We start from the raw sequence: 56,746 nt of genomic DNA on the forward strand, positions 1-56,746 counted from the left end.
TCGGCGGGAATGGGTGGGGCGCAATGATTCGCGGATTGATGATGGACGAGCCGCTGCTGCTGGGTTCGATCATCGAATATGCCGGCCGCTACCATCCCGAGACCGAGATCGTGGCTCGCGATCTGGCCGGTGGGATTGTCCGAGATGATTATGCCGGCGCGCTGGATCGCATCCGCCGTGTCGCCAACGGATTACTGGGCCTTGGACTACAATTTTCCGACCGCGTCGCCACGCTCTGCTGGAATACGCGGGAGCATTTCGAGCTGTTCTATGCCGTACCCTGCACCGGCGGTATTCTGCACACGGTCAATCCCCGGCTCTCGGATGCGCATATCGCCTATATCATCAACCATGGCGCCGCCGAGATTCTGGTCTGCGATGCCGGTACCGCAGAGATTGTAGCGCGCCTGCTGCCACAACTCGGATCGGTACGTCATGTCATCCACATCGGCACGCCGGTTCCGCCGGCATCGACAGCGCCGGGCCGGGTCGACCATCTCGGCTATGATGCGCTGGTGGCGGACAATGAGCCGCTGGCGGCCTTCCCGCGCTTCGACGAGCATGCCGCCGCCGTGCTTTGCTACACCTCAGGCACCACCGGCAACCCGAAAGGCGTGCTGTATTCGCATCGCGCGCTGACACTGATCGCCATTGCCAGTATCGCCAAGGATTTCTTTGGCGGGTATCGCAATGGCGATATGGACGTCTACATGCCGATCGCCGGGATGTTTCATGCCACCGGCTGGAGCTTCCCCTATGTGGCACCGATCAGCGGCGGCAAGCTGGTACTGCCCGGCCGCCAGCATGAACCAGAGGCGCTTTACGAATTGTTGCATGGCGAAAAGGTTACCATAGCCGCCGCTGTGCCGACTGTTCTGCTCGGTCTGTGTGACTGGCTGGAAAGCCGGGACAGGCAACTGCCGGCGTTGCGCTCAATTCTGACCAGCGGCAGCGCGCCATCGCGCCCGCTGATCGACCGCTGGGAGATCGGGCAGGGCGTCAATATCGTGCAGACCTGGGGCATGACCGAGGCGTTGTGCTCGAGCCGCGGCAGCCTGAAACCGGGCCTGGGCACCCTGCCACAGGAGCGCCAGCTCGACTACAAGCAGAAATCCGGCCGGGTTGCCTGGGGCACGCGCCTGCGGTTGGTGGATGAAGCGGGCGGAGAGTTGCCGCAGGACGGCAAGGCCATCGGCCTGCTGCAGGCCCGGGGCCCATGGATCGCCAGCGGCTATTTCGGCGAAGACAGCAGCCCGCTCAGCGCCGATGGCTGGCTCAATACCGGCGACATGGCCTCGATCGATCCCGAGGGCTACATCCAGATCCGCGATCGCGCCAAGGACATCATTAAGTCCGGCGGCGAATGGATTTCGACGGCCGAACTCGAGGCGCACAGCCTGGAATATCCGGGGGTGCAGTATGCGGCGGTGATCGGCATTCCGCATCCCAAATGGCAGGAGCGCCCCCTGCTGATCGTGCAGCCGCGCGACGGTCAGGATATCGACAAGGCGGCCCTGCTGGATTTTCTGGCCCGGAGGGTGGCGAAATGGTGGCTGCCGGATAACGTGGAGATTGTGGCGCAGATGCCAATCTCCGCCACAGGCAAGATTCAGAAGGCCGAACTGCGGCGCATCCATGCCGCGTGACCGGCGGCAGTTGAGGGCGGGTATCTGATGGCGAGGCTGCCGCAGTTCGACGATATGCCGGATGGTTTGCTGCGCATCCTGCGGCGGCGGGTACCGGCGAAATGGATCGATCATAACGGGCATATGAACGTGGCCGCCTATCTCGCCGCCTTCGATGCAGGCATCTGCCGTTTTTGCAACGGATACGGCATCGGTCCGCTGCAGAAACCGGTCAGCGGCCGGACTATCTATGTGGGCGAGGCGCATCTGGTATATCGCCGGGAGATTCAGCGAGATGCGGCCATTGAAATCGGCCTGCAGCTGCTCGGCCTGACCGATCGCCGGCTGCGCGTCTTTCTAAGCATGTATGAAACCGGCGAGGCGCAGCCGGCCGCCTATAATGAACAGCTGGCAGTCTGCGTCGACACATCGACGCATCGGCCGGCTCCCTGGCCAGAGGCCGCGGCCGCCAGACTGGAAGCGCTGCGGCTGCATCACGCGTCGCTGCCGATGCCGCGGCACGCCGGCCGTGGCATCCAGTCGCCGGAGGCTGTGGCTAAACCTGTGCCGGCGGCGCAATAGAACGGATACGAGAGATATGACAGACAATACCACCGCCATCAGGGTTATCGGCTTCCCATCGCTTTATGTGCAGGGTCCGGGCGCGCTGGGGCAGTTGCCTGCCTACCTGGAGCGGCTGTTGCCCGGTTGCCGTGCCGCCGCAGTGGTGGATCCGGTAGTGTTTGGCCTGTTTGAGGCTCTGTCCGTGAGGATGCCGGGACGTCTCACACCCATCCCGTTCGGCGGCGAATGCACATTGGTCGAAATTGACCGCCTGGTGGCGACCGCTCGCCAGAACGAGGCGGATGTCATCATTGGCGCTGGCGGCGGCAAAGCTGTGGATAGCGCAAAAGCAGTGGCGCAGGCCTTGGACCTGCCGATTGCGATCGTGCCGACCATTGCCTCCAGCGACGCGCCAACCAGCCGGCTGATCGCGATCTATGACGAGAACCACAAGATCGTCGACGTGCCGCTGCTGCGTCGCAATCCGGACATTGTGCTGGTGGATACGGATGTGCTGATCAAAGCGCCGCGGCGCTTTTTCGTCGCCGGCATCGGCGACGCGATCACCAAGAAATTCGAGGTCGAGGAAGCCGCTGCCAGCGGCTATCCAAACTATTTCCAGGGGCAATCCACCGCATGTTCGCTGCAACATGCGCAGGCCTGCCTGGATACCAGCCTGCGCGATTCGGCCGCGGCACTGGATGCTGTCGCGGCCGGCAAAATCTCGCCGGCCTTCGAGCGTGTGGTTGAGGCAACGGTACTGTATTCGGGCCTGGCCTTCGAGGGTGGCGGCCTGTCGGTTGCGCATGGCATGCTGCGCGGGCTGACGGCCTATCCGCAGACCCTGGGCACCCTGCATGGCGAACTTGTCGCCTATGGCCTGTTGGTGCAGTTGCAGGCCACGGCGCAGCCCGAGGCGACGGTTGCCAGCATCGCGGGATTCCTGCGCCGGGTCGGGTTGCCGGTGCGGCTCGCCGATATCGGCCTGGCCGGCATCGATGTCGCCGACATGCGCCGCATTGCCGAACTGACCATGACGGCGCCCTATGTCGCCGCGCGGCGGCCGGCCCTGAACGCCGATATCCTGCTGCGCGCGATGGAGCGGGTGGAAACGGCGGCGGCGTAAGCGCCGCTGGTCACTCCGCGCCGTGCAGGCGGTGGATGACGGGAAAGTAGTTGTCGCCCAGCCCCTGGTCCTGCGCCCGGGAGAAAATTCGGTCGATCATGGTCGCGGCCGTGGCATCGATGCCAACCAGCCGGGCCAGATCGAGGGCATAGGTATTGTCCTTGCGGGCATAGGCCACCGAGAAGGCACGTTCGGGGAATTCGCTTGGCAGCAGCGCCTTCATGCCGTGATTGCGCAGCGCGAAGCTGTCGGCCGATCCCTTGGTGAAGACCTCGAACAGCAGTGCGCCATCCACCCCGGCGGCGCGGGCAATGGCTAGGGCTTCCGACAGCGCATTCACGGTCTGGAACAGCACCATGTTGTTCAGGATCTTGAAAATCTGCCCGGCCCCGACCGGACCGCAATGCGTGACATCGCTGCCCATATGCCTGAGGACGTCTTCCACCTGGTGCAGCACCGCGGCATCGCCGCCGACCATGATGCTGAGCGTGCCGTTCTCTGCCGCCTGCCGCGTGCGGGCGACCGGGGCATCGAGGTAGTCGGCACCGCGCGCGCGTACTTCGGCGGCCAGGCTGCGGGTCAGTTCCACTGATGCCGTGGTGGTGTCGATAACGATCTGTCCGCGGCGCAGTTCCGGCAGAATTTCCGTCATCACCTGGCGCAACGCGACACTGTCGGGCAGTGACAGCAGCACGATATCGGCCTGGCGCACCACATCGGCAATCGTTTCCACCACCTCTCCGCCGGCCGCGGCGGTATCCGTCATCGCCTCGATGCGCCGGTCGTTAAACAGCACACGACGGCCCGATTTGCGGATCAGGTTGCGGCACATGGCACCGCCCATGACGCCCAGTCCGATGAAACCCAGAATGCCATTGCCCTTGTGATCGCTGCTCATATCCGGTCCTGATTCAATGAAAGACTGCCGGGCGAAACGTCAGGCAGTGGCGACATAAATGCTCTTGACCTGTTGATACAGCCTCAGGCCGGTCAGGCCCTTCTCGCGACCGAGGCCGCTTTCCTTGAAGCCGCCGAACGGCGCCGCGATGCTCAGCTGCTTGTAGGTGTTGATCCAGACGGTGCCCGCCTCGATGGCTTCGGCCATCCGCCAGGCGCGCCGGAAGTCCTGGCTCCAGATGCCGCAGGCGAGGCCGTAGACGGTGTCGTTGGCCTGGCGCACCAGGTCGGCCTCGTCGTCGAACGGAATGACGCAGAGCACGGGGCCGAAAATCTCTTCCCGGCATACTCGCGCCGCATTCGACAGTCCGGCAATGATGGTTGGCAGGTAATAGGCGCCGCGCTCGCAATCCAGGCCGTCCGGCCGGCTGCCGCCGGCAACGATGCGGCCGCCTTCGCTGCGCGCCAGGGCGACGTAACTCTCGACCCGATCGCGATGCGCCATCGATGCCAGCGGCCCGAGCTGGGTTTCGGCTGCCTCGGGCGGGCCGATGCGCAGGGTCTGCGCCGCCACACGCAGCCGTTCGATCACGGCATCATGCACGCCGCGCTGCACGAACAGGCGAGAGCCAGCCACGCAGGACTGTCCCATGCCCTCGAAGATGCCGTCCAGCACGCTGGCGCAGGCAGCATCCAGATCGGCATCGGCGAAAATGATATGCGGCGACTTGCCGCCCAGTTCGAGCGCGGCCGGAATCAGCCGCCGCGCCGCGGTCTCGGCGATCATGCGGCCGGTCGCGGTGCCGCCGGTGAAGGAAATCATGCCGATGGCGGAATGATTGATCAGGGCGGCGCCGACATCGCGGCCATGTCCGGGCAGCACCGACAGCAGGCCGGCCGGCAGCCCGGCGCGTTCGCAAATTCGCGCCAGCTCCAGCGCAGGCAGTGTGGTGATTTCCGAAGGCTTCAGGATTACCGCATTGCCGGCCGCAAGGGCGGGGGCGACTTTCTGCGCCTCCATGGTCAGCGGCGAATTCCACGGCGTGATGGCGGCGACGACGCCATAGGGCTGATGCAGCGTAAAATTGACGTATTCGCCCCGGCTGGGCGGCGTCGCGGCCTCGATGGTTTCGCACACTGCCGCGTAATAGCGGAAGGTGGCGGCGGCGCTGGCCGCCTGGGCGCGGCATTCCTTCAGCGACTTGCCGTTCTCCACCATCTGCAGCTGCGCCAGGGTTTCGCCGCTGCGGGCCAGTTCGTCTGCAATCCTGTGCAGCAATGCGGCGCGCTGGTGCGGCTTCATGCGACGCCAGGCAGGATGCTGCGCGGCCTGGCGCGCGGCTTCGCAGGTGACGGCAACCTCCGTATCCGTCGGAGTGCCGAGCTCAGCCGTCAGCGCGCCGGTGGCGGGGTTGATGGTCTGCAGGGTCGGGCCGCTGCCGGCGATCCAGCGACCGGCGGCGGGAAAGCTCACAGGCATTGTCCGCGTCCTTCCGCATGAAACGCTTCTGACGGTGGCGTGGCGCGATGGCTCCCTGACACTTTTTTTCCTTTTCAGGCAAACCGGTCTGACAGGGATGCCAAATCGGTATTGATATTTTTAGAACATCGTTCTATTTTATTAAATATAAGCGGTCGGCCCGTCAAGGCCAGTCCGCATCGAAAGGGGAAACGACCGGATGAGTGGAGTCACTGCGCAGCCAGCGACGGCATTGCGTCGTATCGGTTTTATCGGCCTGGGCCGCATGGGGTTAGCGCTGGCCGCCAATCTTGTCCGCAAAGGCTTCAGCGTGCGCGCCTTCGACCTGGCGGCGGGGCAACTGGCCAAATTCGCCGAATTGGGCGGTGATCTGGCCTCCAGCGCAACTGATGCGGCAAGGGATGCCGATATCCTGTTTCTCATGCTGCCGGGCCCGAAAGAGGTTCGTGCTGTAGCGCTCGGCCCCGACGGCGTGCTGGCGGCGCTGCCTGCTGGCGCCATAGTCGTCGACATGAGTACGGTCGATCCTGCCACCGCCGACGCCCTGGCCGCGGCGGCGGCGGAACGCGGGCTGCATTTTGCCGATGCGCCGGTGGGGCGGCTTGCGGCACATGCCGATCGCGGCGAGTCGCTGTTTATGCTCGGTGCCGATGCCGATGTGCTGGAAGTGCTGCAACCGTATCTCAACGCGATGGGCACGACGATCTACCACTGCGGCCCAGCCGGGCATGGCACGCGCACCAAGCTGGTAAACAATTTCATGGTGCTGGCCTATTGCCAGCTGAATTCCGAGGCGCTGGTGCTGGCGCAGGGCATGGGGCTGGATCTGGCCAAGACGCTGGCGGTGTTGACGGGAACCACTGCCGTGAACGGCCAGCTCAAGGAGAAATGGCCCGCGAAGGTGCTGCGCGGCGACCTGACGCCGGGTTTCGATATGGCGCTGGCGCTCAAGGATATCACGCTTGCCTGCCAGGCGGCCCAGAGCATCGGCATCGCGGTGCCGCTCGGTTCGCAGGTACGCGACCTGATGGCGCTGGCCCTCAATGGCGGACATCGCGGCCAGGATACATCGGCATTGACCGATTTCTGGGCCCGGCTTAACAACCAGGCACTCCTGCGCCTGACGTAAAGCGCAAAATTTCGAGCAGCTGGCAAAAACCGCAAGGAACCCGGGAATGCACCCCATACTCAGTATCACAAGGCAGGCAAACCGCATCTATCTGCTTGCCGGGGGCGGCGCCCTGGTGCTGATGGCTGTGCATGTCGCCCTCGATGCGATCATGAAATACGCCTTCAGCATCCCGATCCCGGCGACGCTGGAAACGGTGGCCTACTACTACATGCCCTGCGCGGTGGCCCTGCCACTGGCCTTCGTCGAGATGAAGAACCAGCATGTGGCGGTCGAAATGCTGCACCAGATGTTTCCCCGCGGACTGCAGCGGGCGGTGCTGGTGTTCAACGGTTTCGTCAGCCTTGCGTTCCTCGGTGTCATCACTTTCCTCGCCGGTCGCGAGGCCTACCGGAAATTCGATATCGGCGAATACATGTTCGGCGAATATCCAATCGTCATCTGGCCGGGTCGTGTTGTTTTTTTCCTGGGATTCCTGTTCTTCGGCGTCGTCGTCCTGATGAAGACGATCACCCTGATCCAGACCACCACCGACCATTTCGCCCGCCTTGTTGACGCCGATCCGGAGCTGCAGAAATGAATCTGATCATTGGTTTCTCCGGTCTTGGTGCTCTCATCCTTCTCATGCTGCTGCGCGTACCGCTCGGCGTCACCATGGGCGTGGTGTCCTTCGGCGGCATCTGGATGATCCTCGGCGACCGTGCCGCGCTGGGCATCTTCACCTCTAGCCCATTTGAATTCACCGCCAGCTGGTCGCTCAGCTCGATTCCCATGTTCGTCTTTATGGGTTTCATCTGCTATCACGCCGGCGTCACCGAAAGCCTGTTCATGGCGGTGAAACGCGGCCTGCGCCGGCTGAGCGGCGGCCTCGGCATTGCAGCGATCGGCGGCGCGGCCGCCTTCTCGGCGGTCTGCGGCTCCAGCCTCGCCACCGCCGCCGCGATGGGCCGCATCGCGATCCCGGAAATGGTGCGCAACGGCTACAATCCGGCCTTCGCCGGCGCCCTGGTGGCGACCGGCGGCACGCTGGGCACCATGATTCCGCCCAGCATCATCATGATCCTCTATGGCATCTTCGCCGAGGTGTCGATCAGTAAACTGTTCATCGCCGGCATCCTGCCGGGCCTGCTGTCGGCTGTGATGTTCTGCATCTGCATCAACCTGCGGGTCCGGTTCCAGCCCTCGCTGGTGCAGTTCAAGGGCGATGCCAGCCAGGAGGTCAATGTCAGCGGCGACGTGGACGCCAGCACCGGGTCCTGGAAGGACGTGTGGCCCATCGTGGTGCTGTTCGTCTCGATCATGGGCGGCCTGTTCGCCGGCCTGTTCTCGGCCGCCGAAGCCGGCGCGGTCGGCGCATTCGTGGCGCTGCTGATCGCCTGGCCGCGCAAGCAGTTCAACCGCGAGGCATTCAAGCGTGCCGTGCTCGAATCGCTGGAGACGACGGCGTCGATCTTCTTCATCGGCATCGGCGCCATCCTGTTCACGCGCTTCCTCGCCCTGTCGGGCGTGGCCGACTACCTGTCGAATGCCGTGATCAACCTGACCACCGATCCCCTGGTTTTCGTCATCGGCGTGTCGATCGTCTACCTGATCCTCGGCATGTTCATCGATCCGATCGGCATCATGCTGCTGACCCTGCCGCTGCTGTTCCCGATCATGCAGAAGCTGGGCATCGACCTGATCTGGATGGGCGTGCTGATCGTGAAATATCTCGAGCTGGCGATGATCACGCCGCCGGTGGGACTCAACCTCTTCGTCATCAAGTCGATGATGCCGAAGACATCGCTGGAGCAGATCATCCGTCAGGTCACCTGGTTCATCCTGACCGACATCATCACGATGTGCTTGCTGATCGCCTTCCCGAAGATTTCCACCTTTCTGCCGTCGCTGCTCAACTAGCCGGCGAAAGATCAAAAACGAGAAGGGGGCGGTGTCTGGCACCGCCCCCTTCTGCTTTGGTTTCGTACCCGGCTGGACCGGCCGGTTCAGGCCCGGCTGATGTATTTCAGGTTCTGGAAGGCGCGCAGGCCTTCCAGGCCGCCTTCGGTGCCGAAGCCGCTTTCCTTAACGCCGCCGAACGGCGTTTCCGGCGCCGATGCCTGCCAGTGATTGAGGATAACATTGCCGCTCTCGATGCCACGGACGACGCGATCGGCGAGTGCCGCATTATCGGTCATGGCATAGGCGGCGAGGCCGAACGGCAGCCGGTTGGCAACCGAAAGCGCCTCGTCCACATCTTCGAAGGGCCGGATCAGGGCTAGCGGGCCGAACGGCTCGACCGTGGCGGCGAGGCAGTCGTCGTCGGTGGTCGGGCCGAGCACGGTTGGCTGCCAGAAGTACCCCGGACGCTCCACGCGCCGTCCGCCCACCGGGATGGCGATGCCGCGTTGGCGTGCATCCTCGGCAAATCGGTCCATGGCGGCGAGGCGCCGCTCGGTCGCCAGCGGGCCCATTTTCGTGTCCGGATCGAAACCGTCGCCGAGCGTCAGCATGCGCACCGCGGCAGTGAATTTCTCGGCGAAGGCGTCGCAGATCGACCGCTGGACCAGAAAGCGTGTGGGCGAGGTGCAGACCTGGCCGGAATTGCGGTATTTCGCGGTGATCGCGCCTGCCACTACGCGGTCGATATCGGCATCGGCGAAGACCAGCACCGGGGCATGGCCGCCGAGTTCCAGCGTCATGCGCTTCATGCTGCGCACCGCGTCGGCCGCCAGAATCTTGCCGACCGCCGTGGAGCCGGTGAAAGTGACGCCGCGGATCTCCGGTGCCGCCATCAGTCGTGCCGATATGCGCGGAGCATCGCCGAACACCATGCTCAGCACGCCAGCCGGCAACCCGGCCTCGTGCAGGATGGCGGCGATGGCGAGCGCGGTAGCCGGCGTTTCCTCCGCCGGCTTCATGATCACCGAACAGCCGGCAGCCAGCGCCGAACTGATCTTGCGCGATGGGGTGATCGCGGGGGCATTCCAGGCCGAGAAGGCGGCAACCGGCCCGATCGGTTCCGGGATGGCGAATTGCCGGATCTCAGGGTTACGGGCGGGAATGACGCGGCCGTAGGCGCGGCGGGCTTCCTCGCCGTTCCATTCGAACATGGCCGCGGCGGTGTCCACCTCGATGCGGGATTCTGACAGCGGCTTGCCGAGCTCCCAGGTGATCAGGCGGGCGATATGCTCGCGGCGTTCCAGGATCATGTCGGCGGCGCGGCGCAGCAGCCTGCCGCGTTCGACCGGTGCCACCGCGCGCCAGACCGCAAAGCCTTTTGCCGCCGCACGGACAGCCTCGTCGATATCCGCGTCTGACGCGCAGGGCAGATCGGCCAGGCTGTCGCCCGTTGCCGGGTTGATCACCGGCAGCGTGGCGCGTGCACCGGCCGGATGCCACTGGCCGCCGACATAGAGTGCGAGTTCGGGATACCGCTCAGACATGGCTCGATCCTTTATGATCCACGGCGGTGATCAGGCAATCCACTGCGACGACGCCTTCTCCGGCCGGGCGCAGGATCAGCGGATTGACCTCAGCCTCGCCTATCCAGTCGAGTGTGGCGCACAGCGATGAGAAACCGGCAATGAAACGCGCCAGGGCCGGGATATCGGCCGGCGTCTGCCGACGCGAACCTTTCAGAATGGCGGCGATGCGCAGTTCATCGATCATTGTTCTGGCCGTTGCGCTATCCACCGGCGCACGCCGCACGGCCAGATCGCGCAGCACCTCGGCATGAATGCCGCCGGCACCGACGGTGACGAAGTCGCCCAGGGCGGTGCGCTGGAAACCGACGATCACCTCGGCCGTACCGGATGTCATTTCCTGCAGCATGAAGCCCTGCAAACGGGCGGTGGGTGCGGCTTTTGCCACCGATGCGGCGATATCCCGCAGAGCAAGGACCAGGCTGTCGGCATTGGCGATATTCAGCCGTACGCCGCCAACATCGGTTTTATGTGGCAGGTCGGCGGACACCACCTTGGCCGCCAAGGGGTAGGACAGATCATGCTGGCATGTTTGCGTCGTCGGCGGCAGAAGGAGGCGGCGTGCTGTCGGCAGATCTGCGGCCGCCAGCAGATCAAGCGCCGCAGCTTCATTATCGGGGCGCACCGGCACCGTCACGGCCAGCTCTGGAACTTTGGTCGTCGGAAGTGTGCGATAGTGCGACGGTCGCAGGGCGTGGATGATCGCTTCCGCGCAGGTTTCCGGCGTGCGGAAAGCCGGGATTCCGGCCGCCGACAGACGCATCAGGCTTTCATCTGCCGCCGGTGTCAGGAAAACCGCGATGGGGACGGCCGCACTAGCGGCGCTGTCTATGATAGGCTTCACGGCCAGATCGGGATGGAACTGGGCCGAGGAGCCGACCACGGTCAACACCAAGGCGAACTCACCACTATCTGCCAGCAGCCGCAGCACGGTCGACATAACATCATATCGAACCCCTGCTAGAGTCAGGTCGAGAACCCTGCCATGTCGCAGCGGTATCGGACAGGCCGCCTGCAATTGAGCAAACAGCGCCGCGCTGGGAGCGGCCACATCAATACCGTGCAGGCCGAGCTGGTCGACCACCAATGCGGCACCACCGCCGGTGGTGGTCACCACAGCGACCGGCCTGTCCGCCAGCTTGCCGTCATACCGACGCCGGGCCTGTACCAGCAGGGGCGCCGCCTCTATCAATGCTTCAAAGCGCTCCAGCCGCACGATGCCTAGGTCACGCAGCAAAGCATCGGCAAGGCGGTCGGATCCCATCATCGCGCCGGTATGCGACATCGCCATTTCCTGTCCGATCTCCGAGCGACCGAGTTTCAGCGCAGCAACCGGTTTGCCTAGTCGCGCCGCCGCTGCGGCGAAATCGGCCAGCGCCGCCGCATCGCGGATGGTTTCCAGGAACAGCACGATAGCATCGGTATCCGGATCCTCGGCCAGCATCAGGCCGAGATCGCCGAGACCGAGATCGGCTTCATTGCCGACTGAAAGAAGTTTTCCGAATCCGATTCCATGGGCCTGTGCGCGGGAGACCACGGCGCCGATCATACTGCCGCTCTGCGAGATGAACGCCAAGCGGCCGGGCAGCAGGCGGTCAACTTCGAAAGCGGCATTGGCGGTACAGCAGAAACCGTTGGCGGTGTTGACCACGCCGATGCTGTTGGGGCCGAGCAGCCGCAAGCCGCCGGCGCGGGCATGCTCGACAAGCGCCTGCTGCGCGGCTTGTCCCTCGGTGCCAGCATCGGCATAGCCGCCGGCCAGGATAGTGGCCACGCGAATATCTGCTGCGATGCAATTCTCCACGGCGGCTGCCACGGCAGCCTGCGGCGTCAGGATGAAGGCATGTTCGATCGGAGAGGTATCTAGCGCCCTGGCGGCGGTTATGCTGGGAACAGCTGCCAGGCCGGCGACGGTATCGCGATTGGCGTTGATGGGTGTGATGTGGCCGGCAAATCCATGCTTCTGCAGAAAGCGGACCGGGCGGCTGGTGGTTTTGCTGCCGTCATCGGAAGCCCCGACGATGGCGACATGCTGCGGTGCGAACAGGGCGCGAAAGAGATCCGAAGGCATTGGCGTGCTACTCCGCCCGTTTTTCTCTGGTGCGGCTGGCTGAAAAGAACGCGCGGCCAAACACGCCCTCGGCGATGCGATTCTTGAGAATTTCCATCGATCCTCCTGCAATCATCCATCCGCGGGTGCGGCGCATGCAATAGTCCACCAGGGTTTCTTCGCTGAAGCCGGTGGCGCCGAGGATCTGCAGCGCCTCGTTGGCGGCAGCAAAGCCGGCCTTGTTGCATAGATATTTAGCAATGGCGGTGGCATGCGCGTCGGGCAGGCCGGTATCGGCCCCAGCCGCAGCCTGATACAGGGCGAGACGGGCCGCCACGAGATCGGCTTCCATTTCGGCGAATTTCCATTGCAGGCCCTGGAATTCGGCCAGGTATCTGCCGAATTGCCGGCGCGTCATGGCATGCTCGCGGGCGACATCGAAGGCATAACGGCCCAGTGCCAGTGCACGCGAGGCGTTGCCCAGCCGCTCGGCGTTGAAGCCGGCTATCTGCTTTTTAAAGCCGCCAGGCCCGAGTACGACATGCGATGCGGGGACATGACAGTCCTCGAAATAGATCTGGCACCATTCCTCGCCGCTTAGATAGCGTACTGGCTTGCCGATACGCACACCGCTGGTATCGCGTGGGATCAGCACCGAACCGATATTGTCGACGCCCGGGCCGAAACGCAGATAGATCAGGAAGCAGGTGGCGTCGGTACTGTGGGTCATGAACACCTTGCTGCCGTTCACCAGATAGCCGTCGTCGTCGGGCGTGGCCGTCGTACGGAGTTCGGTGACTGCCGAGCCGGCTTCCGGTTCCGACATGCCCAGCCCTATCAGGGTTTCTCCGGCCAGCAGGTTAGGCAGATAGCATTCGCGCAGTTGCGGCGGCGCATATTCCGCGAAGGTCCGCAGCGGACCGAAATTGCCGGCCTGCACCACATCGGCGCTGCGCGGGCAAACGGCGGCCACGGCCTCGATCGCCAGTACCGCATCGAACAGCGTGCCGCCCTGGCCGCCATGACTTTCCGGCACGGTAATGCCGAGCAGTCCTTGTTTGGCCATCAGGCGGGCGACATCCCATGGAAACCGCGCCTCACGGGCTCGCTCGCGGGCCTTTGGCCGCAAATGGGCTTCGGCAAAACGCCGCACCGAGTCCTGAAATTGGCGTTGTTCTAGGGAAAGATTGAAATCCACGTTTGCTCCACAGGCTGGCTGCCGGCCTGTCGCCGGTTTGCTTGAGGATCGGCCCTGGATGAGGCATAAACAACATAGGAATAGTAATACTAGGCCTACAAAAAGTTATGAAAAACCCGCTCCCCCCCCTCAACCCGCTATATGTCTTCGTGGTCGCTGCACGCTTCGAGAATTTCACCCGGGCGGCTGAGGAACTGGGGGTGACCCAGGCCGCGGTCAGCCGCCAGATTGGCGTGCTGGAGGGCTATCTCGGTCTGAAGCTGTTTACCCGCAAGCAGCGCCAAGTCGTGCTGACCCCGGCGGGAGCGCGGTACGAGCGGCGCCTGCGCGAGGTATTCGATCAAATCAGCGCCGCCACCGAGGAACTGCCGGTGCGCCGCGGTCGCCGGCGTCTCAATCTGCGTGTTTACGCCAGTTTCGCCCAAGGTTGGCTGATTCCGCGGCTTTCCGACTTCCGGGCCCGGCATCCGCAAATCGACCTCAATATCTCGACCTCCACCGAACCGGTGCGCTTCGACCGTGAAGAGGTTGATATCGCCATACAGTTCGGTCGTGTGGAACAGCGTGGTGTTGAAATCGTGCCGTTCCTCTATGACGTGATTCTGCCGGTCTGCAATCCGCGCCTGCTGAAGGGCGCGCCGCCGTTGCGGCAGCCACAGGATATTGGGCAGCATACGCTGCTCTACGCGCAGCATCGCGCCAACGACTGGCAGGCCTGGCTGCGTCACGCAGGGCTTCCTGGCGTGGCGATAGGCAAACGCCTGACTTTTGAAAGCTCGAGCATGGCCTATCAGGCCGCTATTGAGGGGTTGGGTATTGCGATTGCCCAGCTATGCCTTGTGCAGTCCATCCTGGCTGACGGTCGTTTGGTTTCGCTGTTCCAAATGCCGCTCTGGCGACCGCGTGCTTATCATCTGGTCTTTCCTGCTCAAAAAGCACGCTATCCCGCATTGATAATGTTTCGGGACTGGGTATTGGAATCAGCTAATAGGTAAGCATTCTGGGACCCTGGCGAGAGGGAAAACCCGGCTGGTAGATTTTGCCACTTTGATCCCAGCGATGATGTATTGCCGGCCTATGACGCCTAAAAGTGAACCGTCTGTCAGCTGAGGCAAAGAGTATCTTGAGATAGCAAGTCAGAGGGCAGGGGCTATGCCACCGCTGACACATAGATTCTCGCCGGTGATATATGCTGCTTCATCGCTGGCCAGAAAGGCTGCGGCATTCGCGATGTCCTCCGCCCGCCCTAAGCGTTTCAGCAGGGTTCGCTCGACATAGCTGCGGATCTGTTCGGCCGGCATGCGTTCGACGGCCGAGGTTTGAATCAGGGCAGGCGAGATGCAGTTGACATTGATCGCAGGCGCGAATTCCGCTGCAAGGCTGCGGGTCAGCGCGGCGACACCGGCCTTGGCGGCGGCATAGTCGGCCTGGCCAGCTTCCCCAGCCATGCTGATGCTGGCGATATTGACGATTTTGCCCCAGCCAGCTTTCTGCATGCCGGGCACGAGCAGTTGCACGAAATTGCGCGTCCCGAGCAGATTGAGCGACAGAGTTTGAATAAAGCGCTCCTCGCTAAGCTCCAGAAAGGGGCGGTTCAGTATCGTGTCGCGAATACCGCCAACGACATTGATCAAAATATCGATCCGCCCGAATTGGCGCTGGCCGGCTGCGACGACGGCTTCGCTCTCGGATCTGTTCTGGGCGTCGGCGCGGACAGTGACGATTCTTTCACGGCTGGCGCTATCGGACAGATCGGCTGCGGCCGCTGCCAACCGCCGTTCTGATATATCTGTCAAAACGACGTTGGCGCCCTCATCGAGAAACCGGCTCGCGATTGCTGCTCCCATGGGGCCGGCTGCCGCGCTGATCAGGGCGGTACGATTCTGCAGGCGCATGCCTCTCTCTCCCTTGATTTTTTATGCCGCCCTGATTGTGCGTTGCGGCATTACATTGCAATCTATTGGTATAAAACATTGACTGCGACAAGCGGAAATTCGTGTAAAAACCGCAAAACACCAGGAAACGCATCTAATATCTTTGTGCCGGCAATTATCTGCGTGCCGACAATATAGCAATATATTGACATAGTATTCAGTTTGCTTCTAAGACTCGGGCAGGGAGGAAAATATGGATTTCGCTTTGTCGCCCGAACAGGAAGCGATCGGCGAGACTGCGCGTCGCTTCGCGCAGGATCGATTGGCGCCGCTCTATCGCAAACATGACCTCACCGGTCAGTTCGACCGCAGCCTGATCGCGGAAATGGGAGCGTTGGGACTGATCGCGCCGGAACTGCCGGAAAGTTACGGCGGTCTCGGCCTCGGTTATGTTGCGGCCGGCGTCATCATCGAAAGCATTGCGGCGGCTGATTTCAATATCGCCTATATCCAGCTTTTGGCGTCACTGAACGGTCATATCTTGGCCGATCATGCCCCCCCTGAGCTGGCCGGGCAGTGGCTTCCGCGTCTGATGCGCGGCGAGATCATTATAGCCCTGGCTCTGACCGAACCACAGGGCGGATCGGATGTGGCCCGCCTGCAGCTCAAGATGACGCGTGAGGGCGACAGCTACGTCCTGAACGGCGAGAAAACCTCGATTTCGATGGCCGACCAAGCCGATGCGGCCATCGTTTTTGGCCGGACCGGCCGGCCGGAAGATGGCGCCTCGGGCATAACGGCGTTGTTGGTCGATATGACGTCATCCGGCATCCACCGCGGGCGCTTTTCCGATCATGGCCAGCGCGCCATCGGCCGCGGCAGCCTGATCTTCGACAATGTACGGGTGTCCGCGGCAAACCGACTTGGAGACGAAGGTGCTGGATTCAAGCAGGTCATGCAGGGATTCGACTTCAGCCGTGCGCTGATCGGCCTGCAATGCCTTGCGGTCGCCGAAACCTCATTGCGCGAAACCTGGCAATACGCCCAGGAGCGCCACGCCTTCGGACAACCATTATCCGCTTTTCAGGGCGTATCTCACATGCTGGCGGAATTCGATACCTATGTGACGGCCGCCAGGCTGCTCTGTCAGAAAACCTTATGGCTCAAGGACGCTGGCCTGCCGCACAGCGCTGAGGCGGCGATGGTGAAATGGTGGGGGCCGAAACTCGCCTATGAAACCATCCATCAATGCCTGCTGGTACATGGCCACGCAGGGTATTCGGTCGATCTGCCATTCGAGCAGCGAATGCGCGATGTTCTCGGCCTGCAGATCGGCGACGGGACGGCGCAGGTGATGAAGACCATCGTGGCTCGTATCAGGGCGGGGCGGAAGAATGTTCCCTACTGACCGCCAGTATCAGTCGGCAGACGAATTCCAGGCAGCAGAGGGCTGTCGATGATGCAGGCCATTGTACTGCGTGATCGCAAGGGGGGCAGCGGTGCCGTCTACGGCTCGTTCGAACGGCCGCAGCCGCAGCCGGGAGACGTTCTGGTGCGGCTGCGGGCGGCGTCAGTCAACCGGGTTGATGTCTACATGCGCCGGTCTGGCGCCGGCATTACCCATGCGCTGCCCCAGATCATGGGAGTGGACGGGGCCGGCGAGGTGGCTGAGGTCCATGATCCGCAATCGCCGTTGCGGCCCGGACAGCGGGTCGTGATCTATCCAGCCCTGGCATGCGGTCGTTGCCGCTATTGCTTGGCTGGTGATCAGCTCCTTTGCCTGTATGTGCGTTATACCGGCGAACATCGCCACGGCACCATGGCCGAATATGTCTCGGTTCCGGCCGTAAGCGTTCTGCCCATTCCGGAGGGCATGGACTTCCACACAGCGGCCTGTCTGCCGGTGGCCTATCTCACTGCCTGGCGGATGCTGTTCTGTAAGGCGCAGCTGCAGCCCGGCGAAACGGTCGTCATCATTGGCGTTGGCGGCGGAGTGGCAATCGCCGCGCTCCAACTGGCCAGGCTGGCTGGTGCTCGCGCCATCGTCACCTCCAGGCACGGCACCAAACTACAGCATGCGGGGGCGATGGGCGCGACAGCCGTCATCAAGAGCCTGACCGAAGATGCTCCGCGCCGGGTACTTGATCTGACCTTTGGCCATGGCGCCGAGGTTGTGATCGACAGTGTCGGCGGGCCGGGCTGGGGCGCCAGCCTGAAGATGGCCGCGCGCGGGGGCCGGATCGTCACATGCGGTGCCACGGCCGGCAGTCAGCCTGGCGCCGACCTTCAGCGCGTCTTCATCCGTCAATTGCAGATATTCGGCTCAACACTTGGCAGCCAGGAAGAATTCCGACAGCTGCTCAATGCGGTCGCTCAGGGCGGATTACGGCCGGTGATCGATCGCGTCTATCCGTTATCGGAGGCAGTCGCCGCCCTCGACTATCTGGAGAGCGGGGAACAATTCGGCAAGATCGTTATCGATATTCCATTGGCGCACTGAAAGCAGCCGCCAGGAAAAAGTGAGGAGAGGAAACATGCAGTTCGATCCAATTTTGCCGGCAGACCGGGTCAGGGCGATGACCGAAGCCGGGCACTGGCCGGGCCGGATCATCACCGATTACCTCGATCGATGCATCGCTGAAGATCCCGACAGGACGGCCATCGTCGATTCCAACTCAATGGCCGGCCAATCGACGCGGCTGACGTACCGCGAACTGGGCCGACTGGTCGATCGCATTGCGCTCGGTCTGGTAGAGCTCGGCGTTGGCAAGAACGATGTCGTGTCTTACCAGTTGCCCAACTGGTGGCAATTCACCGCGCTACACCTGGCCTGCGTGCGTATCGGGGCGGTCACCAATCCGATGATGCCGATCTTCCGCGAACGCGAACTGACCTTCATGCTCGGCCTGGCTGAAAGCAAGGTGATGGTCGTGCCGCGTGAATTCCGTGGCTTTGACTATCCGGCCATGCTGGCCGGCATACGCGAAAAGCTGCCCAATCTGAAGTATGTCCTGGTCATCGGTGGCGGCGGTGCCAACAGCTTCGAGGATGCCCTGCTGGGCACCGCGCGGGAGGACAGCGGCGAGAAGGCGAAACTGTTCGCCGCCCGCCGGCCAACTCCGAATGACGTCACCCAGCTGCTCTATACCTCAGGCACCACTGGCGAGCCGAAAGGCGTGATGCACACGGCCAACACCATGATGTCGAATATTCTGCCCTATGCGCGGCGACTGGGCCTGAATCGCAGCGATGTTGTGCTGATGGCCTCGCCGATGGCGCACCAGACCGGCTTCATGTACGGCCTGATGATGCCCATCATGCTGCAAACCACCGCCGTGCTCCAGGATATCTGGGAGCCAAAGCGGGCCGTGCAGGGAATCGCCGATGAGGGGGTCACCTTCACCATGGCGTCGACTCCTTTCCTGTCGGACCTTACCGACACCGTGGCCTCCGGCGCCGGAAATGTTGCCAGCCTGCGGATATTCCTAGCCGCCGGCGCGCCGATTCCGCGCGCCCTGGTCGAACGGGCCGGCAAGACGCTGGGCGCAAATATCATCTCGGCCTGGGGCATGACCGAGAACGGCGCTGTCACCATGACGCGCATGGATGATCCCGAGGTCAAGACGATCGGCACGGATGGTTGTCCACTTGAAGGCGTCGAAATCCGTGTTGTTGATGCTGCCAATAAACCGTTGCCGGCCGGTGAAGAGGGCATGCTGAAGGTGCGCTGCTGTTCGAACTTTGTCGGGTATCTGAAGCGGCCGGAATGGTTCAATCACGACGCCGAAGGCTGGTTCGATACCGGTGATCTGGCGCGTATCGATGCGGAAGGTTATGTCCGCATCACCGGCCGCTCCAAGGACATCATCATCCGGGGCGGCGAGAATGTGCCGGTCGTCGAAATCGAAGGACTGCTGTTCCGCCATCCGGCGATCCAGGCCGTGGCGATTGTGGGCGTCCCGGATCGCCGGCTCGGTGAACGGGCCTGCGCCTTCGTGGTCCCGAAACCGGGCCAGAGTCTGACGCTGCAGGATATCGTGGCTTTTCTGGAAGAGCAGAAGGTCGCCAAGCAGTATCTGCCCGAGCGGCTGGAGGTGGTGGAGGAACTGCCGCGTACGCCGAGCGGCAAGATCCAGAAATTCAAGCTGCGCGAAGTGGCCAAGACATTTGCCGCCTGAGGGTCAGGCGGCGGTTCGGCCGCCACCTAATCCTCCAGTTTCACCATGTTGTTTAGCAGATGGTTGAGGTGGTGCAGGAAGTCGACTCGGTCGTCAAATGAGAAGCCTTGCAATGTATTGTCATAATAGCTGTAGATCAGCGGAGTGATCGCATCCCAGACTTTCTCCCCCTTGGGGGTCAGTTTGATGCGTTTGGAGCGGCGGTCGGCGGCATCGGTCACGGCCGTGGTGTAGCCCTGCCGGCCAAGCCGGTCGAGTACACCGTTGAGGTTCTGCCGGCTCACCATCAGGAAGCGGCAGAGATCACCAATCGCCATGCCATTCGCGGCTTGAGGGCGAGAGAGGGCGCCGAGAACCGACCATTGCTGTGTGGTGACGCCGTATTTTTCCAGCGCCTTCGTGCCGGTCTTATGCATGGTGTTCGCGGCCTGGTAGAGCCGGAAGAAAATCCGGTTTGCCAGTTCCGACGATGCCGAAGCCTTGCTGCCACTGAGGTCTTTCATAACATTGCCTTTCGCAGAAAAATAACAATACATTGACATAAAGTCATCTATTTCTATGATGACGCAGAAATCGGTCGGCGGAAAGCCGTGGCATTCCGCAACGGCCGGGAAGTTCAGGATCAGCGTTTCAAGCTCGGGAGGCAGCATGCGCGGTTTGCGCGACAGCGTGGCGATCATTACAGGCGGTGCAGGGGGAATCGGACGGGCAACCTGCCATCGTTTTGCTGAGGAGGGGGCGAAAGTGGCCATTTTCGACCGCGATGCGGCGGGAGCTGAAGCGGTCCGGGCCGAGATCGCCGCTGCCGGAGGTTCGGCGGCCGCTTACGCCGTTGATATTACCGACCATGGCACCGTTCTGTCTGCCGTGCGGACCGTGGAAGCCGAGCAGGGTCCGATCCGCATCCTGGTGAACAACGCCGGCTGGGATGTGTTTCGCCCCTTCATCAAGACCGACCCGGAACTCTGGCAGAAGCTCATCGCCATTAACCTGGTCGGGGCGCTGAACCTGCATCACGCCGTATTGCCGCTGATGGCGGAACGGCGGGCCGGCAAGGTGGTCAACATCGCTTCTGATGCGGCCCGCGTCGGCTCCAGCGGTGAGGCGGTTTATGCCGCATGCAAGGGCGGGCTGGTCGCTTTCTCGAAAACTGTCGCACGCGAGCTCGCCGCCAAGGGCGTGAATGTGAATGTCGTCTGTCCTGGGCCGACCGATACCAACCTGTTCAAGGATTACCTCCAGGGCGCAGGCAACCCGGAAAAGCTGGTCGAGGCCTTCAAGCGCTCCGTGCCATTGGGACGCCTGGGGCAGCCTGACGATCTGCCCGGTGCCATCGCCTTCTTCGCCAGCGACGACGCCAATTTCATAACCGGACAGGTACTCAGCGTGTCCGGTGGCCTGACCATGAATGGTTGAACCACAGCCGCATAATGACAAGGACCAAGTCCATGAGTAGCGCAGTGAATTACGAAGACATCCTGTACGACGAGAAGAACGGTGTCGCTACAATCACGCTGAACCGGCCTGAGAAGTACAATGCCTTCCGCGGCAAGACCTGCGACGAACTGATTGACGCGTTCAATCGGGCAGGCTGGAACAAGGATATCGGCGTCATCGTGCTAACTGGCGCCGGCACCAAGGCCTTCTGTACGGGCGGCGACCAGTCGGCGCATGACGGTGCTTATGACGGGCGTGGCACCATCGGCCTGCCGATCGAGGCCCTGCATGCCATTATTCGCGTCGTGCCGAAACCGGTAATTGCGAAGGTGCGTGGCTTTGCCGTCGGTGGCGGCAATGTGCTGGCAACCCTGTGCGACCTGACTATCGCCGGTGAATCGGCGCAGTTCGGTCAGGTCGGCCCGAAAGTCGGGTCGGTCGACCCTGGCTTCGGCACTGCCTATCTGGCCCGGATCGTCGGCGAGAAGAAGGCGCGGGAAATCTGGTATCTGTGCCGTCGCTACACGGCCGTCGAAGCCATGGCCATGGGGTTAGTCAACAAGGTGGTGCCGGACGATCAGCTGGATGCCGAGGTGGCGGCCTGGTGCGCCGAGCTGATGGAAAAAAGCCCGACAGCTCTGGCAATAGCCAAGCGCTCGTTCAACGCGGATTCCGACAACATCAACGGCATCGCCGCGATGGGGATGCAGGCGCTGAAGCTGTATTACGACACCGAGGAATCGCAGGAGGGCGTGCGCGCCTTCAATGAGAAGCGCAAACCGGATTTCCGGAAATACGCAAAATAACCGCCGCGGCAGGCCGCGTGCACACGATGACGACAAACTACAAAAACAACCGAGGAGGAAGCGTCATGGATCGTTTTGCAAAGAGAGGCGTATCTGCTTTCGCGTTACTGGCTGCCACGGTCATCGGCCTGGCAGGTCCGGCATCTGCACAGGAACCGATCCGCATTGGCTATGCGGCAGACATGTCGGGTGCCTGCGGTCCGCTGGTCGACGGTGCCACCAAGGCCTTCCGCCTAGGCGTTGAAGAACTGAACAAGGCGGGCGGTTTGCTCGGGCGCAAGATCGAAGTGATCGAGCGCGACACCAAGACCCGTCCGGACGAAGGGGCCAAAGAGGCACGAGACCTGATCGTCAATCACAAGATCGATCTTCTGACCGGAGTTTGTTCATCTGCTGTGATGCTGGCGGAAACCGCCGTCTCGGCGGAACTGAAGGTTCCGTTCTACTCCGCCATCGGCAACACCCAGGCGGTCAATGTCGACAAGTTCCAGCCGTATTTCTGGCAGACGCAGGCCAACGTTCTGATGGAAGCCTCCGGCGCGGCCGAGTATGTGGCTCAGAACAAGGCCTGGAAGAAAATCGTTCCGCTGGCCTTCGACTACGAGTTCGGCCATACCTCGGTGAAGACCTTCTCCGAGCATCTAAAGAAGATCCGCCCCGATATTGAAATTGCGGCGCCGATTTACGTCAAGCTCGGCGAGAGCAATATGACCTCGTATATCACGGCGGTTCTGGCACAGAAACCCGACGCGGTTTATGGGCCCCTGTTCGGGTCCGGCCTGGTGAATTTCGTCAAGCAGGGGCGGAGCTTTGGGTTCTTTGACCAGACCAACCTGATCACCCTGACCACGGTGGATTTTCTGCAAAGCATGGGTAAGGAAATGCCGCCCAAGGGCGTGGTTGGCTTTGCCCGCGCGCCGTTCACCGCGCTGCTGAATAACCCCAAGGCAAAAACCTTCGTCGACGCCTACAAGACGAAATACAATATCGAGCCTAGCGATTGGGCGGTACTGACCTATGACGGCCTGATGTTTTATGCCGAAGCTGTCAAGAAGGCCGGCAGCGTGAAAGCTGATGATGTGATCAAGGCCGTCACCAGCATCAAGTACAGCGGCCTGCGCGGCAGCGATATGTCGGTCCGGGCCTTCGACGGCCAGATGAATGCGCCGATCTGGGTTGGTGCCGTCGCGCCGGATCCGGCCTATCCGTATTCCATCCTGAAGGATGTGACGCGGATCGAGGCGAGTAAGACCATGCCTTCGGAAGAGCAGGTCAAGGCGTTGCGCGCGGCTGCCAAGTAATCGGCACGTCGATTGGGGCGGCGCCGTTCGCCGCCCCAATCACATTGCTTCCGGAGAGCGGAAATGCTGGCAGTGCAGGTGGTGAATGGGCTGATGGAAGGCATGATGCTCTTCCTGATAGCATCCGGGCTTACCCTGATATTCGGCGTGTCGCGTATCATCAATTTCGCGCATGGCTCTCTGTATATGATAGGCGCTTTCCTGACCTATCAGCTGGTGCCGATGCTGTCGGACGGCACGCTCGTGGGGTTCATTGGCGCGGTTCTGCTGTCCGCCATCGCGGTCGCCGCGCTGGGCGGCATATTCGAAATACTTGTTCTTCGACGGATTTACGGCTCGGAAGAGCTGATGCAGTTGATCATCACCGTTGCGCTCGTGCTGATCATCCGCGATATCGTCAAGCTGATCTGGGGTCGCAATGACGTTCTCGTCAGCATGCCGGCCGAGCTGTCGGGCGCGCTCAAGGTGGCGGACGCCTATTTCCCGATCTTCCAGCTGGCGATCTTCGGTGCAGGCCTGATGGTCATTGCCGTCATGATCCTGGTAATCAAATTCACCCGAGCCGGCATCCTGCTGCGAGCCGCAACCGATGATCGCGGCATGGTTGCCCTGCTGGGTATCAACCAGCAGACGATATTCACGTCGGTTTTCGTCGCGGGCTCCTTCCTGGCCGGCCTGGCCGGTGGTCTGGCGGCCCCGTTCGGCAACATAAACTACATGCTCGACACCACGATCATTGTCGGCGCCTTCATCGTCGTGGTGATCGGCGGGCTTGGCAACCTTTATGGCGCGCTGGCCGGCGCGCTTGCCGTCGGTGTGCTGAAATCGATGGGGGTTCTCTATTATCCGCGCCTTTCCATGGTGCTGATCTTCCTGATCATGGCTGCAGTGCTGGTGGCGCGTTCGCTTGGCCGGGCAGGGGTGACGCGATGACGGCCCATCACCGCCATGAATCGATCATCTGGCTGGGCGCTGCCGTGGCGGCCGCGGTGGTGTTGTTTGCCTTTGGGCCCGGCATCGCATTGCTGGGCACCGAAATCATGATTATGGCCCTATTCGCCTGCAGCCTGAATCTCATCATGAGCTATGGGGGCATGGTATCGTTCGGACATGCGGCGTATTTCGGACTCGGAGCTTATGGTTTCGCTCTCGCCATCGTTCGATTCGACGTGCCGCCGGCTCTGGCACTTGCCTGCGGCCCTATTCTGGCGCTGTTGGCGGCGCTTTTGTTCGGCAGCCTCTGCGTGCGCCTATCGCATATCTATTTCGCCATGTTGACCCTGGCTTGTGCTGAGATCACCTACGCCATCCTGTTCCAGGCCTATGACTTCACCGGTGGCGACACCGGTCTGACCCGTTTCGTGGCGCCGCGTTTTGGCCTGACACCGCAGCTTTATGGCCTGGTTGTCCTAGTGGTGCTTCTGCTGTCTCTGCTGATTCTGCGTCGTCTGGTCGCATCGCCGCTTGGGCTGGCGATCCGCTCGGTTGGCGAGGACCCTTATCGGACCGCCGCGCTTGGTTATAATCCACGACGGGTTCAGCTGGCCGCTTTCGTCGTTGCCGGCGGGTTCGCGGGATTGGCGGGCATGTTGTTCTCCGTTTTTCATGGTAACGCCTTCCCTGACTATGCGGGTTTGGCGTTCACGTTGGATGCTCTCGTGATGGTGGTGATCGGCGGCCTGCATAGTTTCGTTGGGCCGATCTATGGGGCCATCATTTACCTGCTGATGAAGACATTCATCTCCCGTTATGTCGGCGAATGGGAACTCGTCGTTGGCATTGTTCTGATGGCTGTGGTGCTTGGGGCTCCCAGAGGCCTGGCAGGCTTGGCCGCGCGGCTGGGTATTCCTTCCGGGGGGCGCAAGTCGTGAGCAACGCCATGCCGCCATTGCTGGAGGCGCGCAACATCAGCAAGGCCTTCGGGCGTTTTGTTGCCGTCGCCGGTGTCGATCTGGTCATACGTAAGGGCGAGCGCAGGGCATTGATTGGGCCAAACGGCGCCGGCAAATCGACCTTGCTCAGTATCCTGGGCGGACAACAGGCCGGTGGGGCTGGTGGCCAGGTGCGATTCGATGGCGATGATGTCTCCGGGCTGCAGCCGGAGGACCTAGCACGGCGTGGAGTGGGCCGCACTTTCCAGATCAGTCGTACGTTTCGCAAGATGACCGTCGCCGAGAATATGCTGGCGAGCCTGCTGCCGCGGGCTGGCCTGATCTACAGCCTGTCGACTCAACGTCTCAATATCCTGCGCGAGCAGGCCGACGCGATTTTGACCGAGGTGGGGCTGGCGCGGCGCAGCGGCACAATCGTCGACGAGATCAGCCATGGCGACCGCAAGCGGCTTGAATTCGGTATGGTGCTGGCGACTAGGCCACGCCTATTGCTATTGGACGAGCCGGCGGCCGGCATGGGCCTGCAGGAGCGCCAAGAGCTGATGGCCATGATGCTGGACCAGGTGACGCGTAACGGTATTACCCTGATCTTCGTCGAACATGATATCGACATCGTATTTCGCATCGCTGACGTGATTACCGTGATGGCGCGGGGGCGGGTTTTTGCAGAGGGCAACCCTCAGGAAATTGCGTCAAACAAGGATGTCCAAGACATCTATCTGGGCAGTGGCCATTGAGGACGGATACACAGGATGAATTCCGGCGTGGCGATGCTTGAGTTGAGCAATGTGAGTGCGGCCTATGGACGGGGAATGGCACTGCACGGCATTACGCTGTCGGTCGGTCGGGGCGAGGTGGTTTGTCTGATCGGTCGCAACGGTGTCGGCAAGACCTCGACGATGCGCTCCATCGTTCAGGAAACGATCCGCGTGACGGAAGGCGATGTCACCTTTGATGGGCAGAGCCTGCTTGGCCTGCTGCCACATCAGGTTATTCGCCGAGGCGTCGGATATGTCCCGGAAGATCGGCGAGTCTTTGCCAGCCTGACCGTTGCTGAAAATCTGCGTGTGCCGCCGGCCGGCCACGTCGGTGTCCGATGGGATATAGATGCGATCTACCAGCTGTTTCCACAATTAAAGGAATACCGACATCGCCAGGCCGGCGTGATGAGCGGCGGCGAACAGCAGATGCTCTCCATTGCTCGTTCGCTTCTAGTCAATCCGCAGCTCCTTCTGCTTGACGAACCGCATGAAGGGCTGGCGCCGAAGGTGGCGGAGGAGGTAATCGCCGCGCTCCTTGTGCTGAAGCGGGAAGGCATTTCCATGCTGATCTCGGAACAGTCTTTGCGCACAATCCGAGGCTGCGCAGATCGTGTTTACGTGATTGACCGAGGTATGACAGTTTTCTCAGGCACGCCGGATCAGTTTGATTCTGACCCTGAAATTACCCGCCGCTATCTGATGGCGACGCAAGAATAGACAGGCTGGCCATGACAGCAGATATCCGAGTTAGATTCCAGTAAGGGGCAGCCTACATGTAGGTTTGAACCGACTCCTAAGTATTTTACTCAGTAGAAAGATACTAAGTAGAAAAGGCCAAATTGATCGTGGCCATGAGATATGGCTCATTGGACTGTAGTAGCGCGCTATTGATACAGCTCCCGGCTAAGTTCCTTATGCTCCAGTATCGGCACCCAGATAGCGAGCTATGCCCTCTCGCATCGTGTTGAGGATATGGTCCTCATTCTCTTCAAGACGGGAATTTGGCCCACCAACGCCCAGCACAAGAATGCGGCCGAAGCTCCGTTTCGGCAATGGCATGGCGATAACGCCAGCGCCGCGGGTGATGATGTCCTTTGAGAACATATAACCATTACGCCGTATGTCGGTGATGATGGTCATAAGCTCTGACAGGTCAATGCGCTCTTCCACTGGGCAGGTGGCGTTGATACGTCGGACCAGCCGCTCAATCTCGGCATCTGTATGAGCGCTGAGCATGGCGCGGCCAACCCCAGCGATCGCCAGCGGGCGGATGTCGCCTGGTTTCACATCGAAGCGCAGGCTTTTGGTTGACGGAATCAGGTGGATGTACTGGGCATGCAGGTCGGACTGGGTGCTGATGCTGACCAGCTCGTCGACCTCCTGCCAGATGAAGTCGACCAGCGCTAGGATCTCTGATTCCCCGAATAGCTCAGTCTTCAACCAATTACCCATCTGCGCGATGCGCATGGTCGGCATATAGGTGCGGTTGTAGCCGTCGTAAAACAAGTACCCGAGGGTGACCATGCTCTTCAGCAGCACCGAACCGCTCGACGTGGGATACCCGAAGGTGTGCGAGATCTCTTTCAAAGAAATTGGCCGCTTAACCTGCTCGAAGTATTCGAGAACCTCGAATATCCGGCGCGCCGTCTTGATCGTGCTGTTGCTGTTTTCCACTACTTTTCCATATATATGGAATAATTTTCCCATAGAAGTACAAGCTTCCGTGTGGCAGCGTCAACTTCTTTCGGAGGAAACGGAGTCACCATGGAAGATGTGCTACTTCAAGAACTGGAGAGCGGTGTGTTGACGATTAGCTTCAATCGCCCTGACGCCCGCAATGCCTGGAATCACGAACTCGAAGACGGACTGCGCGCTGCCTTGACCAAGGCTGATGACGACCCGCGCGTAAAGGTCATCGTAATTACTGGCGCCGGTAGGACCTTCTGCCCAGGACCAGATCCGAAAGCAATTTCCTCCGGTAAGAGCCATCGCCAAGTTGAGCAATCGGACGACGACTTCGGTCAACGCTATAGCTACATGCTGGGCCTTCGCAAGCCGATTATTGCCGCAATCAACGGTGCGGCTGCTGGTGTCGGTCTTTGCATTACTCTGTACTGTGACCTCCGATTCATTGCGGAAACAGCTAAGACTACCATGGCCTTCTCTCGTCGCGGCCTAATCGCCGAGCATGGCAGTGCTTGGATGTTGCCGCGCCTCATTGGACCGATGAATGCCGCCGACTTATTGCTATCTGGCAGAGTGGTGTCAGCTACTGAAGCCGAATCGCTAGGCCTTGCGCGCAGCTTGCCCGCCGAAAGCTTTCTGACGGTGGTACAATCTTATGCGCGAGACATTGCGCAGAATTGCTCGCCGCGTTCGATGATGATGATCAAAAAGCAGTTACGGGAGACATGGTCGCAAACGCTGGCCCAGGCCACGACAATTTCCAATCAGGAAACCGCACTTTGCATTGGCTCAGAAGAAGTTAGAGAGGGTATGGCGGCGCTGGTTGAGAAGCGCGCACCGCGCTTTGCTGATCTGGCCTAATTCCATATACATAGAAATAACATCAGATATAGGAAATAGTCTGGACGGCACCCCTCGTCGCAGCATACGGTTTCAGTAGAAGCGCCAAACACACGAGCGCTTCAAATCGGAGGATCGTCCGCCCTAAAGCATGAATGCGGGGGCCGGATTTTTCACTGATGAGATTGACTGAGCTTCCCGGTGACCCCGGGGAGAACGAGTGGTTGTTGCCAAAACAAGGGGCTTTCGCCCGAAAACGACAAACGCGGAGGAAACATGCGCTTTTGGACAAAAACTACCGCCACGATCCTGGCGTCGGCACTGACGATGAGCGCCAGCGCTTTTGCGGCCGACCCCGTCAGGATTGGTATGGTCCTGCCACTGACCGGCCCGACGGCTGGCTATGGCAAGGACGGCAAGATGGGTGCAGAGCTCGCCGTCGAAGAGATCAATAAGGCTGGAGGCATCCTTGGCGGCCGTCAGATTGAACTGGTTTTCGACGACGAAAAGGGCACCCCGCAGGAGGGCGTCGCCGCTGTTCAGAAGCTGATGACCCAGGGCAAGGTGAAGGCCATTGTCGCGGGCATGAACAGCTCCATCACGCTGGCTCAGGCCGCCATCACGAAGAACAAGATTCTTCACATCGTTCCGGGCGCCCAGGCCGACGCTATCACCGAGCAAGGCTCGCAGTGGCTGTTCCAGATCAACAACAACTCCACGACCAACTCGACAATCTTCCACAACTACCTGGTCAACTCGATTAAGCCCAAGACCATCGCATACATGGGCGAAAACACCGAGTTCAACAAGGCCGTGCTCCAGAACCTGCAGAAAATCCTGGAAGGCAGTGGCACCAAGCTCGTGGAAATCGCCAACTACGACGGCACCACGACGGACTTCACCTCCATCATTACTCGTCTGAAGGCGGCGAACCCGGAAATGATCTACGTCGTCGACGCCTACCCGGCTCGTACGGCCCAGATATGGAAGCAGATCCGGCAGCAGGGCGGTTTCCCCAAGGAAGCCCACGCGACCGGTACCGTCCAAACTTCGGCCATCATCCCGGCTGAGGGCGCCATGGAAGGCGTCATCACGGGCGATATCTTTATCGCTGAAGGTGCTACTGGGGCTATGGCCAACTTCATCAAGGCCTTTGAAGCCAAGCACAAGGTTGAGCCGAACAAGGTGAGCCTTGTGTCCTACGAAGCAATCAAGGTTGTGGCTGCTGCTATGGACAAAGCCAAGACGGACAACAACTACGACCTGCTGGCCAAGACCATTCGTGGCAACGCTTGGCCTTCACCGCGCGGAAATCTAACCTTCAGCGAAATTGGCCGGTCGAAGTCGCCGTACTTCTACATCCACGTCGTTAAGGGCAATAACGTCGCTCTGCGCGAAACCTTTGAAGTGAAGTAACTCCAAGGGCCGAAAACGGATGGACCTGTTTGTTCAAACAGTAATCAACGGTCTGATCCTGGGGTCGGGCTACGCACTCGTCGCGGTAGGGTTAACCATTATCTTTGGGACGTTGCACATCGTGAACTTCGCACACGGGGCATTCTTTGCCCTGGGTGCCTATGCGGTGCTGACGTTGCAAAACTTTGGTGTGCCCTACCTCCTGGCCATCCCTCTGGCTGCGATAGTGGTAGCGGTAATTGGTTATGCACTTGAGTTGTCAATTGTCCGGCGCGCGTTATACGACCGGGGTGAGCACGGCTCGATTATCATCACCTTTGCCATCTCTCAGGCAATTGTATCTGCGATTATTCTGGTGATTGGTCCGGACCCTATCCCGGTCAAGTCGCCGTTTGGACAGACAGCGATGTCCGTTTTCAGTTACTTCATCTCTGCCCAGCGTCTCTTTATTGCAGGCACGGCACTGGTGGTCCTTGTTGGCTTTGGCCTCTGGCTCCGAAACTCCACCAAGGGCCAGCAAATTCTCGCCGTCTCCCAGAATGCCAAGGGCGCACTCTATTCCGGCATCAACGTACCGCTCATTCGGAGCCTGTCCTTCATTCTGGGCGTAGCGGCTGCGGGATTGGCAGGTAGCCTGCTTGCCCCGTTGATTTCGGCTTTCCCGACCATGGGCGATGCAAATGTCACCATTGCTTTCACGGTCGTCATCCTGGGCGGCCTGGGGAGCATTGGAGGCGCTTTGCTTGGTGCGCTCGTCATCGGCCTGAGCAACGCATTCTTCGAGACCTATGTCTCGGTGTCCTGGACCCCGGCGCTCGGCTGGATTCTCGTCATTCTAGTTCTGCTCCTCTGGCCCCAGGGCCTGTTGGGCAAAGCCCAGCTCAACCGGCACTGATGTCATGACGAACTCGGAATCACTTGCCATGAAAGCATTGGGTAACCGCAGTGGCCTGCCACTGAAGCAGCTTGGCCTAATCGCGTTCGGTGGTCTGCTGATCGCGGGCATCGGCCTGGGTTTCGAAAGCGCGTTCCTGCTGGGGCTCGCGGCTTATACCTGCGCCTTCGCCATTTTCGCCCTCAGCGTCAATATTATGCTGGGTGGTATCGGAGAGGTGCCGCTGGGCCAGTGCGTGTTCTTTGGTATCGGCAGCTACGCTCCGGCCATCGTTATGCAGCAAGGCGGCTATCCCTTTGAGGTCGGCATCCTAATTGGCATGACGGTCAGCGCCTTCCTCGCAATCCTCATCGGTTGGCTGACACTGCGTCTGACTGGCGCCTATTTCTCGATCGTTTCCTGGGGGCTGTCTGGTGTCGCCATGGTGACGGCGCTCAACTTGGAAGTAACCGGCGGCCCGCTTGGCCTGTTTGGTTTTACCCGGTTGGCCATAGGCCCGTTCGACCTTTCCAGCCCGAAGGTCTACTTCATCGCGTCTGCGGTGATCCTGCTTGTCGTTTTGGTGTTCCTGGCACACGTCCGCAGTTCGCGTTTCGGTAACGCGCTGGAAAGTACCCGTCAGAGCAGCCACCTGGCTCAATCGCTCGGCATCAACGTCTTCCGTGAGCGCCTCAAGGCCCTCGTTCTGAGTGCGCCCATTGCCGCGCTGGCCGGGAGCCTTTGCATTCCGTACACCCAGATTGTTACCCCCGAGGTGATGTCGGTTATCCGAACTGTGGACGCTCTCTTGGCGGCCCTCATTGGCGGGACATCATTGCTGATTGGACCGGTCATCGGTGCCGTAATTTTCACCATTCTCCCGCAGCTCATGCATTTCGATGCCAATGTCAAAGTTCTGGTGTTCTCGCTGCTCATCATCTTCATCATCATGGTCGCACCAGGCGGCTTGCATCAGCTCTATAAATCCGCGGTCGCACGCTACCGCCACGGCAAGAAAGAGCGGGCGTGATGACGATGACAAAGTTCGCAGTGGTGGCCGATGGCGTGGAGAAGCGCTACGGCGGCGTTGCGGCCCTCAAGGGCGTGGATATTCGCATTCCGGAAGGCTCCGTTTACGGCCTGATTGGCCCGAACGGCGCCGGAAAGTCTACGATGTTCGACGTCCTGTGTGGCATCACCAAACCGACCACGGGGTCAGTGAACGTTCTGGGTATGGATGTGACCAAGCTGCCCGCATATGCGGTGGCGCGACGCGGCGTGGGTCGAACCTTCCAGCGTACCGCCATGTTCAAGGAATCGACGGTTCGAGAGAACCTGCTCTATGCATGCTACGGCAAGATGCAGCACAGCGTACTTCATCGCATCTTTCGGCTTCCCGTATGGCGGCACGATATGGCCGTTTTCGAGGAAAAGGTCGATGAGGTTCTTGCCGTTTGCGGTCTGAGCGAGTTGCGCAACAACGAAGCGTCTTCACTCGCCTATGGCATCCAGCGGCGGCTGGCCGTCGCCATCATGCTGATGAACGACCCGAAGATCCTGTTCCTGGACGAACCGGTAGCGGGCATGAACGAGGCGGAAACCGCCGAGTTTATCCAGCTTCTGCGGACAGTCGGATGTGGCCGTACCATCGTTATCGTGGAACATGATATGGCCGCTATCGGCGCCCTGTGTGACGATGTCATGGTGATGGTCGACGGAAGGGCAATCGTGACCGATACGCCCGACCGCGCCTTGAAACATCCCGATGTCATCACCGCTTATCTGGGGGCTGACGATGACCAGCGCTGGTAAGCTTCTCGATGTTCAGGGGCTCACTGTCGGCTATGGCCGCGTGGTTGCCCTGCGCGATATCTCCCTTTGTGTCGGACAAGGAGAGGTTGTCGCCATCCTGGGTGCCAATGGTGCTGGCAAGACAACGCTCCTGAACGCTATTTCCGGTGTGCTACCCACCCAGTCTGGAGTGGTGCGTTACTTGGGTCGCCCGATTACCGGCATGAAGTCCTGGCATACCAGCCGTATCGGCCTGAGCCATGTCCCTGAGGGCCGCGAAGTCTTCCCGGGTATGACGGTCGAAGTCAATCTGAAGATTGTCGACGTCAACGGCGGTGGCCCGAAAGTCACGGTCGACGATGTCCTGACGCTCTTCCCGCGGTTGAAGGAGCGCTTCCATCAACTCGCGGGCGGCCTGTCTGGTGGCGAGCAGCAGATGCTGGCCATCGGCCGAGGTCTGATGGCCTGCCCGAAGCTGGTGTTGTTCGATGAGCCGTCGCTCGGCCTGTCGCCGATGCTCAGCAAGGCGGTCCTGTCCGTCATTGGCGGTCTCAAAGAACGTGGGATTTCCGCACTTCTGGTCGAGCAGAATATGCGCGCGGCCCTCCGGATCGCCGACCGCGGTTATGTGCTACGCGTGGGCCGTATCACTGCCGAGGGCAGTGCCAAGGAGCTGGCGGAGTCGCCGGATATCCAGCGCGCATATCTGGGATTTTAGGTCTCGTTCTTGTAGGGGTGCTTCAATGACCGATGCGGCTACCGAATACCGGCTTCCCGAGGGAAGCGTAGACTGCCACTTCCATATCTATGGTCCCTTCGACCGCTTTCCCTACAACGACGAGGGGCGCTTCACTCCGGCGCGTCCATTCACCATCGAGAACGCGTTTGAAATCTGGGAACAGATCGGTGTGTCGCGTGGCGTCATCGTCCACGCCGTGGGATCGGGCGACGACAATGCGGTGACCTATGACGCGTTGCGGCGGTTCCCGGACAAGCTGCGCGCCACGGCTATCCTGCGCCCCGATATCTCGGATCGGCGCCTGGATGAACTGACAGATGCCGGTTTCAAGGCCGTTCGCATCACCATGATCCGACAAGACGGCAAACCGGTCTCAACCAAGGGAACCAGCTATGACGACCTGCTGAAGCTGGCGCCCAGGATTGCCGAGCGCGGTTGGCATGCCCAGCTCTGGATCGAAAGCTCCGACCTGGCAGCAGCAGCCGCCGACCTGGAAAGGCTCCCGCTAACCTATGTCATCGACCATATGTCCAGGACGATGGCCGACAAGGGGCGTGAGCATCCCGACTTCGTAGCCTTCACCGAGCGCCTGAAGACCGGTCGCTACTGGGTGAAAATCTCAGGCGCCGACCGCAATACCCGCACCGGCCGCCCATATGCCGACACCGCGCCATACATGAAAGCGATCGTTGCCGCCGCATCCGACCAGGTGGTTTGGGGGAGCGATTGGCCACACGTCGGCCACACGACTGAAAGCATGCCAAGGCTCCAGGATTTGCTGCGGCTATTCCACGAGTGCGTCCCGGATGAGGCGACTCGTCGGAAGATTCTCATCGATAATCCGACGCGACTTTACAACTTTTGATTTGACCGAGGGCATAGTGACCACCGCAAAGAATATGCCTCTGGAAGGCGTCGTCGTTTTGGACCTAGGTCAGGTTTACCAGGGGCCCTATGCGGGCTTCCTACTCGCCCAGGCCGGCGCCACTGTCATCAAGGTGGAACCGCCGCGCGGCGAGCCAGTCCGTCATCGGGCCAAGATCAGCAGGGGCAATGCAGTCCCGTTTGCCATGCTGAATGCCAACAAGCGCAACATCAGCCTGAACCTGAAGTCGCCCGAAGGCGTCGCGCTGTTGAAGAAGTTGGCCTCCAAGGCCGACATCCTCATCGAGAATTATGCTCCCGGCGTGCTCGACCGGCTGGGTGCAGGGTACGAAATCCTCTCCAAGCTAAACCCACGTCTCATCTATGGATCTGCGACGGGCTACGGGCTGTCTGGCCCTGATCGCGACAACCTGGCGATGGATCTGACCATTCAGGCAGTGTCCGGCATCATGAGTGTGACGGGCTTCCCTGATGGCCCCCCGGTAAAGGCTGGTCCGGCCATCACCGACTTCATCAGCGGTGTTCACCTGTACGCAGGTGTCGTGACCGCTCTCTACAATCGCGAGAAGACTGGCAAAGGCCAGCTTGTCGAAATCGCCATGGTGGAAACGTCTTACCCGGCGATGGCCTCCAACTTGGCCGATGTCTTCAACAATCGCGCTCCGGCGCCGCGGACGGGCAATCGACACGGCGGTTTGGCCGAGGCGCCTTACAACGTCTATCCCACCAAAGATGGCTATGTCGCCATCATCAGTGTGAACGAAGCGCATTGGATCGGTCTGACCAAGGCGATGGGTAAGCCAGAGCTGGCGAATGATCCGCGGTTCAAAACCGTGCTGGACCGCCTGAAGCATATTGATATGACCGACAAGATCGTATCGGATTGGACCTCCGGTTTAACCCGGACCGAGGTCACGGAGCTTTGCCGGGTCCAGAAGGTGCCTTGCGCCGCAGTGCGGAACCTCCTGGAAGTGACCGAGGATAAGCACCTGCATGCGCGCGGTATGCTTCGTGAGATTTCCCACCCGGAATATGGGGATATCCTGGTCCACCGCAGCCCGATCGTCCTGCATGGCGCTGAAACCCCGGACTATGTGCCGTCGGCCAGACTCGGGCAGCATAATAGTGACGTGCTGTCGGAATTCCTTGGGTTGTCGGCGGACGCGGTCAACGCCCTAGAGAAGACCGGAGCGCTCTCGAGGGGTTGAGGAGTACATAATGCAAGTCGATACCATTGTCCTAGACTCAGCCGAACGTCTGTTTCAGGACGTTGCCGACATTCAGTCCGTTGTCTCTGCCAAGAACACGAGCTGGAAGGAAAAGCTGTGGTCGGGCATCGAAGAGAATGGCCTCAACATTGCCGCAGTACCCGAATGCCTCGGCGGCGCTGAAATCGGCCTCCAGTCAGCCCTGGGTATCCTTCGTATTGCAGGCCGAATGGCTTTATCCGCTCCGCTAGCGGAAACCATTCTGGCGGGCTGGATGCTGGGTGCTGCTGGCTTGACAGCCCCGACAGGTAAGATTGCCTTTGGTCCCGCCCGTTTCGGGGACGGCATCTTCATGAAACTCGATGGCACGGTGTCTGGCCGGGCCTCGCACCTGCCTTTCGCCAGTGAGTGCAGCCATGCCGTCCTGCTGGTGCAAGGGCATCAGGGACTGAGTGTTGTCCTGGTGCCGCTGGCAGATGCCCAAATCACGTCGCGCCAGTCCCTAGCTTACGAGCCTCTAGATCATGTCACCTTCAAGGATGTCCAGCCTGTAGCCAGTGCTGCGGCACCCGCTGGGTTCGACAAGGATACGGCATTGCTGATGGGTGCCGCAGCACGGTCTATGCAGATTGCAGGCGCTATGGAGAAAATCCTGGCAATCACGATGGACTACGCGACCCAGCGTAAGGCCTTCGAGCGCACTATCTCCAAGTTCCAGGCGGTCCAGCACGGCATCGCGCAGCTTGCCGGAGAGGTGGCCGTCTCATTGAGCGCCGCTGAGTCCGCAGCCGAGGCCCTGGATAGCCTGCTGGGTGCCGGACGTGGCTTCGATGACCCTGAACTGCAGCTTGAGGTAATGTCCGCCAAGATACGTGTGTCGACGGCTATTCGTAAAGGTGCTGCCATTGCCCATCAGCTTCACGGTGCCATTGGCGTGACCAACGAGCACATCCTGCACCGGCTGACCCTGCGTGGTCTGGCGTGGCGCGACGACTATGGCAATGAAAGCCAGTGGTCGGAAAAACTCGGCACACTCATCTGCGGCAGAGGGGCGGAAGCGCTCTGGCCCCTACTGTCGACTCGATAAATGGCGCAAGCATCATGACCTCAACTCTCGAATTCCAACCCCTCCGCCTGCCAGAACGAGTCCAACAGCTTCGCCTGGAGGTCCGTGCCTTCATTCAGTCTGAAATCGACGCCGGAGTCTTCAACCCGGATGACCCGGAGACGGACTGGGAAATCCATCGGCAGTTCGCCAGGAAGGTCGCCGCGCGTGGCTGGATTGGCATGACATGGCCAAAGCAATACGGCGGGCAGGAACGCAGCTTCCTGGACCGGTACGTGGTCAATGAGGAAATGCTCGTCCACAATGCGCCGAATACAGTCTATTTCACCGCCGATCGCCAGTCCGGCCCCACGCTCATCAGATACGCGTCAGAGCGCATCAAGTCGGAAGTGTTGCCCAAGATTATCGCTGGGGAGGCTTGCTTCTGCATCGGTATGTCCGAGCCGGACAGTGGCTCAGACTTGTTCGCGGCCAAGTGCAAGGCGACGCGATCGGAGGGCGGCTGGAGAATCAACGGCACAAAAATCTGGACGACAAATGCCCACCAGTCCAACTACATGATCGGTATCTTCCGGACCAGCGCGCCGACAACAGAGAACCGCCGTCATGGCCTGACGTCATTCCTGGTCGACATGAAGGCGCCAGGCATTACGTGCAACCTCATCGACCAGATGAGCGGCATCCGCGATTTCAATGAGGTCGTGTTCGATGACGTCTTCCTGCCGGATGATCAGCTCATCGGCGAGGTCGACGGTGCCTGGAAGCAGGCTACCACCGAGCTTGCCTATGAGCGCAGCGGTCCGGAACGCTTTCTGGAGACCTTCGCGGTACTGCGCAATCTGGTGGGCTTGGCTGGTAACTCTGCCGACCAGCGACTGGGTGAGGCCATCGGCCGCCTGGTGGCAGAGCTGCATTCCCTGCGACGTATGTCGGTGTCGGTGGCGGGGATGCTGGAGGCAGGCCGCGAGCCGACGGCAGAAGCCGCAATCGTTAAAGACCTCGGTACCATCTGGGAGCAGGACCTGCCCCAGCGAGTGCGGGATGCCATTGCCTTCCTGCCCGCGGACGAGGCCTTCGACCGCTTCGATGAGGTTCTGCAGTTCACCACACGCATTGCGCCGAAACTGACCATTCAGGGCGGCACCACGGAAATTCTTCGCGGTGTCATCGCCCGTGGTCTTGGTCTTCGCTAACCGGTAAGGGTATTCACGATGTCCGATCTCAACATCTCGCTCGATGGCCACGTCCAGGTCATCGAAATCAACCGCCCGCCGCACAATTACTTTGACACCGAGCTGCTCCGGCAGATTGCGGATGCCTGTGATGTGGCCGATGCGGATGCGGAAGTCCGGGCCAATCTCCTGTGTGCGAACGGCAAGTCCTTTTGCGCGGGTGCCAATTTCACCGGCAAGCAGCCCGAGACCCCTGCCGAGCGCCGAGCAGACTCCCGACGGCTCTATGACCAGGGTCTGCGTATCTTCCGCGGCAAAAAGCCAATTGTTGCGGCCGTTCAGGGCAATGCCATAGGCGGCGGCATGGGTGTTGCTCTGGCAGCCGATTTCCGCGTGGCTTCGTCGGAAACGACCTTCGCCGCGAACTTTACCAAGCTCGGCTTCCATCCCGGTTTCGGCCTGACCGTCACGCTGCCGAACCTCATCGGCCCGACCAAGGCGTCACTGCTTTTCCTAACCGGCCGCCGAGTGAAGGGCGAAGAAGCCTATCGGCTAGGTCTGTGCGACGTCTTGGCGACGGCCGAGACCCTGCGCACAGAGGCTATGAAGCTTGCCCAGGAAATCGCCGAGAGTTCGCCGCTGGGTGTGAAGTCCACACGGGAGACCCTGCGCCTTGGCCTGGTCGAGCGGATAGAAGAGCGGCTCAACCGGGAGCTCGACGAGCAGTCCTGGCTCCGGGAGACCGAAGACTTTGCCGAAGGCGTCCGAGCCACGGCTGAACGGCGGGCTGGGAACTTCGAGGCCCGGTAATCACAAGGAGGGGACGATGGTGAAGCTTTTCGAAAAGGCTAGCTTCCGCGGCGTCGAGCTAAAGAACCGTATCGTGGTGTCGCCGATGGGCATGTACTCTGCGGAAAATGGGTATGTCACTCCATTTCACCTCGTCCACTACGGCAAGTTCGCGATGGGCGGAGCAGGCCTGGTTTTCGTTGAGCAGACCTCCATCACCCGCAAGGGCCGCATCACAAATGGCGACCCGGGCCTGTGGGAAGACGGCCAGATCAATGGCATGCGGCAGATCACCCATGTCATCAAATCGGAAGGCGCCAAGGCGGCCATCCAGATCAACCATGGTAGCCGCAAGTCCGGCCAGCAGCGTGCGTTTCGAGGCAATGGGCCGCTGACCGACCGCGACATCGAGATGGGGGAGGAGACCTGGCAGGCTTTTGGTCCGTCAGATGTCCCCTTGGGCGAAGGCTGGCCGATCCCAAAGTCCCTCAGCAAGGATGGCCTGGTCGGCGTGCGTGACGCCTTTGTAGCCGCAGCCAAGCGTGCCGTCCTGGCCGGTTTCGATGTCATCGAACTGCATATGGCCCATGGCTACTTGTTGCAGTCATTCCTGTCGCCGCTCGCCAACTTCCGGACGGACGAACACGGCGGCAGCCTGGAGAACCGCATGCGGTTCCCGCTGGAAGTCGCAAAGGCCGTCCGTGCGGCGATCCCAAGCTCCATGCCTCTGTTTGTCCGGATCTCAGCGACCGACTGGATTGATGGCGGCTGGGACATCAAGGACAGCGTCATCTTCTCCCGTAAGCTTAAGGAGCTTGGCGTCGACCTTGTGGACTGTTCGGCCGGTGGCAACCTGCGCATTGGCTCGACAAATGCCAATCTGGCGCGCGGTCCGGGCTATCAGGTGCAGTTCGCCGACCAGATCCGCCGTGAAGCCGGTATTGCCACAGGCGTCGTCGGCATGATCCGGTCCCCTGATTTCGCCGAAGAAATCCTTCAGAAAGACCGTGCCGATCTCATCTTCATAGCGCGCCAGATGCTGTTCAATCCATTCTGGGCGCTGCACGCCGCAGAGCATTTCGGTCTGACCGGCAACTATCAGGATTGGCCGGAGCAATATGGCTGGTGGCTGACCAAGTGGGGCAGCGCCTTAAAGGCCAACGGCGAGAATCCACTAGGGCCGGAAAAATTTTCCGAGGCAGCCGAGTAGGTGAGCGTGGTGAGTAAGTCGGAACCATCAGTGGAAAGCCTGGAAAGCGGTGGCATGCCCGCGGTTGCTCCTCACATTCCGGCGCCTTGGGGTGATCCAATCAATGTAGGTACGAGTGATATGGGTGACGGCAGGTTTGACTTCATTATTGTAGGCGGCGGTACCGCCGGATGCGTGCTTGCCAATCGTCTGACGGCAGATAGCAAGTATAAGGTCTTGATGCTTGAGGCAGGCGGAGAGGACATAGGCATCTGGCTGAACATTCCAGCCGGGTTCACCAAGCTCCTGACAAACCCCAAGTTCAATTGGCGATTCAACACGGAGCCTGAGGACAACACCAGAGGGCGTGTCATCGCCGTCCCGCGCGGCAAGGGCTTGGGTGGTTCCTCCCTTATCAACGGCATGATCTTCGTCCGTGGCCAGCCCGCCGATTTCGATGGTTGGGCCCAGATGGGAAACCAGGGTTGGTCGTTCGACGACGTCCTGCCGTATTTCAAAAAGCTGGAGGTTTTTGAGGACGGCGAGAACGAGCTGCGCGGGGGCAAAGGGCTGTTGCATGTCGTCCGCGTGATCGAGCGGCCTATTCTGGCAGAAGCATTTATTGATGCGGCAGAGGAAGCCGGGTTCAAGCGAAGCAACGACTACAATGGCTCATCTCAGGATGGTTTCGGTTATTACCAGGTCAATCAGCGCGATGGCCGTCGCTGGAGTGCGTCGAACGCCTATCTGCGACCGGCGAGGAACCGTTCGAACCTGACAGTTCTCACCGACGCCTATGTCACCAAACTTGTGCTGGAAGGAAGGCGTGTTATTGGCGTGGAGTATCAGCGCGGGAGCCGCACCCAGCGTGCGCTCGCCAGAGAAACCTTACTGACCGCTGGAGCCATCCAGTCGCCGCAATTGCTGGAGTTGTCAGGCATCGGCGATCCGGATGTACTGCGTTCAGTGGGCGTCGACGTGAAGCATAGCCTCCGTGGGGTCGGCGCCAACTATATTGATCATTTCTGCACGCGCATGAATTGGCGGGTGAACAAGCCTATCACGCTGAACGAGCTCACCCGCGGATTGTCGCTTATCAAAGCGGTCGCTCAGTATGGCTGGACTCGGAAGGGTATCTTGGCTCTTGGCACGGGCCTGGCTCATGGATTTGTCAGAACCAATGCCACCCTGAACTCGCCAGACGTCCAGTATTTCTTCATGCACGCCAGCTATGGCAATGCAGCCGTTCGCACGCTCGACACTCAACCGGGGATGACCTTGGGCGTGTCTCAGATGCGTCCCGAGTCTCGTGGCGCCATCCACATCAAGTCCACTAATCCAAGCGAACAGCCTGCTATCAGGCCGAACTTCCTGGCGACTAAGACCGACCAAATGGCCATCGTAGAGGGCATGAAGATCGGTCGCGAGATCATGAAGCATCCGGCCATCCAGCAGTATATCGACCATGAACTCAGCCCTGGCGAAGAAGTCAATACCTATGATGAGTGGCTCGAATTCGCGCGAACTAACGGCCAGACCATCTACCACCCCGTCGGTACCTGTAAGATGGGTGTCGATACCGAATCAGTGGTCGACAACCGGCTGCGCATCCACGGACTTGACGGTGTACGGATCGCTGACGCGTCAATCATGCCGACGATCACTTCGGGCAATACAATGGCCGCAGTCCTGATGATTGCTGAGAAGGCTGCTGACATGATTCTTGCCGACGCAAGAGCGACCCGTTGAGGCGACGCGATGCCTATACTTCTTGAGAAATCGGTAGCTAGCACCTTTGGTGTTGATGGCGCTTGGCACTTCGGCATCGAGGTTGAGTGTTGTTACGGCGACCTGGACCCCAATCAGCACGTCAACAATGTCCGGTACCTTCAGTGGTGCGAGGATGCTCGCGAAGCCTATTTCCGGGCACTGTTAGGGAAGTGGACGCTTCATTCTTCTTACGGCATTGTCCTGAGGGCGCTGGAATTCACGTTCGAGCAGTCCCTGTCAATAGGTGACCGTTGCCTCGTGACGGCCCGCACTGCCGAGCTGAAGAACACCAGCTTTATTCAGCAATATGCCGTGTGGAAAGATGGCCTCGTCGGTACCGGAAAGGCCGTCTGCATTTTTTTCGATCGGGCGTCCAACCAGAAGATGGCGATCCCGCCCGATTTTCGTGCGCTCATTACCGGCCTGGAAGGCGATAGCCTATCCGGTGCCGCGAATTGATCGCTCCAGTGTGAATTTCACTGATTGAGGCTGGATAGATGTCCGGAAGCATTTTGGAGCAGGCGGCCGCGATTGTTGGCGCCAAATACGTTCAGACGAACAAGGAGGATACTGACCAGTACCTACGCGACTGGCGTGGCCGGTATGAGGGGAGAGCGCTCGGCGTCATCCTGCCGGGTAACACCGAGGAAGTCTCTCGTGTTGTTCAGCTTTGCAGCGAGTTTGGGGTCTGCATTGTTCCTCAGGGCGGCAATACTGGCCTCACCGGTGGGGCCGTACCCCAGGATGCGGCGGCTGTCGTGCTCAATGTTTCCAGGCTGAATCGTGTTCATGAGGTCGATGCGGCTAACAATTCCATGGTCGTCGAGGCGGGCTGTATCCTGGCAAATGTCCGCGATGAGGCGGAGAAGCATGATCGGCAGTTCCCAATGTTGCTGGGTAGTGTCGGTAGCTGCGAGATTGGTGGCCTGATTTCGACAAACGCTGGTGGAACCGGGGTTCTGCGCTACGGGAATATGCGCGAGCTGGTGCTGGGCATCGAAGCAGTGCTCCCCGACGGTCGGATATGGAACGGCCTGAAATCTCTCCGCAAGGACAACTCGGGCTACGACCTGAAGCAGCTCTTTATCGGTGCTGAAGGCACCCTGGGCATTGTCACCGCAGCGTCCTTGAAGTTGTATCAGCGGCCCGTCCAGTCAGCGACCGCCATGGTGGCGACGGCTGACCTCGACCAAGTCATCAAGCTGCTCCATTTGGCGCAAAAGTCGATTGGCAACCGGATTGAGGCGTTCGAGGTCATGTCCATGAGCCAGCTGAAGGTGGTCCTGAAGCACCGCTCGGATTTCAGCAGCCCAATGCCGGTGGAGGCGCCCTGGTACGTCCTGATCGAGATTGCCGACAGTGCCGAAGGCTGGGGCCCTTCCGAGAGCCTTGAAGCCGTGCTGGCTGTTGCCCTGGAGCAGGAGATTATCTCAGACGCAGCGATTGCGACAGATCTCGCTAAGGCTGCCAAAATCTGGGAGCTACGGCACAACATTTCGGAAGCCAACAAGCATGAGGGCTTCACGGTCTCCAACGACACCTCGGTGCCGATTTCGGCCATTCCGGAGTTCATTGCCAGGGTTGATAAGCGGTTGGCCACGCTAAAATCAGCGACCATCTGCCATGTCGGCCACGTAGGCGACGGCAATATACATGTAATCGCCGTGCTCCCACGTGACATCTACAACTCTCCGGACGTCTGCGAGGAAGGTGCGGCGACGGTCAACGCTATCATCCACGAAGAGACCGTTGCGCTGAATGGCAGCATCAGCGCTGAACATGGCATAGGCATCATGCATGTTTCGCGCCTCGAACATTTCAAGCCATCCATCGACCTGGACATGATGCGTGCCGTCAAAGCGGCGTTCGACCCTAAGGGGCTTATGAACCCGGGAAAGATTTTTAATGTGTAGAGCATACCCAGGATGCTCCCTGGAAAGCGCAGTTCGCTGGCCTCCCATTTAGCATCTGCGCAAACTCATCCGGTTGGTTCCGGCCGACCGGGTATCCTTCCCCTTCGGGTGTTGCGTTCGCCAACGTTGGGGCGCGAAAGAACTGGCCAAAATTTCTAGATGGACGCGACCGACGTACCGAGCTTACTCGTCACCTGGTCGGAATTCACATGCCGCCAAGCGAGCCAACGAGTTTCTCTTAGTGTATAGAGAGGCCCAGTGCAAAGTAGAAAAGTTGTGATTCATCTTGTCCAGTAGAAAGCCCTATCACGGCGGGCACAGTTGGCCATAGGCCGGCAACGACTGCAGCCAATGCTCGGCCTCGTCGCGAGGGATATAAGTGCGCTTGCCGTATTTCACGGCTTTGAGTGCCCCATGCTTCATGAGCTCATAAACTTTGCTGCGGCTTGGGCCATAGCTTGCTGAGAACTCTAAAATCGTCAGATTGCGTTTATCGTCTGCCTGCATAATGGCCTCCTATCTGTTGCGTAAATCAGCATCTTAAGTGCGGATGCCGCCGTCAACACTGAGCCGTATGCGCAGCCAATACTGTCGTAAGCCTTGCAAGCTTACGACAGCGGCCGATGGCATGAGTCTAATCAGTAATTTGGCTGACGCGTGGTTGGAAAAATTGCGGGTAGAGAAATGCAGCCGACTTCAAAAATTCATCAAGACGACGGGGGAAGTTTACTGACGATGCGGTTCGCCACGGCTTCTGCCATGATTGATCGTGCCTCTCGATCATATTTTGAATAGCGCGCGCTCATGAGTGTCGTCGAATGCCCCATGAGAGCCATGATCTGCTTCTCATGCATGCCTGCTTCAGCTGCCATTTGACCGTAGAAATGTCGCAGGTCATGAATGCGAGGGCGTTCGCCGCTGGGTTTCGTCAGCTTGGCTTCGTCGCGAATGCGATACCAAACACGCGTAATTTCTTTTAAATGCCCGCGGCGATCTGCTCCCACAAAGACATGGGGGTTTCCAACTACTCTTACGGTTTTAAGAATCCGTAATATCTCTTCCAATGGTTCAGTTATTGCGCGCAGCATGGCGCGCTGACCGCGCCCAAGGGCCTTGGTCTCTTTGCGCCGACTATTGCGAAGCCATTCTATAACCTGGCGATCTTCCTTGATCTGATCCCATCGCAGTTTCAGTGCCTCATTTTTGCGAACGCCAGTTATAACGAGAAAGCGAATGGCAAGAATCGACCAAATGCTTGGCAGATGTTCGCAAATTGATCCATCAGCATTACGAAGGCTAACTCCAAAGGAGCCTGCGAGATGTGCGTTCTGTGCAATAGTCTGATAGCGATTTAAAACAGATCCCAAGCGTACTAACTCGTCATCTTCCCACTCATAATGGCGCTCTGTATCAAGTTGAGAGAAATTTCGATCGATGAATTCACACGGATTTGTGTGCCGCGGCATGAGCTCTTGTCGCTCTGCCCAGTTAAACAGCGCTTTTAAAATATCTATCGCTTTGTCCGCGACGTGAGGAGCCGGTATTTGTGCGGGGATTGTACTAGCTTTGCCTTTCTCTTTTGAACGAACTGCCTTCGTCATGCCTGCATGCCAGGCGCTGATCTCAAATGCACGGATTGAACTCGCTACGCGGCTTCCAAATATCGGGAGCACGCGTTTTTCTAGACAGCGCCAAGTTTCATAGGTGGGCTTCTTAATTCGTTTATACTGCTCTGCAATGAATCCCAATGTGATTTTCGGCGGGGGCGGCACAAGGGGATCGGCGCCTTGAAGCAGCGACGCCTTAATCTCTAGCGCCTTTGATCTAGCGTCCTTGAGTGTTTCCACGCCATCTAAACTGCGCTTCGTTGCGCTACGCTGACCAGGAGGACGATACTCTAAAAGGAAAGTTTTGCGTCCTGAGCGAGACGAGACACGGACCTTTAGTCCCTGGGTCTTTGCGTCGCTATAGATCGTGTCTTTGTCATCTATGGCTTTGAGCTTTGCTAGATCTGCTTCAGTACTAAATTTGAGTTGCGCGCGCATAGGTTGCTCCGATTTGGCGACAATTTGGCGACAAAACCGGTGCGAATCCTATTTCCTGGTCGTTCTCGAGTTTTCCCGTGTTTCCTTTAAGCAATTGAACGCGAATGGAAACTTGGAATCCCGGGAAGGTGAGGGAACTCCCGACATCCTCAAAGTTGGCTTTTACACCGAGGATGTCGGGAGTTCGCCCCTCTCATCGCCCACCATTTTTTTGATGTCAGATATTTGCGCGCTTCGTTGCGTCGGCGGCGCTCAGCTTCCGCTGTCGGTGTGGGACTTCGGCGTGAGAGTCCAGTTGTCGTTTGCCTGCTTGCCATGTGGCAGCACCAAGTTATAAAAAGCGCCCTGCCGATTTCCACCGGAAGCGCAGAGTTCGAGGTTATGCGGTGCGCCCGTCCGGAGCGCATCCCGAAGGCGCTATAGCAGCTGGCAGGCGCGTTCGAAGGCGTGGCGCGGCTGGCGGCCGAACAGTTTGGTCGGGTCGCCGTATCCGATATTGCACAGGAAGTCGACCTGGTGGCGTCCATCCTGGAAGAATTCGGCATTCACCTTGGCCGTATCAAAGCCGCTCATCGGACCGCAATCCAGACCCACCGCGCGCGCGGCGATCATCAGATAGGCGCCCTGCAGCGTGGCATTGCGCTGCGCCGTGGCCTGCGCCATCGGCGCATTGCCGGCGAAGGTGTCGCGCGCCTCCGGCTTGTGCCAGATTTCGGGCATATAGTCGTAGAACTGCATGTCACGTGCCACGATGGCGGTCACCGGCGCGGCCATGGTCTTCTCCAGATTGGCTGGCGACAGGGCAGGGGCCAGACGCTGTTTGGCTTCGCGGCTGCGCAGGAACAGCACCCGCATCGGCTGGGTGTTCATCGAGGTCGGACCCATCTTGGCGATGTCGTAGATGTCGCGCAGCTGTTCATCCGAGACCGGTTTGTCCAGCCAGCCATTCTGGGTGCGTGCGTCGAGGAAGAGCTGCTTCAGGGCGGCGGCGGCAATGCGGTTCATGGAGCGGGGTCCGGTTCAGAGCGCCACGGAGGTGCGTACGATGGTGGCGGTCTTGCGCAGATGGGTTTCCAGCGCGGCAACGGCGCGGTCCACATCCCGCTCCATCACCGCGTCGAAAATCGCCTTGTGCTCGGCCGGCACGTCGCGTGTCTCGGTCTGCAGCGGCACGGACATGCGGCGATAGCGTTCGCTCTGCTCATAGAGCATGGCGCGCATGCGCAGCAGCCAGTCGTTGCCGCAGGCGCCGACCAGCTCGGAATGGAAATCGGCATGGGCGCGCGACCACACCTCGCTGAGATGCAGATCCTTGCCGGCCTCGCTCTGGCTCAGGCGTGACAGGCGGTGCCAGCTGGCGACCAGCCGGCTTTCCCAGGCGAGATCGCCGCGTTCGATCGAGGTGCGCAGGCACAGGGTCTCGATGGCGATGCGCGCCTCGGTGATGTCGGCCAGTTCCTTAGGGGAAACCGGACTCACCGTGTAGCCGCGCTGCGGCTCGGAAACCACGAGCGCTTCGGACTGCAGCATCGACAGCGCCTCGCGCACGGCGCCAAGGCTGACATCCAGGTCGGCGGCGAGGGCGGCGATATTCAGCTTGGTACCAGGCATATGCCGGCAGGACAGGATATCGGCGCGAATCTGCGTATAGGCGCGATGCGACTTGGTACCCGGACTTTCCGGCGGAGCTGCGGGCGTGGTGTCAGTCGGGCTGTGGATTATTTTCATGTGAAAAATATATTGCTAGGTGTGAAATCTATGTGTAAGACAAAAATATAGAAAAGACCAGACCCATAAACGGGCGACAGGAGGAAACAGATGGCAGACCCCAAACGCTCCGGCGTGACCGCGATCCATTCCCTGGACCGTTTCGTCTTCAGCGTCCCCGACATTGGGGTGGCGAAGCAGTATTTCACCGATTTCGGGCTCGACGTGCGCCAGGTTGGCAGCCGTCTCGATCTCTACACCTTCGGCCATCCCCACCGCTGGGGTTCGATCTATGAAAGCGGCAAACCGAAGAAGCTCGAATACCTCGCGCTCGGTGTGTATGCCGAGGATTACGAACCGCTGCGCCGCCATCTGGAAAAGACCGGCGTGAAGAGTGTCGACCCACATCCGCTGGTCGACGAGCAGGGCTTCTGGCTGCGCGATCCCGATGGCATCACGCTACAGATCGTGGTGGCCGAAAAATCCTCGCCGAACCGGAAAGGCGACACTTACGGCCCGATGAACATGAAAAATCCCGCAGGGATCGACATCGGCATCAACCGCCGCGCGATGCAGCCGGTGAAACCGGTGCGCCTGACCCATGCACTGCTGTTCTGCTCGGATGTGCCGCGTTCGCTGAAATTCTATCGCGAAGCCATGGGCATGAATCTCTCGGATCAGTCTGGCGACGGCATCGCCTTCATGCATGGCGTGCATTCCAGCGACCATCATCTGCTGGCCTTTGCAAAATCGAATGGCCCCGGCCTGCATCACACCAGCTGGGTGGTGCGCGGCGTGGATGAAGTCGGCCTCGGCATGGAGCAGATGCTGAACAAGGGCTACCCATACGGCTGGGGCATGGGCCGCCATGTGCTGGGCTCGAATTACTTCTATTACCAGCGCGATCCCTGGGGCAGCTTCACCGAATATTCTTACGACATCGATTTCGTCGGTCTCGACGGTTGGCCGGCGCAGGACCATCCGCCCGAGGATTCCTTCTATCTCTGGGGGCCGGCCGTGCCGGAAGACTTCATCACCAATCACGAAACCCAGGCCCATAAGGGCTGAAGCAGTAAAAGGACAGTTTCCCCATGCGACTTCTGAATTATCTCAAGGATGGCAAGCGTTCGCTCGGTGTCCGCAACGGCGACACCATTACCGACCTGACCGCGGCCGGCCTGCCCGACAGTGTCGATGCGCTGCTGGCCATGGGGCCGGCCGGGCTTGCCAAGGCCAAAGAGGCGGCGGCAAAAGGCGGGGCAACTACCCCGTTCAAAGGTGCCAGGTTGCTGCCGCCGGTGCTGAACCCGTCCAAGGCGATCGCGGTCGGCCTGAACTACATCGACCATGCCGCCGAGAGCCCTTACAAGGATGCGCCGAAATATCCGGTGCTGTTCCATCGTTTCCCGTCCTCCTGGGTCGCGCATGACGAAGCGCTGATCAAGCCGAAGGTCTCTGACCAGTTCGACTATGAGGCCGAGGTTGCTGTCATCATTGGAAAGGCTGGGCGTTACATCGCCAAGGACAAGGCGCTGGAGCATGTCGTCGGTTATTCGCTGTTCAACGACGGCTCGATCCGCGATTACCAGTTCAAGTCGCACCAGTGGATGATCGGCAAGAATTTCGACGCCACCGCCTCCTTCGGCCCCGAGCTGGTGACCGCCGATGAACTGCCGGCCGGTGTTGTCGGCCTGCGCATCCAGGCTCGCCTGAACGGCCAGGTGCTGCAGGATGCCAATACCAAGGACATGATCTTCGACGTGGCGACGCTGGTCAGCACCTGCTCGGAGATTTTCGAGCTGCAGCCCGGCGATGTGATCATCTCCGGCACGCCGGCCGGCGTGGGCTTCGCCCGCAAGCCGCCGATCTTCATGAAGCAGGGCGATGTCATCGAGGTGGAAGTCGAGAAGATCGGCATCCTGAGCAATAGCGTCAAGAACGAGTAAGGCGTCGACTAGAAACACTGCTGAGGGAGGAAATAATGAAAAGTCTGAAACGGATCGCCACACTGGCGGCGATCGCGGCTGGCTGTCTTGGCCTCGCCGCTTTACCTGCGCAGGCGCAATCCGGCCCGATCCGCATCGGCAGTACGCTGGCGCTGACCGGCCCGCTCTCGGCCACCGCGCTGGTCCACAAGCTGGTTGGCGAGATCTATGTTGAGGATCTCAACAGCCGTGGCGGCCTGCTGGGCCGCAAGGTGGAATGGACCGTCAAGGACGACCAGTCCAAGCCAGAAGTTGCCCGCACTCTTTATGAACAGCTGGTGACGTCTGACAAGGTCGATCTGCTGATGGGGCCCTATGCCACCGGCGCGATCCTGTCGGCGATGGGCGTTGCCCAGCGTTACAATAAAATACTGATCCATCATACGATGGGCATTCCGTCGCTGGCAAAATACGACATGCATTTCCCGGCCTGGTCGCTGGGCCCGGATCCGGGCACGACGGTGCCGAACACACTGTTCGATGCGCTGGCGGCCTTGCCCAAGCCGCCGAAGACTGTTGCCATCGTGACATCGAAGTTCCCTTCGCTGCATTTCCTCAGCCTGGGTGCACGCGAAGTGGCGAAGAAGCGCGGCCTGCAGGAAGTCCTGTTCCTGGAATGGGAATTCGGCAACCGTGATTTCGGACCGATTGCGGCGCGTGTTAAGGATGCCAAACCTGATCTCGTCTTCGTCGGCGATATCGGCCTGGAAGGCAACATGCTGCTTGAAGCGATGAAGAAGATCGACTACGAGCCGCCGCTGCATTTCCATCTCTATCCCGCACCGGGCCCGATGGCCACGGCACCGGAAACCAAGAATGCGCTCTCGGTCACCATCTTCGAGGAGCATGCGCCCTATACCAACAATCCGGTGGCAGCCAAGTTCGTCGCCACCTACAACGCGCGGGCCAAGGCGGCCGGCTTCCCCTACACCAAGGTTGAGGTACAGGCGGCGGCGTCATTCACCGCCTGGCAGTTGCTCGAAGCCGCGGTGGTGGCCACCAAGAGCCTGGATGACCGCAAGCTGGCCGACTGGCTGAAGGCCAACCAGGTGCCGACCATCCAGGGCACGCTGCGCTTCGACAAGGGCAACAATTTCGGTGACGACCTGATGCGTATCAAGCAGGTGCAGAACGGCAACTGGGTCACGGTCTGGCCCAAGGCATGGGCTGCACCCGGCGCGACGATCAAGACGCAGTAACCTGAATCGAGTGATCCTGTATGGCTTTCCCAAGTCTGAACCTTCTGCTGCAGTCCATCCTGTCTGGCGTTTTCATCGGTGGAATGTACGGCCTGATCGGTTTGGGCTTGGGGCTGTCCTGGGGCTTGCTGCGCCAGATCAATCTGGCACATTTCGGCTTCGTCTTCCTGTCCGGGTATCTCAGCTATCATATGGTGACGGTCTGGGGCATCGACCCGCTGCTCACCCTGCTGATTCTGGCGCCGTTGTTCTTCGCCATCGGCGTGGCCCAGCAGTGGCTGCTGTCGCGCTTCAAGATTTCTCCGTTCAATTCTTTGCTGGTCACCTTCGGCTTTACCGTGATGATCGAAAGCCTGATCCAGTATGTCTGGACAGCCGATTTTCGCAAATTGCAGTCCTCCTATGGTGAAGAGAAATTCAAGATCGGCGGACTTTTCGTTCCGGTGCCGGAACTGCTCACGTTGTTGCTGGCCATCCTGCTGGCATTCGCGGTCTGGGCGGCGATGCGCTTTACCGACATCGGCAAGGCCATGCGCGCCATGGCCGAGGATGGGCCGATTGCAGCCGCCTTCGGCATCAACCAGCGCCTGCTGTCGCTGCTGCTCTCCGGCGTCTGCGTCGCCTTCGCCGCGATTGCCGGCGTGTGCTTCGCGCTGACCTTCACGCTGACGCCGACGCAGATTTTCTCTTGGGTCGGCGTGGTCTTTGCCGTGGTCATGCTGGGTGGCCTTGGCAGCGCCATCGGGCCCTTGGTGGCCGGCATCATCATCGGTGTCAGCGAGGCCATCGCCATGGTGATCTTCGCGCCATCCTGGGCGCCGATCGTCTCTTTCTCACTGCTGATCCTCATGCTGCTGTTCCGGCCGGGTAGGGCCTGATTATGAACAAGGTCATCCTGTCCGGAATTTTCGCCATCGGCGCCGCCTTTGCCGCCCTGCCGTGGCTCGGCGTCCCTGCCTTCTGGGAATCCTTCCTCTACCTGCTGTTCCACTGGATCATCCTGGCCGTGTCGTGGAACATCCTCTCAGGCTACACCGGCTACTTCTCTTTCGGACATGGCGCCTTTTTCGGTGCCGGCATCTACGGCTCGGCCTATCTGGCCGGCACCATCGGTTGGCCTTTTCTGGCCACGCTGCCGGCGGCCATCCTGGTTGCCGCAGCGCTTGGCGTCGGCCTTGGTGCCGTGGTGTTCCGTGTGGCCCGTGTGCGCGGCGAACTGTTTGCGCTGCTGACGCTGGCGATCACCTTTGTACTGGCCACCATCATCCTGAACACCAAGATTGACGGTGGCCCCGGCATTTATCTTATCGGCGTCGATATCCCCAAACTCGGTCCGTCGCAGTCAGCCTCGATCTATATGATGGGGCTGGTTGCCGCCGTTGTGACACTGGCGATTTCCTACATTATCTATGCGTCGAAATTCGGCACCGGGCTTTTCGCGATCCATGACGACGAGGATGTCGCCGAGGTCATGGGCGTGCCGACCTATCGCTACAAGCTTTATGCACTGGCGATCTCCTGCGGCCTCGCCGGTCTGGCCGGCGGCATTCATGCCGTGTTCATCTCCTATGTGACGGTCTCGGAGACCTTTTCCATTGCCGTGCCACTCTCGGTCGTGCTGATGAGCATTCTCGGCGGCAGCCGGCACTGGATCGGGCCGGCAGTTGGCGCCGTCTTCATCACCTGCCTGCTGTATTTCTTCACCTCCGGCGACTATGCCGTGTTTGGCCGCGCCATGGTCGGTCTGATCCTGGTTATCGTCATCTTGTTCATGCCGTCCGGCGTGCTGGGTATGATTGCCCAGTGGTGGCGTGGCCGGACCAGACCTGCCGCAGCCGTTTCACCGCCTGTGCATGAAGCGGCACCGACGGCAGCCATCGTCAGGCTAGCCGCCAAGCCGGCGCCTTCCACAGACGTGCTGCTGCAGGTGCGTGGGCTGACCAAGGCCTTCGCCGGCCTGCGCGCGGTCGATAATGTGACGCTGGAGGTGCGTAAGGGCGAAATTCTCGGCCTGATCGGGCCGAACGGTTCCGGCAAGTCCACTTTCATCAATCTGGTCAGCGGTCATTTCAAGCCGACGGCCGGCGAGATCATTTTCGAGGGACAGAATCTGGCCGGTCTGGATGCCCACCGCTTCGCCCAGGCCGGCATCGCGCGCACCTACCAGATTCCACGCCCCTTCAGCCAGATGACCGTGCTGGAAAATGTTGCCATGGTTGCCATGTTTGGCGGCGCGGGGATGAGCCGGACCGAGGCATTGCAGGCGGCAGAGGAGTTTATCGCCTTTGCCGGTCTCTCCCAGCGCGCCCATGCGCTGCCCGACGACCTGAACCTGCATCAGCGCAAATTCCTGGAGCTGGCACGTGCGCTGGCGGCACGGCCGAGGCTGCTGATGCTCGATGAAGTGTTGTCCGGCCTGACGCCGAGCGAGATCAACGAAGCCATCGAGATGATCCAGCGCATCCGTGACCGTGGCACCACGATCATTTTCGTCGAGCATGTGATGCGCGCCGTCATGGCGTTGACCGACCGTATCGTCGTGCTGAATTACGGCGCCATGATCGCCCAGGGTAATGCCACCGATGTGATGAATGAAGACAGCGTGAAAGCGGCCTATCTGGGGAAAGCTCATGCTTGAGGTCGGCAACCTGAAGGTCGCCTATGGTGCGGCGCCGGCCCTGTGGGATGTCAGCATCAGCGTCGGCACTGGCGAGCTGGTCTGTGTCGTCGGGCCCAACGGTGCCGGCAAGACGACGCTGATCAACACGCTGGCCGGCCTCAGCCGCGCATCCTTAGGCAGTATCGTCTTCCATGGCGCTGACATTACCCGCATCGCACCGCATAAATTCTGCCAGGCCGGTATTGCCATCGTGCCGGAAAGCCGCCGGCTTTTTGCCGGCATGACGGTGCTGGAGAATCTGGAACTTGGCAGCTATTTGCCGGCGGCCAGGGCGCATCGGCGCGAGACCCTGGAGCAGGTCTGCGCGCTGTTCCCCGCCGTGCGCCAGAAGCTGCCGATGCTGGCCGGCTCGCTGTCGGGCGGTCAGCAGCAGATGGTGGCGATCGGCCGGGCGCTGATGGCGCGTCCTAAACTGCTGCTGCTCGATGAACCCTCTCTGGGCCTGGCGCCCTCGATCGTGATGGACATGTTCGATGCCATTCAACGCATCAACGCCGACGGCCTGTCAGTGCTACTGGTCGAGCAGAATGTCAGCATGGCGATGAGTATAGCGAAGCGCGCTTATGTGCTGGAAGAAGGCCGCATCACCATGGACGGGTTGGCGCATGATCTGGTGCGTCGCCCGGAAATCCGGAAGGCCTATCTCGGTCTGGATTAAGTCCGGCCGCTTCGATTGCTACGGAGTATCCGTGGCGCGTCGTTCCTGTTCCGCGATATTCCTGAAAGCCCGTGCTGCTGGCGAAAGCTCGTAGCCCTTCTTGGTATAGATCTGGAAGCTGCGCAGAACGACCGGATTGGCAATGTCGATGAAGATGGCGCCGAACAGGCGGCCGAAGGGGGCCGCATAGCCCGGCGCTGCCGTGACTCCCATGCCCTGGCCGACCAGGGCCAGGGCGGTCGGCAGGTAGCGCACCTGGGTGGTACGCCGCAGATGCACCGACATGCCGGACCAGACGGTACGCTCGAGATGGCCGCTGAAGGCATCGGAATACAGAATCCAGTCGGCATCGGCGACATCGGCCCAGTCGAGACTGGCGCGTTGTGCCAGCGGGCTGACAGTCGTGCAGACGCATTGCATCCTTTCCTGCCACAGCAGATCGGCCTGTACGTCGTCCGGCGTCGGTCGTTCCGGACCGATGCCGATCTCCGCCTCACCCTGCCGCACGGTTTCGACCACGCGGTCGGCCGTGGTGTCGATCATCTTCAGGGCGACATCGGGATACAGCGCCCGATACTGCGCCATCACCGGCGGCAGCCAGGAACAGGCCAGCATCTGCGGCACCGCCAGCCGCAGGGTGCCGCGACGCAGGGCGCGCAGGTCGGCGGCGCCGTCGATCACCTCACGCAGGTCGCCGAGGATACGTTCGGCAATCGGCAGCAGCTGCCGGCCGGTTTCCGTCAGCTGCACGCTGCGTTTCACCCGGTCGAACAGGGCCAGCCCGATATCGGTTTCCAGCTGGCGGACCAGCATGCTGACCGCCGACTGGGTCAAATTCATGCGGCGGGCGGCCAATGTGAAACTGCTGGTCTGGGCGACATCGCAGAAGGCGCGGAGCTGCCTCAGGGTGATGTTCATCAGTTTTCCTTATGGAAATAGCAATATTATTCATTTGTATGATGGCTGGCGCGCGCTGACAATCCCATCAGAACGGTGTCGGGTCCGAACGGCACGCTCGGGGGATTGGCATGCATATTGCGGTTATCGGTACCGGTATTGTCGGGGCGTGCTCGGCAGCGTGGTTGCAGCGCGATGGCCATCAGGTGACCTTTATCGACCCCCGCGAGGCGGGCGAAGCCTGCTCGTTCGGCAATGCCGGCTCGCTGTCGCCCAGTGCCTGCCTGCCGGTCGGGATGCCGGGTATGTGGAAACGGGTGCCGAAATGGCTGCTCGATCCCGAGGGGCCGCTGACCATCCGCCCGGCCCATCTGCCGGCGGTGCTGCCCTGGCTGATCCGCTTTCTGCGCGCCTCAAGCCGCGAGGAAGTCGCGCGCATCGCCGCCGCCATGCGCGGCCTGCTCAAGCCGGTCTTCGAGGCCTATGAACCATTGCTGCAGCGCGCGGGCGCCACCAGCCTCGTGCGCCATACCGGCTGCCTCTATGTCTATTCCTCGCGTGGGGCGGCCAACCAGTGGAAATGGGGCATGGATCTGCGCCGCAGCCTCGGCGTCGAACTGCGCGATATCGACAGCGACGAACTGGCCGAGATGGAACCCGACCTGAAGGGCCGCTTCCGCTTCGGCCATTACGCCCCCGATAACGGATCGGCGGCCGATCCGTCCGCGCTGGTGAAGGCGATCTACGGTCAGTCGCTGCGCGATGGCGCCACCCATCTGAAGCAGGCGGTGACGGACATGGACATCGCCGGCGGCGTGGTGAAGGCGCTCCGGCTGGATGATGGATCAATCCTTGATGTCGACGGTGTGGTGATCGCAGCCGGCGCCTGGTCGGCCGGGCTGGCACACCGGGTCGGTGCGCGCGTGCCGCTGGAAACCCAGCGCGGCTATCATGTCACGGTGGCGAGTTCGAATCTGCAGCTCAGCCGCACCGTGATGGCCACCGAATACAACATGATGGTCAACCCGATGGCGATGGGCCTGCGTCTGGCCGGCACCGTGGAACTGGCCGGCCTGAAGGCGCCGCCGCGTTATGCGCGCGCCGAGGCCCTGCTGAAAAAGGGCAAGGAGCTGTTTCCGCATCTCGACACCAGCAAGACGAGCCTGTGGATGGGGCATCGTCCCTGTCTGCCCGACAGCATGCCGGTGATCGGGCGCGCACCGCGCGTGGAGAATGCCTGGCTTGGCTTCGGCCATGGCCATGTCGGCATGTGCGGCGGCGCCACCACCGGCCGCGAGATCGCCAACCTTGTTGCCGGTCGGGCGCCGGAGATTGATCTGTCGCCGTTCCGACCGGACCGGTTCAGCTAGGAGGGCAGGGGTGAACGCAGCCGTATCATGGTCGATCGGCATCGATGTCGGCGGCACCTATGTGGATGTCGTTGCTGTCGATGGCGCCGGCGGATATCGGCGGCAGAAAATCCCGCGCATTGATAGCGATCCGGCAGTGTCCGTACTCGCGGCGCTTGACGATTCCCTGCAGGCCATGGCGATTGCGCCCGCGGCGATTACGCAGGTGGCACATGGCTCTACCCTGGTCACCAACATGTTGCTGGAGCGCCGGGCACCACCGATAGCTGTTGTCACCAATCGTGGTTTTTCCGACCTGCTGCTGATCGGCCGGCAGAACCGGGCGGATCTGTATACCCTGACACCCGCACCGCAGACGCCAAAGGACCTGTTTCCGGATGCGCTGAGGTTCGAGATCGCCGGCCGTTGCGATGCGAGCGGCACGGAAGTCGAACCGCTCGACCCTGCCGCACTCACCGAGCTGGCCAACAGGATTGCCGCGAGCGGCGCGGCGGCGGTGGCAGTCTGCCTGCTGCACTCTATCCGCAATCCCGCACATGAAATGGCGGTCGGCGAGGCGCTGGAGGCGGCGAAGCCTGACCTGTTCGTCTCCCTGTCGCATCAGGTCGATGTCGCGCCTGGCGAATATGAGCGCTTTCTTGCCACTGCACTCGACGCCTATGTGAAGCCTTCGACCCGGCATTATCTCGATGCCCTGGCGGCAGGCCTGCTGGCGCGTGGCCTGCCGGAACCCGCGATTGTAACCTCCGATGCCGGACTGCGGTCGCCGGCTGCGGTGGCAGCCAACCCGCTTAGTTTGGCGCTGGCCGGCCCGGCCGCGGCAATGAGCGGTTTTCATCTGCATGGCATCGGCAGGCATGAAGAGCCTGTGACCTGCATCTCGGTGGAGACCGGCGGAACCACGACCGATATCGGCCTGATCGAGCAGGGCAGTGTCGTCTGCGGCCGCAAGGTCGAGATCGGTGGCCTGTCCATCAGCCTGCGCGCGACGGATATCCTGTCAGTGCCGGTTGGCGGCGGGAGTGTGGTGCAGATCAATCAGGCCGGCGCCCTGCGACTCGGTCCGCAGTCGATGGGCAGCCTGC

Annotated in this window: 53 protein-coding genes (1 of these 53 cut by a window edge); 40 read left to right on the top strand and 13 right to left on the bottom strand. The window is 60.6% G+C overall.

Annotated elements, in window-relative coordinates:
- Positions 1-23 precede the first annotated feature (23 nt).
- From OJJ21_RS15435 to OJJ21_RS15445, 3 genes are read left to right on the top strand one after another with little or no spacing between them, the layout of a single operon-like run.
- Positions 24-1,646: an AMP-binding protein gene (locus tag OJJ21_RS15435; protein WP_297687480.1), complete on the top strand. Its 1,623-nt coding sequence runs from the start codon at positions 24-26 to the stop codon at positions 1,644-1,646.
- 27 nt (positions 1,647-1,673) lie between these two features.
- The gene (locus OJJ21_RS15440; RefSeq protein ID WP_297687481.1) at positions 1,674-2,207 is read left to right on the top strand and encodes a thioesterase family protein; all 534 of its coding nucleotides are present in this window, start codon (positions 1,674-1,676) and stop codon (positions 2,205-2,207) included.
- Between the two features lie 16 nt (positions 2,208-2,223).
- Complete coding sequence (locus tag OJJ21_RS15445) at positions 2,224-3,315, top strand: glycerol dehydrogenase (RefSeq protein WP_297687482.1); 1,092 nt, start codon at positions 2,224-2,226, stop codon at positions 3,313-3,315.
- 10 nt (positions 3,316-3,325) lie between these two features.
- Here the strand turns inward: OJJ21_RS15445 and OJJ21_RS15450 are convergent, their stop codons facing one another.
- Both OJJ21_RS15450 and OJJ21_RS15455 read right to left on the bottom strand, forming a co-directional pair.
- Positions 3,326-4,213 carry an NAD(P)-dependent oxidoreductase gene (locus OJJ21_RS15450; protein WP_297687483.1) on the bottom strand — a complete coding sequence of 296 codons (888 nt, stop codon included), beginning with the start codon at positions 4,211-4,213 and terminating at the stop codon, positions 3,326-3,328.
- Between the two features lie 39 nt (positions 4,214-4,252).
- Positions 4,253-5,692 (bottom strand): aldehyde dehydrogenase, encoded by a 1,440-nt coding sequence (locus tag OJJ21_RS15455; RefSeq protein ID WP_297687484.1) that lies wholly within the window; start codon positions 5,690-5,692, stop codon positions 4,253-4,255.
- Between the two features lie 199 nt (positions 5,693-5,891).
- On the opposite strand from OJJ21_RS15455, the gene OJJ21_RS15460 reads away from it, so the two are divergent.
- The 3 genes from OJJ21_RS15460 to OJJ21_RS15470 are packed head-to-tail and all read left to right on the top strand — an operon-like array spanning position 5,892 to position 8,720.
- The gene (locus OJJ21_RS15460; protein WP_297687485.1) at positions 5,892-6,821 is read left to right on the top strand and encodes an NAD(P)-dependent oxidoreductase; all 930 of its coding nucleotides are present in this window, start codon (positions 5,892-5,894) and stop codon (positions 6,819-6,821) included.
- Positions 6,822-6,867: 46 nt separating this feature from the next.
- Entirely contained in the window at positions 6,868-7,401 is a 534-nt protein-coding gene (locus OJJ21_RS15465; RefSeq protein ID WP_297687486.1) for a TRAP transporter small permease, read from the top strand.
- The gene (locus OJJ21_RS15470) at positions 7,398-8,720 is read left to right on the top strand and encodes a TRAP transporter large permease subunit (protein ID WP_297687487.1); all 1,323 of its coding nucleotides are present in this window, start codon (positions 7,398-7,400) and stop codon (positions 8,718-8,720) included. Before OJJ21_RS15465 ends, OJJ21_RS15470 begins: the two co-directional genes overlap by 4 nt.
- A gap of 86 nt (positions 8,721-8,806) precedes the next feature.
- Here the strand turns inward: OJJ21_RS15470 and OJJ21_RS15475 are convergent, their stop codons facing one another.
- Genes OJJ21_RS15475 through OJJ21_RS15485 form a run of 3 tightly spaced genes read right to left on the bottom strand, consistent with a single transcriptional unit; the run spans position 8,807 to position 13,533 of the window.
- The gene (locus tag OJJ21_RS15475; protein WP_297687488.1) at positions 8,807-10,246 is read right to left on the bottom strand and encodes an NAD-dependent succinate-semialdehyde dehydrogenase; all 1,440 of its coding nucleotides are present in this window, start codon (positions 10,244-10,246) and stop codon (positions 8,807-8,809) included.
- Positions 10,239-12,356, bottom strand: coding sequence for an acetate--CoA ligase family protein (locus OJJ21_RS15480; RefSeq protein WP_297687490.1), 2,118 nt, complete (start codon positions 12,354-12,356; stop codon positions 10,239-10,241). Before OJJ21_RS15480 ends, OJJ21_RS15475 begins: the two co-directional genes overlap by 8 nt.
- Positions 12,357-12,363: 7 nt before the next feature.
- The gene (locus tag OJJ21_RS15485; protein WP_297687491.1) at positions 12,364-13,533 is read right to left on the bottom strand and encodes an acyl-CoA dehydrogenase family protein; all 1,170 of its coding nucleotides are present in this window, start codon (positions 13,531-13,533) and stop codon (positions 12,364-12,366) included.
- A gap of 107 nt (positions 13,534-13,640) precedes the next feature.
- Here OJJ21_RS15485 and gcvA point away from each other — a divergent pair, with 107 nt between their 5' ends.
- On the top strand, positions 13,641-14,528 hold the full coding sequence (gcvA, locus tag OJJ21_RS15490) for a transcriptional regulator GcvA (RefSeq protein ID WP_297687493.1): 888 nt from the start codon (positions 13,641-13,643) through the stop codon (positions 14,526-14,528).
- A gap of 141 nt (positions 14,529-14,669) precedes the next feature.
- Here the strand turns inward: gcvA and OJJ21_RS15495 are convergent, their stop codons facing one another.
- Positions 14,670-15,428, bottom strand: a complete 759-nt coding sequence (locus tag OJJ21_RS15495) for an SDR family NAD(P)-dependent oxidoreductase (protein ID WP_297687495.1) — start codon at positions 15,426-15,428, stop codon at positions 14,670-14,672.
- 232 nt (positions 15,429-15,660) lie between these two features.
- On the opposite strand from OJJ21_RS15495, the gene aliB reads away from it, so the two are divergent.
- From aliB to aliA, 3 genes are read left to right on the top strand one after another with little or no spacing between them, the layout of a single operon-like run.
- Complete coding sequence (aliB, locus tag OJJ21_RS15500) at positions 15,661-16,815, top strand: cyclohexanecarboxyl-CoA dehydrogenase (protein WP_297687497.1); 1,155 nt, start codon at positions 15,661-15,663, stop codon at positions 16,813-16,815.
- A 48-nt stretch (positions 16,816-16,863) separates the two neighbouring features.
- Positions 16,864-17,907, top strand: coding sequence for a zinc-binding dehydrogenase (locus tag OJJ21_RS15505; protein WP_297687499.1), 1,044 nt, complete (start codon positions 16,864-16,866; stop codon positions 17,905-17,907).
- Between the two features lie 34 nt (positions 17,908-17,941).
- The gene (gene aliA, locus OJJ21_RS15510) at positions 17,942-19,585 is read left to right on the top strand and encodes a cyclohexanecarboxylate-CoA ligase (RefSeq protein ID WP_297687501.1); all 1,644 of its coding nucleotides are present in this window, start codon (positions 17,942-17,944) and stop codon (positions 19,583-19,585) included.
- A 26-nt stretch (positions 19,586-19,611) separates the two neighbouring features.
- On the opposite strand, the gene OJJ21_RS15515 is transcribed toward aliA, so the two are convergent.
- On the bottom strand, positions 19,612-20,265 hold the full coding sequence (locus tag OJJ21_RS15515; RefSeq protein WP_297687503.1) for a MarR family transcriptional regulator: 654 nt from the start codon (positions 20,263-20,265) through the stop codon (positions 19,612-19,614).
- Here OJJ21_RS15515 and OJJ21_RS15520 point away from each other — a divergent pair.
- The 7 genes from OJJ21_RS15520 to OJJ21_RS15550 all read left to right on the top strand — a co-directional run bounded on the left by OJJ21_RS15520 (position 20,234) and on the right by OJJ21_RS15550 (position 26,499).
- Entirely contained in the window at positions 20,234-21,001 is a 768-nt protein-coding gene (locus tag OJJ21_RS15520) for a glucose 1-dehydrogenase (RefSeq protein ID WP_297687505.1), read from the top strand. The genes OJJ21_RS15515 and OJJ21_RS15520 overlap by 32 nt on opposite strands.
- Positions 21,002-21,033: 32 nt before the next feature.
- On the top strand, positions 21,034-21,828 hold the full coding sequence (badI, locus tag OJJ21_RS15525; protein ID WP_297687507.1) for a 2-ketocyclohexanecarboxyl-CoA hydrolase: 795 nt from the start codon (positions 21,034-21,036) through the stop codon (positions 21,826-21,828).
- 26 nt (positions 21,829-21,854) lie between these two features.
- A complete protein-coding gene (locus OJJ21_RS15530) occupies positions 21,855-23,129 on the top strand; it encodes an ABC transporter substrate-binding protein (RefSeq protein ID WP_297687724.1) in 1,275 nt (424 codons plus the stop codon).
- A gap of 63 nt (positions 23,130-23,192) precedes the next feature.
- Positions 23,193-24,062: a branched-chain amino acid ABC transporter permease gene (locus tag OJJ21_RS15535; RefSeq protein ID WP_297687509.1), complete on the top strand. Its 870-nt coding sequence runs from the start codon at positions 23,193-23,195 to the stop codon at positions 24,060-24,062.
- A complete protein-coding gene (locus tag OJJ21_RS15540; protein ID WP_297687511.1) occupies positions 24,059-25,000 on the top strand; it encodes a branched-chain amino acid ABC transporter permease in 942 nt (313 codons plus the stop codon). The genes OJJ21_RS15535 and OJJ21_RS15540 overlap by 4 nt, the downstream gene beginning before the upstream one ends.
- Positions 24,997-25,758 carry an ABC transporter ATP-binding protein gene (locus tag OJJ21_RS15545; protein WP_297687513.1) on the top strand — a complete coding sequence of 254 codons (762 nt, stop codon included), beginning with the start codon at positions 24,997-24,999 and terminating at the stop codon, positions 25,756-25,758. Before OJJ21_RS15540 ends, OJJ21_RS15545 begins: the two co-directional genes overlap by 4 nt.
- 15 nt (positions 25,759-25,773) lie before the next feature.
- The gene (locus OJJ21_RS15550) at positions 25,774-26,499 is read left to right on the top strand and encodes an ABC transporter ATP-binding protein (RefSeq protein ID WP_297687515.1); all 726 of its coding nucleotides are present in this window, start codon (positions 25,774-25,776) and stop codon (positions 26,497-26,499) included.
- A 195-nt stretch (positions 26,500-26,694) separates the two neighbouring features.
- Here OJJ21_RS15550 and OJJ21_RS15555 read toward each other — a convergent pair whose 3' ends face one another.
- A complete protein-coding gene (locus OJJ21_RS15555) occupies positions 26,695-27,456 on the bottom strand; it encodes a helix-turn-helix domain-containing protein (RefSeq protein WP_297687517.1) in 762 nt (253 codons plus the stop codon).
- A gap of 90 nt (positions 27,457-27,546) precedes the next feature.
- On the opposite strand from OJJ21_RS15555, the gene OJJ21_RS15560 reads away from it, so the two are divergent.
- The 15 genes from OJJ21_RS15560 (at position 27,547) to OJJ21_RS15630 (ending at position 43,120) form a co-directional block, all read left to right on the top strand.
- Positions 27,547-28,329, top strand: coding sequence for an enoyl-CoA hydratase-related protein (locus OJJ21_RS15560; protein ID WP_297687519.1), 783 nt, complete (start codon positions 27,547-27,549; stop codon positions 28,327-28,329).
- A gap of 255 nt (positions 28,330-28,584) precedes the next feature.
- On the top strand, positions 28,585-29,724 hold the full coding sequence (locus OJJ21_RS15565) for an ABC transporter substrate-binding protein (RefSeq protein WP_297687521.1): 1,140 nt from the start codon (positions 28,585-28,587) through the stop codon (positions 29,722-29,724).
- Between the two features lie 19 nt (positions 29,725-29,743).
- Positions 29,744-30,619, top strand: a complete 876-nt coding sequence (locus tag OJJ21_RS15570) for a branched-chain amino acid ABC transporter permease (protein ID WP_297687523.1) — start codon at positions 29,744-29,746, stop codon at positions 30,617-30,619.
- A gap of 28 nt (positions 30,620-30,647) precedes the next feature.
- Positions 30,648-31,628 (top strand): branched-chain amino acid ABC transporter permease, encoded by a 981-nt coding sequence (locus OJJ21_RS15575; protein ID WP_297687525.1) that lies wholly within the window; start codon positions 30,648-30,650, stop codon positions 31,626-31,628.
- On the top strand, positions 31,628-32,410 hold the full coding sequence (locus OJJ21_RS15580) for an ABC transporter ATP-binding protein (protein ID WP_297687527.1): 783 nt from the start codon (positions 31,628-31,630) through the stop codon (positions 32,408-32,410). Before OJJ21_RS15575 ends, OJJ21_RS15580 begins: the two co-directional genes overlap by 1 nt.
- Positions 32,394-33,107, top strand: coding sequence for an ABC transporter ATP-binding protein (locus OJJ21_RS15585; RefSeq protein ID WP_297687528.1), 714 nt, complete (start codon positions 32,394-32,396; stop codon positions 33,105-33,107). The genes OJJ21_RS15580 and OJJ21_RS15585 overlap by 17 nt, the downstream gene beginning before the upstream one ends.
- A gap of 25 nt (positions 33,108-33,132) precedes the next feature.
- Positions 33,133-33,993 (top strand): amidohydrolase family protein, encoded by an 861-nt coding sequence (locus tag OJJ21_RS15590; protein ID WP_297687530.1) that lies wholly within the window; start codon positions 33,133-33,135, stop codon positions 33,991-33,993.
- A 16-nt stretch (positions 33,994-34,009) separates the two neighbouring features.
- Positions 34,010-35,221 carry a CoA transferase gene (locus OJJ21_RS15595; RefSeq protein WP_297687531.1) on the top strand — a complete coding sequence of 404 codons (1,212 nt, stop codon included), beginning with the start codon at positions 34,010-34,012 and terminating at the stop codon, positions 35,219-35,221.
- 10 nt (positions 35,222-35,231) lie between these two features.
- Positions 35,232-36,308 carry an acyl-CoA dehydrogenase family protein gene (locus OJJ21_RS15600; protein WP_297687533.1) on the top strand — a complete coding sequence of 359 codons (1,077 nt, stop codon included), beginning with the start codon at positions 35,232-35,234 and terminating at the stop codon, positions 36,306-36,308.
- A gap of 14 nt (positions 36,309-36,322) precedes the next feature.
- Complete coding sequence (locus OJJ21_RS15605; protein WP_297687535.1) at positions 36,323-37,480, top strand: acyl-CoA dehydrogenase family protein; 1,158 nt, start codon at positions 36,323-36,325, stop codon at positions 37,478-37,480.
- Positions 37,481-37,498: 18 nt separating this feature from the next.
- The gene (locus OJJ21_RS15610; protein ID WP_297687537.1) at positions 37,499-38,269 is read left to right on the top strand and encodes an enoyl-CoA hydratase/isomerase family protein; all 771 of its coding nucleotides are present in this window, start codon (positions 37,499-37,501) and stop codon (positions 38,267-38,269) included.
- Positions 38,270-38,285: 16 nt separating this feature from the next.
- Positions 38,286-39,458 carry an NADH:flavin oxidoreductase/NADH oxidase gene (locus OJJ21_RS15615; RefSeq protein WP_297687538.1) on the top strand — a complete coding sequence of 391 codons (1,173 nt, stop codon included), beginning with the start codon at positions 38,286-38,288 and terminating at the stop codon, positions 39,456-39,458.
- 9 nt (positions 39,459-39,467) lie between these two features.
- Complete coding sequence (locus OJJ21_RS15620; RefSeq protein ID WP_297687540.1) at positions 39,468-41,186, top strand: choline dehydrogenase; 1,719 nt, start codon at positions 39,468-39,470, stop codon at positions 41,184-41,186.
- A 9-nt stretch (positions 41,187-41,195) separates the two neighbouring features.
- Complete coding sequence (locus OJJ21_RS15625; protein ID WP_297687542.1) at positions 41,196-41,666, top strand: thioesterase family protein; 471 nt, start codon at positions 41,196-41,198, stop codon at positions 41,664-41,666.
- Between the two features lie 38 nt (positions 41,667-41,704).
- On the top strand, positions 41,705-43,120 hold the full coding sequence (locus OJJ21_RS15630) for an FAD-binding oxidoreductase (RefSeq protein ID WP_297687544.1): 1,416 nt from the start codon (positions 41,705-41,707) through the stop codon (positions 43,118-43,120).
- 306 nt (positions 43,121-43,426) lie between these two features.
- Here the strand turns inward: OJJ21_RS15630 and OJJ21_RS15635 are convergent, their stop codons facing one another.
- From OJJ21_RS15635 to OJJ21_RS15650, 4 genes are all read right to left on the bottom strand, one after another.
- A complete protein-coding gene (locus OJJ21_RS15635; protein ID WP_297687546.1) occupies positions 43,427-43,627 on the bottom strand; it encodes a helix-turn-helix domain-containing protein in 201 nt (66 codons plus the stop codon).
- A gap of 200 nt (positions 43,628-43,827) precedes the next feature.
- On the bottom strand, positions 43,828-45,165 hold the full coding sequence (locus OJJ21_RS15640) for an integrase family protein (RefSeq protein WP_297687548.1): 1,338 nt from the start codon (positions 45,163-45,165) through the stop codon (positions 43,828-43,830).
- A 417-nt stretch (positions 45,166-45,582) separates the two neighbouring features.
- Entirely contained in the window at positions 45,583-46,170 is a 588-nt protein-coding gene (locus OJJ21_RS15645; protein WP_297687550.1) for a malonic semialdehyde reductase, read from the bottom strand.
- A 15-nt stretch (positions 46,171-46,185) separates the two neighbouring features.
- On the bottom strand, positions 46,186-46,893 hold the full coding sequence (locus OJJ21_RS15650; RefSeq protein WP_297687551.1) for a GntR family transcriptional regulator: 708 nt from the start codon (positions 46,891-46,893) through the stop codon (positions 46,186-46,188).
- Between the two features lie 90 nt (positions 46,894-46,983).
- Between OJJ21_RS15650 and OJJ21_RS15655 the strand changes: the two genes are divergently transcribed.
- Genes OJJ21_RS15655 through OJJ21_RS15680 form a run of 6 tightly spaced genes read left to right on the top strand, consistent with a single transcriptional unit; the run spans position 46,984 to position 53,394 of the window.
- Positions 46,984-47,940: a VOC family protein gene (locus OJJ21_RS15655; RefSeq protein ID WP_297687553.1), complete on the top strand. Its 957-nt coding sequence runs from the start codon at positions 46,984-46,986 to the stop codon at positions 47,938-47,940.
- Positions 47,941-47,963: 23 nt separating this feature from the next.
- Complete coding sequence (locus tag OJJ21_RS15660; protein WP_297687555.1) at positions 47,964-48,818, top strand: fumarylacetoacetate hydrolase family protein; 855 nt, start codon at positions 47,964-47,966, stop codon at positions 48,816-48,818.
- 35 nt (positions 48,819-48,853) lie between these two features.
- A complete protein-coding gene (locus OJJ21_RS15665; protein ID WP_297687557.1) occupies positions 48,854-50,056 on the top strand; it encodes an amino acid ABC transporter substrate-binding protein in 1,203 nt (400 codons plus the stop codon).
- A 20-nt stretch (positions 50,057-50,076) separates the two neighbouring features.
- The gene (locus OJJ21_RS15670; protein ID WP_297687558.1) at positions 50,077-50,934 is read left to right on the top strand and encodes a branched-chain amino acid ABC transporter permease; all 858 of its coding nucleotides are present in this window, start codon (positions 50,077-50,079) and stop codon (positions 50,932-50,934) included.
- A 2-nt stretch (positions 50,935-50,936) separates the two neighbouring features.
- A complete protein-coding gene (locus tag OJJ21_RS15675) occupies positions 50,937-52,694 on the top strand; it encodes a branched-chain amino acid ABC transporter ATP-binding protein/permease (protein ID WP_297687560.1) in 1,758 nt (585 codons plus the stop codon).
- Positions 52,687-53,394, top strand: coding sequence for an ABC transporter ATP-binding protein (locus OJJ21_RS15680; RefSeq protein WP_297687562.1), 708 nt, complete (start codon positions 52,687-52,689; stop codon positions 53,392-53,394). The genes OJJ21_RS15675 and OJJ21_RS15680 overlap by 8 nt, the downstream gene beginning before the upstream one ends.
- A gap of 18 nt (positions 53,395-53,412) precedes the next feature.
- Here OJJ21_RS15680 and OJJ21_RS15685 read toward each other — a convergent pair whose 3' ends face one another.
- On the bottom strand, positions 53,413-54,312 hold the full coding sequence (locus tag OJJ21_RS15685) for a LysR family transcriptional regulator (RefSeq protein ID WP_297687564.1): 900 nt from the start codon (positions 54,310-54,312) through the stop codon (positions 53,413-53,415).
- Between the two features lie 110 nt (positions 54,313-54,422).
- Here OJJ21_RS15685 and OJJ21_RS15690 point away from each other — a divergent pair, with 110 nt between their 5' ends.
- The gene (locus tag OJJ21_RS15690) at positions 54,423-55,661 is read left to right on the top strand and encodes an FAD-dependent oxidoreductase (RefSeq protein ID WP_297687566.1); all 1,239 of its coding nucleotides are present in this window, start codon (positions 54,423-54,425) and stop codon (positions 55,659-55,661) included.
- 10 nt (positions 55,662-55,671) lie between these two features.
- Positions 55,672-56,746, top strand: partial view of a hydantoinase/oxoprolinase family protein gene (locus OJJ21_RS15695; RefSeq protein ID WP_297687568.1) — the 5' portion only. It continues 899 nt past the right edge of the window; 1,075 of the gene's 1,974 nt are visible here — the first part of the coding sequence; it begins with the start codon at positions 55,672-55,674; its stop codon lies beyond the right edge, outside the window.

It is taken from the genome of Ferrovibrio sp., assembly GCF_025869515.1.
Taxonomy (GTDB): domain Bacteria; phylum Pseudomonadota; class Alphaproteobacteria; order Ferrovibrionales; family Ferrovibrionaceae; genus Ferrovibrio.

Excerpts from the sequence above, each read along its gene's own strand:
- OJJ21_RS15670 (WP_297687558.1), top strand. The coding sequence starts at position 50,077 with ATGGCTTTCCCAAGTCTGAACCTTCTGCTGCAGTCCATCCTGTCTGGC.
- OJJ21_RS15470 (WP_297687487.1), top strand. The coding sequence starts at position 7,398 with ATGAATCTGATCATTGGTTTCTCCGGTCTTGGTGCTCTCATCCTTCTC.
- OJJ21_RS15505 (WP_297687499.1), top strand. The coding sequence starts at position 16,864 with ATGATGCAGGCCATTGTACTGCGTGATCGCAAGGGGGGCAGCGGTGCC.
- OJJ21_RS15640 (WP_297687548.1), bottom strand. The coding sequence starts at position 45,165 with ATGCGCGCGCAACTCAAATTTAGTACTGAAGCAGATCTAGCAAAGCTC.
- OJJ21_RS15665 (WP_297687557.1), top strand. The coding sequence starts at position 48,854 with ATGAAAAGTCTGAAACGGATCGCCACACTGGCGGCGATCGCGGCTGGC.
- OJJ21_RS15600 (WP_297687533.1), top strand. The coding sequence starts at position 35,232 with ATGCAAGTCGATACCATTGTCCTAGACTCAGCCGAACGTCTGTTTCAG.
- OJJ21_RS15435 (WP_297687480.1), top strand. The coding sequence starts at position 24 with ATGATTCGCGGATTGATGATGGACGAGCCGCTGCTGCTGGGTTCGATC.
- OJJ21_RS15565 (WP_297687521.1), top strand. The coding sequence starts at position 28,585 with ATGCGCTTTTGGACAAAAACTACCGCCACGATCCTGGCGTCGGCACTG.
- OJJ21_RS15690 (WP_297687566.1), top strand. The coding sequence starts at position 54,423 with ATGCATATTGCGGTTATCGGTACCGGTATTGTCGGGGCGTGCTCGGCA.
- OJJ21_RS15645 (WP_297687550.1), bottom strand. The coding sequence starts at position 46,170 with ATGAACCGCATTGCCGCCGCCGCCCTGAAGCAGCTCTTCCTCGACGCA.
- OJJ21_RS15460 (WP_297687485.1), top strand. The coding sequence starts at position 5,892 with ATGAGTGGAGTCACTGCGCAGCCAGCGACGGCATTGCGTCGTATCGGT.
- OJJ21_RS15535 (WP_297687509.1), top strand. The coding sequence starts at position 23,193 with ATGCTGGCAGTGCAGGTGGTGAATGGGCTGATGGAAGGCATGATGCTC.
- OJJ21_RS15660 (WP_297687555.1), top strand. The coding sequence starts at position 47,964 with ATGCGACTTCTGAATTATCTCAAGGATGGCAAGCGTTCGCTCGGTGTC.
- OJJ21_RS15520 (WP_297687505.1), top strand. The coding sequence starts at position 20,234 with ATGCGCGGTTTGCGCGACAGCGTGGCGATCATTACAGGCGGTGCAGGG.
- gcvA (WP_297687493.1), top strand. The coding sequence starts at position 13,641 with ATGAAAAACCCGCTCCCCCCCCTCAACCCGCTATATGTCTTCGTGGTC.
- badI (WP_297687507.1), top strand. The coding sequence starts at position 21,034 with ATGAGTAGCGCAGTGAATTACGAAGACATCCTGTACGACGAGAAGAAC.
- OJJ21_RS15475 (WP_297687488.1), bottom strand. The coding sequence starts at position 10,246 with ATGTCTGAGCGGTATCCCGAACTCGCACTCTATGTCGGCGGCCAGTGG.
- OJJ21_RS15530 (WP_297687724.1), top strand. The coding sequence starts at position 21,855 with ATGACGACAAACTACAAAAACAACCGAGGAGGAAGCGTCATGGATCGT.
- OJJ21_RS15495 (WP_297687495.1), bottom strand. The coding sequence starts at position 15,428 with ATGCGCCTGCAGAATCGTACCGCCCTGATCAGCGCGGCAGCCGGCCCC.
- OJJ21_RS15540 (WP_297687511.1), top strand. The coding sequence starts at position 24,059 with ATGACGGCCCATCACCGCCATGAATCGATCATCTGGCTGGGCGCTGCC.
- OJJ21_RS15585 (WP_297687528.1), top strand. The coding sequence starts at position 32,394 with ATGACCAGCGCTGGTAAGCTTCTCGATGTTCAGGGGCTCACTGTCGGC.
- OJJ21_RS15635 (WP_297687546.1), bottom strand. The coding sequence starts at position 43,627 with ATGCAGGCAGACGATAAACGCAATCTGACGATTTTAGAGTTCTCAGCA.
- OJJ21_RS15650 (WP_297687551.1), bottom strand. The coding sequence starts at position 46,893 with ATGAAAATAATCCACAGCCCGACTGACACCACGCCCGCAGCTCCGCCG.
- OJJ21_RS15440 (WP_297687481.1), top strand. The coding sequence starts at position 1,674 with ATGGCGAGGCTGCCGCAGTTCGACGATATGCCGGATGGTTTGCTGCGC.
- OJJ21_RS15630 (WP_297687544.1), top strand. The coding sequence starts at position 41,705 with ATGTCCGGAAGCATTTTGGAGCAGGCGGCCGCGATTGTTGGCGCCAAA.
- OJJ21_RS15625 (WP_297687542.1), top strand. The coding sequence starts at position 41,196 with ATGCCTATACTTCTTGAGAAATCGGTAGCTAGCACCTTTGGTGTTGAT.
- OJJ21_RS15550 (WP_297687515.1), top strand. The coding sequence starts at position 25,774 with ATGAATTCCGGCGTGGCGATGCTTGAGTTGAGCAATGTGAGTGCGGCC.
- OJJ21_RS15615 (WP_297687538.1), top strand. The coding sequence starts at position 38,286 with ATGGTGAAGCTTTTCGAAAAGGCTAGCTTCCGCGGCGTCGAGCTAAAG.
- OJJ21_RS15455 (WP_297687484.1), bottom strand. The coding sequence starts at position 5,692 with ATGCCTGTGAGCTTTCCCGCCGCCGGTCGCTGGATCGCCGGCAGCGGC.
- OJJ21_RS15515 (WP_297687503.1), bottom strand. The coding sequence starts at position 20,265 with ATGATCGCCACGCTGTCGCGCAAACCGCGCATGCTGCCTCCCGAGCTT.
- OJJ21_RS15685 (WP_297687564.1), bottom strand. The coding sequence starts at position 54,312 with ATGAACATCACCCTGAGGCAGCTCCGCGCCTTCTGCGATGTCGCCCAG.
- OJJ21_RS15465 (WP_297687486.1), top strand. The coding sequence starts at position 6,868 with ATGCACCCCATACTCAGTATCACAAGGCAGGCAAACCGCATCTATCTG.
- OJJ21_RS15605 (WP_297687535.1), top strand. The coding sequence starts at position 36,323 with ATGACCTCAACTCTCGAATTCCAACCCCTCCGCCTGCCAGAACGAGTC.
- OJJ21_RS15580 (WP_297687527.1), top strand. The coding sequence starts at position 31,628 with ATGACGATGACAAAGTTCGCAGTGGTGGCCGATGGCGTGGAGAAGCGC.
- OJJ21_RS15680 (WP_297687562.1), top strand. The coding sequence starts at position 52,687 with ATGCTTGAGGTCGGCAACCTGAAGGTCGCCTATGGTGCGGCGCCGGCC.
- OJJ21_RS15560 (WP_297687519.1), top strand. The coding sequence starts at position 27,547 with ATGGAAGATGTGCTACTTCAAGAACTGGAGAGCGGTGTGTTGACGATT.
- OJJ21_RS15570 (WP_297687523.1), top strand. The coding sequence starts at position 29,744 with ATGGACCTGTTTGTTCAAACAGTAATCAACGGTCTGATCCTGGGGTCG.
- OJJ21_RS15675 (WP_297687560.1), top strand. The coding sequence starts at position 50,937 with ATGAACAAGGTCATCCTGTCCGGAATTTTCGCCATCGGCGCCGCCTTT.
- OJJ21_RS15575 (WP_297687525.1), top strand. The coding sequence starts at position 30,648 with ATGAAAGCATTGGGTAACCGCAGTGGCCTGCCACTGAAGCAGCTTGGC.
- OJJ21_RS15480 (WP_297687490.1), bottom strand. The coding sequence starts at position 12,356 with ATGCCTTCGGATCTCTTTCGCGCCCTGTTCGCACCGCAGCATGTCGCC.
- OJJ21_RS15610 (WP_297687537.1), top strand. The coding sequence starts at position 37,499 with ATGTCCGATCTCAACATCTCGCTCGATGGCCACGTCCAGGTCATCGAA.
- OJJ21_RS15445 (WP_297687482.1), top strand. The coding sequence starts at position 2,224 with ATGACAGACAATACCACCGCCATCAGGGTTATCGGCTTCCCATCGCTT.
- aliB (WP_297687497.1), top strand. The coding sequence starts at position 15,661 with ATGGATTTCGCTTTGTCGCCCGAACAGGAAGCGATCGGCGAGACTGCG.
- OJJ21_RS15655 (WP_297687553.1), top strand. The coding sequence starts at position 46,984 with ATGGCAGACCCCAAACGCTCCGGCGTGACCGCGATCCATTCCCTGGAC.
- aliA (WP_297687501.1), top strand. The coding sequence starts at position 17,942 with ATGCAGTTCGATCCAATTTTGCCGGCAGACCGGGTCAGGGCGATGACC.
- OJJ21_RS15450 (WP_297687483.1), bottom strand. The coding sequence starts at position 4,213 with ATGAGCAGCGATCACAAGGGCAATGGCATTCTGGGTTTCATCGGACTG.
- OJJ21_RS15590 (WP_297687530.1), top strand. The coding sequence starts at position 33,133 with ATGACCGATGCGGCTACCGAATACCGGCTTCCCGAGGGAAGCGTAGAC.